Source organism: Streptomyces sp. NPDC058773 (assembly GCF_042746015.1).
GTDB lineage: Bacteria > Actinomycetota > Actinomycetes > Streptomycetales > Streptomycetaceae > Streptomyces.
Genome location: NZ_JBHYPE010000001.1, coordinates 229,056 through 286,590, shown reverse-complemented (window position 1 = coordinate 286,590; position 57,535 = coordinate 229,056). Strand labels below are relative to the sequence as shown.

The window sequence follows — 57,535 nt, the reverse complement described above, 5'->3', positions numbered from 1 at the left end:
GGTGAGACCGGTGAGCCGGAGAAGGTCGTGCCGAAGGCCGTCAACTCCATCATGTGGCGGGTCGGCGTCTTCTACGTCGGCTCGGTGGTCCTGCTGGCGATGCTGCTGCCGTGGAACAAGTACGTCGGCGGCGAGAGCCCCTTCGTCACGGTGCTGTCCAATGTCGGTGTGCCGGCAGCGGGCGACGTGATGAACCTCGTCGTGCTGACCGCGGCGATGTCCAGCCTGAACTCCGGCCTCTACTCGACCGGCCGCATCCTGCGCTCCATGTCGATGGCGGGCTCCGCGCCCAAGTTCGCCGGCCTGATGAACCGCAACCAGGTGCCGTACGGCGGCATCATGCTCACCTCCGCGGTGTGTGTGCTGGGCGTCGCGCTCAACTACGTCGTGCCGGGCGAGGCGTTCGAGATCGTGCTGAACATCGCGGCGCTGGGCATCATCAGCACCTGGTGCACGATCATGGTCTGCCACATGGTGTTCGTGCGCCGGTCGAAGGAGGGCGTGGTCGAGCGCCCGCGCTTCCGGCTCCCCGGTACGCCGGTCACCGACATCGCGACCATCGTCTTCCTGCTCGGTGTCATCGTCCTGATGTGGTTCGACGACGGCGTCGGCCGGCAGACCGTGATGCTGATCCCGGTCATCGCCGTGGCGCTGGTCGGCGGCTGGTTCGCGGTACGCGGCCGGGTGCGCCGGATCGCCGAGGAGCGCGAGCTGTCGAAGTAGTCACGCACTGATCGCCTGCGTCATCGAGGGCGGTCGCGGAGGCCGGAAGGCATCCGCGACCGCCCTTTCGCATGGGCGCGCTTCCGGCGTCCGCGGCGGCGTCCTGGGTCCGGCCCGACGGCCGCGGACGATTGTCAGTGGGTGCCTCTACCGTGGATGCATGACTGAGAAGACGGGGATCTCATACGTCAAGGGGGACGCCACCGCGCCGCAGGGCACGGGCGTCAAGGTGATCACGCATATCTGTAACGACCTGGGCGGCTGGGGCAAGGGCTTCGTGCTCGCGCTCTCCCGGCGCTGGCCGGAGCCGGAGGCCGCCTACCGACGGTGGCACCGCGAGCGTGCGCGGAACGACTTCGGGCTGGCAGCCGCGCAGTTCGTCCGGGTCGGCGACCGCCTGTGGGTGGCCAATGTCGTCGGACAGCGGGGCATGCGTACGGGCAGCAAGGGCGCCCCGGTGCGGTACGAGGCGATCGACGCCGGGCTCGGCCGGGTCGCGGCCATGGCCCAGACGCTGGGGGCATCCGTCCATATGCCGCGCATCGGCTGCGGGCTGGCGGGCGGGAAGTGGTCCCGGGTGGAGCCGCTGATAGCCGAGCGGCTCACCCGGCGCGGCATACCGGTGACGGTCTACGACCGCTGATCTTGCCCCCACCCGCCCGCTGTTCAGCCGCCGAGCAGTGGAGAGTGCGCGGATGACCACCGCCACAAGGGCCAGGGGTGTATCTGGGTACACCCCTGCCAGGTATCCAGGGGCAATGGCGGCGGACCCGCCGGGCGGCATCGTCGATGCCATGCAAAGCAAATCTGTCGACATCAGGGCGATGGTCCTGTTCCTCGCCGCTGCCTTTCCGGCGGCCGGAGCGCTGGGCGCGCTCCAGCCCGCGACCCGGATACCCGGTGAAGTCATCCAGCTGACGCAGTTCGGGCCCGCACTCGGGGTGGGGCTCGCCGCGCTCCTGTGGCCGGGGCGGGTACGGGAACTGCTCGCCGGCCCCGTGCCGGGCCGCAGCGGCAAGGTGCTGCTGCTCGTCACGGCGCCGCTGATCATCGCAGTGAGCGTTGGTGCGTACGCGGCGCTCACCGGGGACGCGCGCTTCACGTGGCCGGGTGCCCCGTTCCTGTTGATCGCCGTGGCGCAGCTGATCGGCGCGTGCGGTGAGGAGATCGGATGGCGCTGCTTTCTCCAGCCGCTGCTGCGCACGCGCTTCGGCCCGCTTGCGGCATCGGCCGCAGTGGGTGTGGTGTGGGGCGTCTGGCACGTCCAGGTTTTTGCCCAACACCCCGTGTACGCAGGGGCGTTCATGGTGGCGGCGGTGTCCATGTCGGTCGTGATGGGGTGGGCCCTTGAAGGGGTGCGGGCGGCCGGACTGCCGCTCGCAGCGGGCTTTCATGCTCTGATCAACCTCGGCATGCTGCTGTTCATGGATGAGGAGTCCGGCGCGGTGCTCCCCATGGTGTTGTTCGGCGCCTCGTGCCTGGCAGCGGCGGGACTGTGGACGTGGACGAGCGTCGGCAGGCCGCGGACGGCGGGGGCGCCACCGGCTAGGATCCCTCCGGTCATGGACGATGTTCGATAAGCCACGGGCGATCGGCTGCCGCGCCGGTGTCGCCCTCGGGCGGTGCCAGCTGGTGAGCCTGCATGCCCTCGCGGCGTCGGCGGCGGGCTCGCTGGTGGTCCTCGCCCTGCTGCTGGTCCCCGTCGGCGTGGGCTTCCGGCTGCTGCCGCCCGCCGCGCGGGCCCTGCGCGCACTGTCCGATCGTTCCCGTTCACGAGCCGACCGGTGGACGGGCGTCCGTATCGGTCCACCGGGACCTCTCCCGGTGGACCGTGCCCGCAGCGCCCGCCAGAAGTCGGGCGCGATCATCGCCGACGAGGGGTTCTGGCGCGACCTGGGGTGGGCCTGGCTGGAGCCGGTGGCCGGCGGGCTCCTCGTCGCCGTTCCTCTCGCCCTGGTCGAGTACGGGGCGTTCGGCGCGCTGGTGCAGCCGTTCATCTGGCGGCTCATCGACGACGGCAACTGGTACGCGTTCATCCCGGTGCACAGCACCGCGACCATGTGTGCCGCGCTGTTGCTGGGCCTCGCATTCGTGGCCGCCGGACTGCTGGCCGCACCCGCCACGCTCCGGCTGCACACCCGGATGAGCCGGCCGCTGCTCTCCGCGCCGCGCCGCATCGAGCTCGCCCGGCGGGTCGAGCGGCTCACCGACACCCGTATCAGGGCCCTGGATGCTCAGGCTGCCGAACTGCGGCGCATAGAACGGAATCTCCACGACGGGGCGCAGGCCCGGCTGGTCGCCCTGGGCATGACGCTGGACCGTGCCACCCGCCTCCTGGAGACGGACCCGGCGGCGGCTCGCGAGCTCCTGCTGGACGTCCGTCGAACGTCCGAGGGGGCCTTGCAGGACCTGCGCGAACTGGTGCACGGCATCCACCCGCCGGTCCTCGCCGACCGGGGCCTGGGTGACGCCGTCCGGTCCCTGGCACTCGACAGCTTCCTCGATGTCCATGTCGAGACCCAGCTGCCGGACCGGCTCCCGGCGCCGGTCGAGTCCGCCACCTACTTCGCGGTGAGCGAGACGCTGGCGAACGCGGCGAAGCACTCCGGGGCCCGCCAGGTCGGCATCGCCTTGACCTACGCGAACGGCCTGCTGCGCGCAACCGTCACCGACGACGGTCACGGCGGCGCCGACCCCTCACGTGGTACCGGACTGGCCGGTGTGCGCCAGCGATTGGATACCTTTGACGGCACCCTTGAGCTGCACAGTCCGCAGGGCGGACCCACCACCGTGACGATGGAGATTCCGTGCGCGTTGTCCTCGCCGAAGACCTCTTCCTCCTGAGAGACGGGCTGACACGCACACTCCAGGAACACGGCTGCGAGGTTGTCGCGGTGGACAACGGCCCGTCCCTGCTCCGCGCGCTGCTCGACGACGGGGACCTGGCACCGGATGTCGCCGTGGTCGACGTGCGGCTGCCGCCGACCTTCACCGACGAGGGCCTTCAGGCCGCACTCGAAGCCCGTCGCCGGCGGCCCGCACTGCCCGTCCTCATACTCTCCCAGTACGTCGAGCAGTTGTACGCGCATGAGCTGCTGGCCGGTGGCGAGGGCGCCGTCGGATATCTGCTCAAGGACCGGGTGACCCACACCGAGCAGTTCATCGACGCGGTCCGCCGCGTGGCTGCCGGCGGCACAGTGATGGACCCTCAGGTCATCTCCAGACTGCTGTTGCGCAGTGATGCCCGAGGCACAACAGGCAGCCTGACACAGCGCGAGCGGGACGTCCTCGAGTTGATGGCCGAGGGCAGGTCCAACGCCGCTATCGCCGCCGGGCTGCACATCAGCGAGAGCGCTGTCGCCAAGCACACCGCGAGCATTTTCACCAAGCTCCGGATCAGTCCGTCGGCGGATGACAACCGCAGGGTGCTCGCCGTCCTGGCCTATCTCAAGCGCTGAGCCGCTCCGGCGCGGAGCTCGGCGGGCTCTGGTCGGCGGTCCCTGGCGGGCACATTCACCGGACCGCGGGCCGAGCCGCAGAAGGAACACGAGGCGTTGCCGCACCACGCGCGGCCGCTGCCGGCCCGTGCCGCCGCACGTCAACCAGGGACGGCGGCGTCGCGGGCCGTGTGGACGGCGGCCAGGGCGGTGACCGTGCTCTGGGTCCAGGACATCAGCGTCCGTTCGCGGTCCGACGGGTCGTCGCAGGCCGGGCGGCCGAACGCGCCGCACGCATCCTGCTGGGCGAGCAGGAAGGAGAGAGCGTCGCGGGTGATGCGGTGCTGCGCCGGCCCGGTGCGAGCCGAGTCCCGGACGAAGCCGGCGATATGCCCCAGGTGGTAGTTCTTCCAGGCACCGGGCAGGTCGGCGACGGCCGTCTCGGGCGTCAGGGACGGTGCGGCGACTCCGTCGGTCAGCGCGGCCGCACGCTGTGCGGGGAGCAGGCCCAGGCCGACGAGGCGTTGGACGTTGGCCACCGCCTGCGGCGGCACCCGGTCCAGGAGTTCCACGGCGGCGACGGTGGACTTGAGGAACAGGTCGAGGGAAGCGCAGGTGATCCCGTGAGCCCGCAGACCGGACGCGAACTCACCGACGACCTCCATCCCGTTCCGCTGCCAGATGTCCGCGTCGGCGTCCGCGAGACGTGCGGCGAAGTCGAGGAGCAGCGGGCGGGCCAGTTCGGGTTCGCCGAGGGCTTCGGCCGCGTGCGCGACGGCCGCCGCAGCGGGGAGGCAGGTCTCCGGGGTGTGGTGCAGGCTCGTGTCCGCCAGCCACTGCACCGCCCGCCGTAGCGGCTGCTCCACGGAGGGGCGGGGCTTCGGCGCGGGCGGACGGGGACGCCGCACCACCCGGGGGCTGCGGTCCAGGAGTGCTGCCAGGGCCGCGACGATGGTGGTGTGGTAGCCGGTGGCCCAGTGCCGGTAGGCGTCGTCGCCGTCGGCGAGGCCCGGGTGGACCACCCCCGGCGGCCCGTTGACCCGGCCGTCGGCCTCCTGCGTCGCGCTGAGGAACTCCCAGGCCCGGCGCGCCTCCCCGGAGTCCCGCACCCCGAGGCACAACAGACAGCAGAGGAGTTCCCCCACCAGGTCGGCGTTCTCCTGGCCGAGGGTGAGCACGAGGAGCGCTTCGAGCAGCTCCACCGCCGCGCCCGGATCGAATCCCTGCGGCCAACGGGGCTCGCGGAGACCGAAATCCGTGGCGTAGAAGAGCGTGTGGGTGAGGGCGTAGATATCGCGATCGGTGAGCTTGAGGACGTTCGGTCCGTTGCAGAGCAGGGTGAACGGCAGGACCTCGTCCACTGCGGGCAGCGCGTGCGGAACCCCGCACAGCTCCAGGGTGTGCAGCAGATCGAGCTGCCGGTAGGGAATCCGCTCGAAGACCGCCGCATAGCCGCCGGCCGCGGCCTGCGTGATCAGTTGCCGGAACTCCGGGTCCTCGCGTCCGCAGAGCCGGAGCGCCGCATAGGTGCCCGCGTACAGCAGGAGGGCGGCTTCGTCCCGGGCGACCAGTTCCCGGTAGGAGGGGCGGGCCGCGATCTGCTCGACCTGATCGAGGAGGGCGGCGTAGTCGCCGTCGAGTGGTTCCGGGTCGAGGCGTGCCCGCAGTCCCACGAGGAAGGCGGTTTCGATGAGGGCCTTACGGGCGAACAGCACCCGGCCCGTGGCCACTTCGGCCGGGTCGATCAGGTGGCGGCGCGCAGCGAGCCAGGCGACCGCCCGGGTCTCCACCGCGCGCCTTTGTGACGATCCGTCACCGGGCTGCGTCGTGTTCACGGAAATGCCTCCCGGCGATCGGCGTGGTCGATGGCTCAGTTGCCCGCGGTGGAGTCGTCGTCCGCGACCTGGTTGGCGACCACGAGTACGTACCGCTCCCAGGCGAGTACGTAGCCGGCCACATCGTCGAGTTGGCTGACCTGGTCGACGACTTGCTGGAGCGGAACGGACAGGTCGACGAGTCCGCTGGTCCTCAGGAAGTCGAGTGCCTTACGGGCATCAACCGGCGGGGGACAGGGCGGGGGACAGGTCATGAGTTGCTCCTTTCGGGTGGTTCGGATGAACATTGCGAGTGTCGCGTTCCGTATCCCCCATGTCACTAACTGTTTCTAGTGGGAAAAGTGGGGATTTGAGCGCCCCAGCTCAGCGGATTGCCCGACGGGGAAACCACTCGTGAAGGTGAAAATTGGCCATGGGATCAAGGTGATTTAGGTGGGGCGATGGCGCACGGCCGGGTGTCGAGTGACGGCGTACACTTCGCGGCTCGCCCGGCGGGCCAGGTCCGGGGCGCCGTCGCGAGGGGTGCGGCAGGGGCGCGTGGGGCGGCCGACGGGTCAGTCGGCCGGCCGAGCCAACTGGCCCGTTTTCGATGCCCGTTCGCGCGGTGACGGAACTCCGCCGGCTGGTGCGTCCCGCTGTGCCTGCCTGCGTCCAGCTGCACCCGTCCGCGTTCAACTCGCGGGTCAGGGTGGCCGTGTTCGATATTCTCCTGGCTGAGTAGGGCCAGGTCGCAGAGGTGTTGACGGGTGGCTCCGCCGCACTGTGGGGCACCGTGGGCTGCGTCCCGGCGTGCCGGGCGCGTACGGGGCGCGTCCCGGGCGCCTGCCGGGTGCGCGGTGGCGTCGCGTGGAGCGGGGCCCGCGTCCGCCGGTCGCGGAGCGTCACCGTATGATGATTAATACCATGAATGCGGTAAAAAATGACCCGAAGCCCCCACCGGTCGGAGGTGTGCTCTGGTCGCTGGCCGGGGACATCCGTATGCTGCTGACCCTGCCGCCCGCGCTGGCCATGCAGGTCGCGCACCCGGCGGTGGGTGCCGGCGTCGACGACCACTCCGTTTTCCGTACGGACCCCTGGGGGCGCGGCGAGCGGTCGCTGGCCTCACTACAGCTGTGGGTGTACGGCGGGGAGGCCGCGGCCGCGGAAGGGCGCCGGCTGCGCGCGCTGCACAAGACCATCCAGGGGACCGACGCACACGGCCGCGCCTACCACGCGCTGACCCCCGCCTACTACGCCTGGGTGCATGCCACGGGCTACCCCGTCTTCCGGCATGCGCAGCAGTATCTCGGCCGCCCCTTCACCGAGGCGCAGGAGCGGCAGCTGTACGCGGAGTGGCTCCAGGTCGGCCGGATTCTGGGCATCCATGACCGCGATATGCCGCAGACCATCGAGGAGTTCTGGCCTTACTACCGCAAGGTCCTCGAGAACGAGCTCGAAGAGACCGTCGTGGTCAAGGAGTTGCTGGAGACCGATCCGCCGTTGCCGGTTCCCGACCGCGGGCCGCGGTGGCTGCGGCTGCTGCTGCGACTGTCCTGGCCGTGGCTGCGCCCGCGGTTCGCCCGCGTCCGGCGCTTCGTCACGATCGGACTGATGCCGCCGGACGCCCGGCAGGCCATCGGGCTGGAGTGGACGGACGCCCAGGAGCGCAAGCTGCGCCGGCTCGGGCGGGTCGTGCGCGCCGTGGTGCCGGTGCTGCCCGAGCGGCTGCGGTTCATGCCGACCGCGCGGCGGGCCCGGCAGGCGGCCCGGTCGTCAGGAGCCGGCGGTACGCACATCGCCCCGCGCGCATAACGGCCCGGCGCGCGCAGGGCGATGCGGGGCACACGGGCAGACCCGGCGCGCGCACGGAGCCGGGCGATCCCCGCCCGGCTCCGTCTCGTCCAGCGCCCGTCCCCTGTCTCAGCGCCCGTGCGCCGGCTCAGCGTCCGTTTTGCCCGCTCAGTGCCCGTGTACCTCGCGTGTGGCCGCGATCTGCTTCCACGACTTGGGCTGGGCGACCGGGCCGTGCTGCGCGCCGAGGGCCCGCTTGGCGGTGCCCGCCGTCGGCTTGGACGGCTGGAAGAGCCAGGTGTCGAAGAAGCCGGCCAGCTTCTTGCCGGTCTTCTTCTCGGCGAACGCCACGAAGTCGGCGACCGAGGCGTTGCCGTACCTGTTCTCCGTCGGCCAGGTCTTGAGGAGGTCGAAGAACGCCTTGTCGCCGACCTTGTTGCGGAGCGCCTGGAGGGTCAGCGCACCGCGGTCGTAGACCGCGCCGTCGAACTGGTTCTCCGCGCCCGGGTTGCCCGGCTTGACCGTCCAGAACGGGTCATCGGCCGGGTGCTGGGCGTAGACGTAGTCCGCCAGCTCCTGAGCGGTGCCCTCGCCCTCCTTCTCCGACCACAGCCACTGGCTGTAGGCGGCGAAGCCCTCGTTGATCCAGATGTCCTTCCAGTCCTTCAGCGAGACGCTGTCGCCGTACCACTGGTGCGCCAGCTCGTGGACCACGACGGACACATTGGCGCCGCGGTCGAAGGCCTTCTTGCCGTAGAACGGGCGGGTCTGGGTCTCCAGCGCGTACCCGGCCGGGACGTTGGGGACGTAGCCGCCGACCGCGTTGAAGGGGTAGGGGCCGAAGACGGTCTCCAGCCATTCGACGGCCTCGCTGGTGCGCTCGATGCTCGCCTTCGCCGCGCCCTCGTTCGCGCCGAGATCCTTGCTGACGGCGTTCAGCACCGGCAGGCCGTTCGCCGTCTTGTCGGTGGTGATGTCGAACTTGCCGACGGCCAGCGTCGTCAGATACGTCGCCTGCGGCTTGTCCGAGCGCCAGTTGTAGCGCGTCCAGCCCAGCTTGGAGGACTGCGAGGCCAGTACGCCGTTGCTCAGCGCCTGGGTGCCGTCCGGGACCGCCACCGAGACGTCGTACGTCGCCTTGTCGGTGGGGTGGTCATTGCTCGGGAACCACCACACGGCGGCGTCCGGCTCCTGGGCGATCACACCGCCGTCGGGGGTGCGGGCCCAGGCGCTGTAGTTGTCTATCTTCAGCTCGGAGGGCTTGCCCGCGTAGCGCACCACGACGCTGATCTGCTTGCCCTTCTCCAGCGGTGCGGCCGGAGTGACCTCCAGCTCGTGCTTGCCGGAGGTGGCGAAGGAGGCCTTCTTGCCGTTGACCCGGATCTCACTGACCTTGAGGCCGAAGTCCAGGTTGAAGCGGGAGAGGTCCTGGGTGGTGGTGGCCAGCAGTGTGGCCGTGCCCTCCAGCAGGTCCGTCCTGGGCTGGTACCTGAGTCGCAGATCGTAGTGGGAAACGTCGTATCCGCCGTTTCCGCTCTCGGGGTAGTAGCTGTCGCCCACACCCGGAGCGCCCGGTGTGAAGTCGGCCGCGGAGGCCGGAATCGCCAGCAGCAGGCTGAGTGCGGCGGCGCCCGGGACGAGGAGTCTGTGACGCACGAGTCCTCCAACTCGTAGGGGGGATGGCTCTGTTCAGACCCTATGTACTGCGCCCGGTCGGCGTCATGTACATGGCTCGATCTGACACATGACCGACATGAACCACCATCCGTCACTCGGGTCCGAGCCGGACGTGGCGGCGCGCACACGCCAGGGGCATCCGGGCCACCCGCGCGGCGCAAAAGCGACTCATGGACCTGTTTTCGGACCGGCGCGGGCCCGACGTGCCCGGACACGCCCTTACGCAGGGGAGTTGGGCCGCGCTACCGTCCGCCCGTGACGAATCCTGCGCGGATCCCCCGCATCCCCTTCACAACGCTCGTGATGGCAGCCGTCGCCGCGCTGCTGTCCGGCCTGACCCTGCCGGTCACCGCGCAGGCGGCGCCCGGCGAGAGCAGACCCGTCTACTCCTACGACCGCGCGATACGCGAAACGGTCTGGGTGGACACCCGGCTGGACGGCGACGGCGACGGGCGGACCGACCGTGTCGCCGCCGACATCGTGCGGCCCGCCGAACCCGCCCGACAGGGCCGGCGCATCCCCGTGATCATGGACGCCAGTCCGTACTACTCGTGCTGCGGGCGCGGCAACGAGAGCCAGAAGAAGACCTACGACGACCGGGGCCGTCCGGTCGGCTTCCCGCTCTTCTACGACAACTACTTCGTGCCGCGCGGCTATGCGACGGTCCTGGTCGACCTCGCGGGCACCAACCGCTCGGACGGCTGCGTCGATGTCGGCGGCCGCTCCGACATCCGGTCGGCCAAGGCCGTCGTCGACTGGCTCGGCGGCAGAGGCCGCGCCTACACCGCGCGTACGGGAGGCGCACCCGTCACGGCCGGCTGGGCCAACGGCAGCACCGGCATGATCGGCAAGAGCTGGGACGCCACCATCGCCAACGGTGTCGCGGCCACCGGCGTCAAGGGGCTGAAGACCATCGTCCCGATCGCCGGCATCTCCTCCTGGTACGACTACTACTTCGCCAAGGGCGCCCCGCTCTACGACTCGGGCCCCGACTCCCTCGCCGATGCCGTCGACAGCCCCGAGGCGCGCAAGCGCTGCGCCGCCGTGCAGAAGAAACTCGCCGACGGCGCGCCCCGCAGCGGCGACTGGACCGGCCTGTGGACCGAACGCGACTACGTCCACGACGCGGGCAAGGTCCGGGCCAGCGTCCTCATGGTGCACGGCCTGCAGGACCTCAACGTCCGGACCCGGCATGCCGGACAGTGGTGGGACGCGCTCGCCCGGCACGGCGTCGAGCGCAAGATCTGGCTGTCGACGACCGGGCATGTGGACCCCTTCGACTACCGGCGGGGCGCCTGGGTCAAGACCCTGCACCACTGGTTCGACCACTATTTGCTGGGCTACGACAACGGCATCGAGCGCACGCCGATGGCCGATATCGAGCGGTCACCCGGCAAGTGGACCACCGACCCCAGGTGGCCGGCTCCCGGGACCGTGCCCACCACGCTGCGGCCGCGCGGCGGCACCGCGCCCGGCGTCGGCCTGCTGGGAACCCGTAAGGCACCGCACGGAGCGACCGAGACCTTCACCGACGACCCGAAGCTGAGCGAGGCCGACTGGGCGGCCGCTGTCGATTCCCCGACGGCAGCCAAGGCCGGGTTCCGCACCGGGCCGCTGCGCGCGCCGCTGCGGCTCTCCGGCTCCGGCACGGTGACCGTGACCGTCACCCCGAGCACCTCGACCGCCCATGTCTCCGCCGTCCTGGCCGACCTCGGACCCGCCACCATCCGCGACTACGCGGCCGAGGGCGAGGGCATCACCACCCTCGGCCGGCGCACCTGCTGGGGCGCCGGAACGACCGGTGACACCGGCTGCTTCAAGGAGACCGCCGCCGACAGCCGGAAGGTCGCGCACACCGTCTTCAGCCGCGGCTGGGCCGACCTCGGCAACTACGCCGACCCGCACAAGGGCCGCCCGCTCACCCCCGGCAAGCCCTACACGCTCACCCTGGACCTGGCCGCGAGCGATCACGTCGTGCCCGCCGGGCACCGGCTCGCGCTGATCGTGGCCGGCACCGACGCCGGTCTGATCGACCCGCCCGCGTCCACCCCGAAGCTCACCCTCGACCTGTCCCGCACCTCCGCCGCACTGCCGCTGACCGGCGGCGCACCGGCCTTCGCACGGGCCACCGCGGGCACACCGGGGCACCCGGACACCGCGGCACCACTGGACGGCATCGCCCCGCCGCGCTCGATCAGCCGGCTGCCGGCCACCGGATGACCACCGGGGCCGCCCCGCCGCGGGCGGCCCCACCGGCCCGGACCCGGTCCCCGTCCCACCCCCACCGCTCATCCAAGGGAGGCTCCCCCTCGTGCTACTCCGCTCCCGCCGCCTCGCCGCGGGGCCGCTGGCCATCGGGCTGACGGCCACCCTCGGCGCGACCCCGCCGGCCGCCGCGACCACAACCCCCACGCCCCGTACGGGATTCGAGATCAGCCATGGCGCCCGCTGGACCGGCCAGGACGAGGAACAGGCCTTCCTCGCGGCCGTCGACCGGGGCTCGGTGCGCGTACGGATCGACCGGATCGGCACCACCGCACAGGGCCGCCCGCTCCAGCTCGTCCGGATCGGCGCCCCCGCCCCCGCAGGCCCGGCACAGATCCGCCGCGGCAACTCCGTCCTGCTGATCTGCTCCCAGCACGGTGACGAGCCCTCCGGCCGCGAGGCCTGTCTGACCACCGTCCGCGACCTCGCCTACGCCGAGGACGCGGCCACCCGGCGCTTCCTGGCACACACCAGCGTGCTGGTCGTACCCACCGCCAACCCAGACGGCCGGGCCGCGGACACCCGTGGCAACGCCGACGGTACGGACATCAACCGCGACCACATCGCCCTGCACACCCCCGAAGGCCGCGCCATGGCCACGGTCCTTCGCGACTACCGCCCCGACACCGTCTACGACCTGCACGAGTACGGCCCCACGGTCCCGTACTACATGAAGGACGTGCTGTCGCTGTGGCCGCGCAACCTCAACACCGCGGACGGGGTGCACCGCGAAGCGGCCGCGCTCTCCCAGGACTTCGTGCGGCCCGCCGTCCAGCGGGCGGGCTACTCCACCGGCGTCTACGGCATCTGGACCGACCCGGAGACCGGCGATCCCGTCCAGCAGGTCGCGGGCGACGGCCAGGAGCGGATCCTGCGCAACACCGCGGGCATCAAGGGCTCGATCGGACTGCTCGTCGAGACCCGGGTCGATGCGCTCACCGAGGCCGAGAAGGCCGACCCCGCGCTCAACAACCGGCGCCGGGTGGACTCGCACCTGGCGGCTCTGCACGGCGCGTTCACCTTCATCGGCCGGCACCGGTCCCGGATCGAGGCGGCCACCACCGCCGCCCGGCTCGCGGGCTACGCCGATCGCGGCCCGGTCTTTCTCGGCGGCGCGGATAACGAACCGGCCACCGAGGAGCAGATCCTGTCCCGTCCACCTTGCGCCTACCACCTCGAAGAGGGACAGTTTGCGCAGGTCAGGGAAGAACTGGTGAGGCACGGAGTGGTGTGGCGCCGGGACCGTGACGGCGTTGTCGTGCCGCTGCGCCAACCGCTGCGGAAGCTCATTCCGCTGCTGTTGGACCGGAGGGCCGGTTATCACCTTACGGTCGCGACGCCCCTCAACGTCTGCCGTCGTGTGGTAGGGGGTAACGGGTAAGGAAAATATGGCCCATTGAAAGGTTGACACGTGTCGGACACAGTCAGAGAAGCCGGAGACGGGGGTGGCTCGCCGTCCGTGACGGACCTCCCGGAAGACCCGCAGCAGCACGGGCCCCCACAGACCGACCGAGTGGTCTTCGGGGTGACCTCCTTGCTCACCCTGGCCTTCATCGCCTGGGGCGCGTCCTCCACCGAATCCCTCAAGAACGCGTCGACCTCGATGCTGCACTGGGTGATCGACAACGGCGGCTGGGCATTCGTCCTCTCCGCCTCCGGATTTGTGATCTTTGCGATCTGGCTGGCCGTGAGCAAGTACGGCCGGATCACCCTGGGCAAGGAGGGCGAGGAGCCCGAATTCCGCACCGTGTCATGGATCGCGATGATGTTCAGCGCGGGCATGGGCATCGGTTTGATGTTCTACGGCGTCAGTGAGCCGCTGGGACACTTCAGCACACCACCGCCGGGCACCGATCCGAAGGACGCCGCCCAGGCGATGGACACGGCGATGGCCACCACGATGTTCCACTGGACGCTGCACCCCTGGGCGATCTACGCGGTCGTGGGTCTCGCCATTGCTTACAGCTGCTTCCGGCGGGGGAGGCGGCAGACGATAAGCGCGGTGTTCACGCCACTGATCGGTACCCGGCGGGCGAACGGCTGGGGCGGCCGGCTGATCGACATCCTGGCCATCTTCGCCACCCTCTTCGGCTCGGCGGCCTCGCTGGGACTCGGTGCGCTGCAGATCGGCAGCGGCATCAAGGTGCTCGGCTGGATGGACAGCGTCAGCACCACTCTGCTGGTCGGCGTGATCACCGTCCTGACCATCGCCTTCATCCTGTCCGCGGTCTCCGGGATCGCCAAGGGCGTCCAGATGCTGTCCAACATCAACATGGTGCTGGCGGTGATCCTGGCGGTCTTCGTGTTCGTGGTCGGACCGACCATCCTCATTCTCAACCTGGTGCCGACCTCTCTCGGTTCGTTCATCGGCGAACTGCCGCAGCTCGCGGGCCGTACGGAGGCCAGCAGCGGCGATGACGTGGGTGGCTGGCTGCGCAGCTGGACGGTCTTCTACTGGGCGTGGTGGATCTCCTGGACGCCCTTCGTGGGCATGTTCATCGCCCGGATCAGCCGGGGCCGGACGATCCGCCAGTTCATCGGCGGGGTCATCCTCGTCCCGAGCGTGGTCAGCCTGGCGTGGTTCGCGGTGTTCGGCGGCTCGGCGATGAAGCTCCAGGCGTCCAAGCAGCTCAGCGGGTCGAGCACTCCGGAGGGCCAGCTCTTCGACGTGCTGCACCAGTACCCGCTCGCCACGGTCATGAGCATTCTGGTCATGATCCTGGTCGGCATCTTCTTCGTGTCGGGTGCCGATGCGGCATCGATCGTCATGGGCACCCTGTCGCAGAAGGGGACCTTCGAGCCGACCCGGCTCGTGGTGATCTTCTGGGGTGTGGTGACCGGCGCGGTCGCCGCGATCATGCTGCTGATCGGCGGTGGTTCGGGCGATGCCCTGACCGGCCTGCAGAACCTGACGATTCTGGTCGCGGTGCCGTTCATGGTCGTGATGATCGCCATGTGCTGGGCGCTGATGCGCGATCTGCGGAGCGACCCGCTGATCGTGCGCGGCCAGAAGGCCGAGGAAGCCGTCGAGTTGGCCGTGATCGCGGGCCACGAGCAGTACGACGGGGACTTCGAGTTCCAGATCGCCCCGGGTGGCAACGGCAACGGCAATGGCAACGGGGACGATGACAGCCCCGCTGCCGACGAGGACAGCGCCGCCGGAGTCAAGAGCGGCGGTTAGCCGTCTCCGTGCGATGACGAAGGGGCCTGCCCGCGAACGTGAGTTGCGGGCAGGCCCCCTGTCGCTCCCGCGGTTACTTCTTGAAGCCGTAGTCCATCAGCTTCTTGGCGTCAGCGGTGCGGGCCTCCACCGAGGAAGAGGCGAGAACCGTGCCGATGACCGTCTTGCCGCCCCGGGTGGCGGCGAAGACCAGGCAGTACTTGGCCTCGGGGCCGGAGCCCGTCTTGACGCCGAGGGTGCCCGAGTAGCTGCCGAGCAGCGCATTGGTGTTGGTCCACGACATGTAGCGGTAGCCACCGCTCTTCGTCGTGACCTTCTGCTTGGTCGACTTCGTCTTCACGACCGAACGGAACGTGGAGTACTTCATCGCGTTCGACGCGAGCTTGGTCAGGTCGCGCGGAGTCGAGTAGTTCGCGCCCTTCCCGATGCCGTCGAACGAGTCGAAGTGCGTGTTCGTCATGCCGAGCGACTTGGCCGTGGAGTTCATCTTGCCGATGAACGACTTGACCCGGGCGTCCCGGGTGGAGCCGCTGCCGAACTTGTCGGCCAGCGCGTACGCCGCGTCGCAACCGGACGGGAGCATCAGCCCGTACAGCAGCTGGCGGACGGTGACCTTGTCGCCGACGATCAGCCTGGCCGAGGAGGCCCAGTCGTTGTCGACGATGTAGTCGCTGTACGCCTTCTGGACCGTCACCTTGGAATCAAGGTTGAGGTTCGGCTGCGCCAGCACCACCCGAGCGGTCATGATCTTGGTGGTGGAGCCGGTGGAACGACGGGTGTCCGCGGCCTTGGTGAAGAGAGTCTTCCCCGTGCTGTTGTTCATCACGAAGCCGCCCTTGGCGGCGATCGTGGGGGTCTTGAGCGTGGCGGCCTGCGCCGGAGCGGTGAACGCCCCGGCCGTCAGGACGGCTCCCGCGGTGACAGCGACCGCGGATACGCGACGAATGCCCTTGATGCCGTTTTTCAAAGTGGATACTCCAAATATCCCTGCAGTGCAGCCATATGGAAATGGCGCTTGCCCATAAGACGCATGGGACGGGCGAATGGATGCGCTCTCCCGGCGACTTTTCCGTCCGGCCGCACGCACACCGGACCGATAGGACGGAATTCCGGCCCGACACCGCTGTATTCCCCCGGTCGGCCGGTGGACACGAATGTGACGACCGGGAGAACGGCCATGACCGGACGGGGGAAACGGAGACGCAGTGCATCCGTATCCGGGAAGGCCCGCCGTCTCTACCCGCCGACCGGGCCGCGGCCCTCCTGGACCGTCCGCACCATCCGCAGCACCTCGTCCGCGCACCCCCATGACACGGTCACGCCCGCCCCGCCGTGCCCGTAGTTGTGGATCAACGGCACCCCGCCGGGCAACTGCTCCGCGGTCAGCCGCACTTCCGGGCGGGCCGGGCGCAGCCCCACCTTGTGCGCCAGCACCCGGGCGCGGGCCAGCTCCGGGAAGAGCCGGGCGACGCGCGCCACGATGGCCTCCGCGACCGCCGGATCGGGCTCCCGGGACCAGGCGTTCTCCCGCGCGGTGCCCCCGAGCACCAGGCCGTACGGCTGCGGCAGCAGATAGGTGGTGTCCGTCGCCCCCGTGTCGGCGGAGACGTACCACTCCTGGATACCGGGGTTCTCCACGATCACCAACTGCCCCTGGACCGGATGGACGTCAGGATCGGGCGCGAGCTCGCGCGCACCGAGTCCCGAGCAGTTCACGACCGCGTCCGCCGCCGCTCCGGCCTCGGCGAGCGAGCCGGCCTCGCACCGCTCCACGGTCCCGCCCGCCGCCGTCAACCGCTGCTCCAGATAGCGGAGGTGGGCGGGCATGTCCACCAGGGGAGTGCGGGCCCGCCACCCCGCCGCGGAGCCCTCGGGGAGTTCCGTCGCCCGCGCCGGACGCAGTCCGGGCACCGCGTCGTACCAGGCGGCCAGACCGTCGTCGCCGCCCTCGCCCGCGCCCTCCGACGCGTCCCGGCCGCCGCCCGTAGTGGCCGTCATCGTGCCCGTCACCATTCGGGCGCCGGTCTCCTCCGGCCGCCGGGCGAGCGCGGTGAGCACCTGGAAGGACCGGACGGACCAGGCCACCGCCCGCTCGTAGGGCTGGATGCGGTACGGCCAGCACAGGCCGCCGGCCACCGCCGAGGTCGTCCCGCCGGCCGCGTCCCGGCTCAGCACCCGTACCCGGTGCCCGTCCTCGGCCAGCGTGATCGCCGACGTCAGCCCGATCACCCCGCCGCCGACCACCCGTATGTCCAGGCCCTCCGTGTTGCGCGTCATGGCGGGACGCTAGCCGCCGGCGCGGGCGTGGGAAAGGGGAGGGTGCCGGTGGAGCCGTGGCCCGGTCCGCCTTCGCGGCACCGCCGGGCCGTGGGTGGCGCACCCGCGGTGCGCACCCCCGTGCGCCCGGCCGACAGTTGCCCGCCATACGTTCGTGATCTTGCGGTAACCCCGCAGCGGTCGAGTGGCCCATTGCGGACCGTAGGCTGGTAGCAGCACCGTCGGCCGATGTCGCCCCTCGGATTCCGCTTTTCGCCGTCCGTACGCGTCGTCTGAGGAGGCTCATGCTCCGCGCGCAGCGCGCCGTGCCCGCCTGGCTGGCCCACCCCTTCCGCTGGCAGCGGCTGCCCGTACCCTGGGCGGCCGTTGCCCGCGGAGCGTTGTGTGCGGGGCCGCTGCTGGGCGCGGGCGTCGCCACCGGCCACCCGGCACCCGGTGTGCTGGCCGGACTCGGCTCCATGCTGGCCGGGGTCAACGACCGCCCCGGCACCCGGCGCACCGGCATCGTCCACATCGGTCTGCCCGCCCTCGCGTCGGCGCTCGGCATGCTGATCGGCGCCTCGCTGCGGGCGGCCGACGCGGGCTGGTGGCTGGTTCCCGCGCTGTTCGCCGTCGGGTTCGTCTCCGGTGCGGGCAGCGTGGCCGGGCCGGTGCGCTCCAACGCCGGGATGCAGATGCTGGCCACCACCATCCTGGGCGCGGGGATGCCGCTGCCCGGCGCGCCCTGGGCGAAGGCGTTCTACGTCCTCGCCGGCTGTCTGTGGCTGCTTCTGCTGCGGCTGGTGCTGCGCCCGCCCCGTCCCGTGGGCGGTGCGCTCAGCGGCGAGCGGGCCGCGGTCGCCACCGTCTTCGACGCGCTCGCCGACGCCCTGGGCGCGGTCGGCGGGCCCGGTGCCGAGCCCGCGCGGCGCCGGCTCACCGCAGCCCTGGACCGGGCCGACGAGGCCCTGCGGCTGCGCCGCCTCACCAGCCGGCTGCTGCACCGGCCCGCCCGTACGGAAGAACGGCTGCTCGCCGAGCGGTTCGCCGCGGCCACCGCGCTGTGCGAGGCCAGTGTGGCGCTGTTGTGGGAGGCCCGCCCGCTGTCGTCGCGGGTGGCCGAGAGCCCGCGCAGGTTCGCCGACGCGCTGCGCACCGGGCGCGCGCCGGGCCGGCTGTCCGCCCCGGAGACCAGTACGGCCGCGCGCGGCGCCTTCGACCAGGCGCTGCTGGACGCCGCGGTCGCCTTCGCCCGGCAGGAGCCGGAGACGCCGGCGGGCGCGGAACCGGTACCGTCGCCGGTGGACCGCCCCGCCTGGACGGTCCGGCCGGTGGCCTTGGTCCGTGGGGTGCTCGGCGCCGTCGGCGGGCGGACCCGGCGCGGACGCGGGCTGTTCGGCCCGGCCGGGCGGGACTACGGGCTGCGGGTCGCCGTGTGTATTGCGGCGAGCGCCGCCGTGGCCCTGCTGCTCCACTCCGACCACTGGTACTGGCTCCCGGCCACCGTCACCTTCCTCGTCAAGCCGGACCTGGGCCCGCTCTTCTCCCGTACGGTCAACCGCTTCGCCGGGACCGTCGCCGGGGTGCTGGTCTTCGCCGGGGCGGGCCTGCTGCTGACCGGTTCGTGGTGGCCGGCCCTGATGGCGGGCGCGGGCGGGGCGCTGCTGCCGTTCGCCACCCGTCACTTCGCCCTCCAGACCGTCGCGATCACCCTCATGGTGCTGTCGTTCGTGCACGTCAGCGGCGATCCGCAGGCCGCCGCCGAGCGGATCGTGGACACCTCCATCGCCTGCGGCATCGTTCTCGTCGTCGGCCACTTGCCACGGCTCGCCGACCCGCGCCGCCGGGTCGGGCATCGCGTCACCGCGGCGCTGCGCAGCACCGAACACTTCCTGCGGTACGTCCTGGAGTCGGAACCGGGCGCGGACCCCACTCGGCGGCTGGTGCTGCGCCGTGCCGCCTACCGGGCGCTGGGGGAGGCCAGGGCGGCCGCGGAGACCGCCGCGGCCGAACTCCTCGCCGCCCGCGACCGCGGCCCCGACTGGCTGACCGTGGTCACCGCGGCCGAACGCATCGTGGACGCCGCGACCGCCTGCGCCGTCCGCCTCGACCACGGCGCGCACCGGCCGAGCACAGCCGAGGCCGAGGCGCTGTGCCAGGCGCTGTCGGCGATGGCGGACGCGCTGGAGGACCCGCGCCGGCTGCCCGAGCGCGGCCTCTCCGGCCCCGGCCTGCCGCCGGTCCCGGACTGCGCCACGCTCACGGATGTGGCCGTCGAGCTGGAGCGCATCCGCGGCTACGCGGGGACCGGCTGAGTGCGGCCGAGCCCGACTGAGCCGGGCTGAGTCCTTCTCGACGGTCCGGTTCCCGGCCGCCGAGCGCGCCGTGCCCCGCACGACCGCCGTCGACCGGGAGACTACGCAGCAGCAGATCCGCGGCGGAACGGGACCGCGCCCGCACCGGGCGGAGGACGGACGGCGAACTCCTCTCCGGTTCCCGTCCTCCGCGCTCCGACGAGAGGGAGGCAGCTGTGGCACCCATGCGATGGGAGGCGTTCCTGGCACGGGTCCAGGAACGCGGTGAGTACGGCTCACCAGAGGAAGCGGAACGAGCGGCCCGCGTCGTCCTGGCACTGCTGGGCGCGCATCTGGTCGGGGAGGAACGGGCGGAGCTGGCCGCCGATCTGCCGGAGACCTTCGCCCTGATCCTGCTCAACCCGCTCCAGGCCGCCGAGCCACTGGACCCCGAGCGCTTCGTCCGCGCCACGGCCGCCTGGATCGACGGCGCCACCGAGGAGACTGCCACCTGGGACGTCGGCGCCGTCCTCAGCGTCGTCGCGGACGCCGCCGACGAAGACCTCATGCAACGCGTCCTGCTCCAACTGCCGCCGGGGTACGACCTCCTGTTCGGCAGGCCCCGCTCGGTGTGATCACGGTGTGGGGACCGCGTCCCCGCCGGCCCCTCCGTCGGCGGGGAGGCGGGGCCCCTCCACTTCGCCCCGCCGGACCGTACGGTGGGCCAGGCCCGCGACGACCAGCGCGAGGACGAGGGCGAGCGCCGTCAGCAGGGCGCTCACCCACAGCGGCGCGCGGTAGCCGAGCCCCGCGGTGAGTGCGGTGCCGCCGCACCAGGGACCGAGCGCCGCACCCACGTTGAGCGCCGCCGTGGCGAACCCGCCGCCCAGGGTCGGTGCCCCGGTCGCCGTATAGAGGACCTGCGAGACGAGGGTGGAGCCGACGGCGAACGACAGCGCCCCCTGGACGAAGAGCAGCACCGGCACGGCCACCGGACTCCCGGCGGCGAGCGCACTCACGATCCAGCCGGCGAGCAGGGCCGGGCCGCCGGCCATCAGCAGACGGACGGGCCGGGCATCGGCCGACCGGCCGGCCGCGCCGACCCCCACGCACGCACCCAGGCCGAACAGCGCCAGCAGGACGGGCACCCAGCCGGCACCGAATCCGGTGACCTCGGTGGCCAGCGGCGCGAGATAGGTGAACGAGCAGAAGGTCGCGCCGTTCACCAGGGCGCCGAGGAGCAGGAGCAGCACCAGCCGGGGGCTGCGCAGGGCACGCACCTCCACGCGGGCGCGGGGACGATCCCCGGTGGACCGCGGGGCGGGGGTGGCCGGCACCGACCACAGGATCGCGACGAGGGCGGGCACGGAGAGCAGCGCCACCGCCCAGAACGCCGAGCGCCAGCCCCACAGCTCACCGAGCAGCGCACCGGCGGGCACGCCCGCGACACACGCCAGGGTGGTGCCGCCGAGCAGCACGGAGGTGGCGCGGCCCTTGGCGTCGGGAGCGACCATGGAGGCCGCGGTCGCCAGCGCCACCGCCAGGAACCCGGCGTTGGCCAGCGCCGCGACGATCCGGGTGGCCAGCAGGACCCCATAGCCGGTGGTGACCGCACCAAGGACATGGACGAGCAGGAACGTGACCAGGAAGGTCAGCAGCGCGCGACGCCGGGACCAGCGCAGGCTCAGCAGCGTCAGCAGTGGCGCGCCGACCACCATCCCCACGGCGAAGGCCGAGGTCAGCGCTCCGGCGGCGGAGACCGAGATCTCCAGATCACGGGCGATGTCCGGAACGAGGCCGGACAGCATGAACTCGGAGGTGCCTTGGGCGAAGACCGCAAGGCCGAGCAGATAGAGAACGAAGGGCACAGCAACACTCCACAACCACACGGTGGATCAACAGGGCGCGGCGAGTGGCGCAGCGGTACCCGTGAGGAGGTGCGGAGAGCGACCGTCCGGCCGGGCACGCGTGGCCATCGCGCGAAAGGCCTGCCGCGTCCTGGACATGACGCGGTGTCAGGCGAGAAACAACCCGTATGACGGTGATCCGGTGGCAGGGGAACGTGCCGGGTGGTGCGCGACGAGGAGACGGCACGACCGCGAGACAGCGCGAGGAGCCACCGGACGACCGGTGGCTAGCGTCTTGACGCCTCGGGGCTGGACATGCGGGCAGAGTAATCGAGCCCGCCCGGCCCGTCCACGCGATTTCGCCGCGGGGGCCGGCGGGTGGGCCGCCGGCGGGCGCCCGCCCCCCCCCCCCCGCAGGACGCCCCCACCCCCGCCTACGCCTACACCTACGCCAGCAGCGTCACATCCAGCGCGCCCTCCGCGTACTGCTTGCGCAGCACCTTCTTGTCGAACTTGCCCACGCTCGTCTTCGGTACCGCCGGGATCACCGCCCAGCGCTCGGGCAGTTGCCAGCGTGCGATGCGCTCGCCGAGGAACGCCTTGAGCTCCTCGTAGCCGATGGTCGCGCCCTCGTTGAGGACGACGGTGGCCAGCGGTCGTTCACCCCACTTGTCGTCGGGGACGGCGACCACCGCGGCCTCCAGGACGTGCGGGTGCGCCATCAGGTGGTTCTCCAGCTCGACCGAGGAGATCCATTCGCCGCCGGACTTGATGACGTCCTTGGCGCGGTCGGTCAGGGTGAGGTAGCCGTTCGGGGTGATGGTGCCGACGTCGCCGGTGCGCAGCCAGCCGTCGGGGCTGAACTTGTCGTCGGGGCACAGCGGTTCGCCCTGGGCGCCGCCGTAGTAGGCGCCGGCGATCCACGGGCCGCGGATCTCCAGCTCGCCGGCGGCCCGGCCGTCGCAGGGCAGCTGTTCGCCGTCGGGGCCGATCAGCCGGGCCTCGACGGAGGCGGGGAACCGGCCCTGGGTGGCGCGGTAGGCCCACTCCTCGTCGCCGCTGACGCCGGCCGGCGGGTGGGAGACGCTGCCGAGCGGGGAGGTCTCGGTCATGCCCCAGGCGTGGACGACGCGGATGCCGTGCCGCTCCTCGAAGCCGCGCATCAGGGCGGGCGGGCAGGCGGAGCCGCCGATGACGACCGTCCGCAGACTGGCCACATCCCGCTGCTTGGCGTCGAGTTCGGCGAGCAGGCCCTGCCAGATGGTGGGGACGGCGGCGCCGATGGTGGGCCGTACGGTCTCGATCATCTCGGCGAGCGGCGCGGGCTGGAGGAAGCGGTCCGGCATCAGCAGCGAGGCGCCGGCCATGAACGCGGCGTGCGGCAGGCCCCAGGCGTTGACGTGGAACATGGGCACCACCGGCAGGGTGATGTCGCGGGAGCTGAGCGCGAACGCCTCGGCGGTGTTGACCTGCATCGAGTGCAGGTAGAGCGAACGGTGGCTGTAGAGGACGCCCTTGGGGTCGCCGGTGGTCCCGGAGGTGTAGCAGAGCGCCGCGGCCTCCCGCTCGTCGATCTCGGGCCAGGCGTACGTCTCCGGGCGGCCGGCGAGCAGTTCCTCGTAGTCGTGCACCCGGGCCTGCGCGCCGTCGAGGACCGAGCGGTCGCCGGGGCCCACGACGACGATGTGGCGGAGTTCCGGCAGCTGCGGGAGGAGCGGGGCGAGCAGCGGCAGCAGGGTGCCGTTGACGAGCACGACGCGGTCCTCGGCGTGGTTGATGATCCACACCAGCTGTTCGGCGGGCAGCCGCAGATTGAGGGTGTGCAGCACCGCGCCCATGGAGGGGATCGCGAGATAGGCCTCCATGTGTTCCGCGTTGTTCCACATGAGGGTGCCGACCCGGTCGTCGCCGGCCACGGACAGCTCGTCGCGCAGCGCGTGGGCCAGTTGCGCGGCCCGGCTGCCGATCTCGGCGAAGGTGCGCCGGTGCGGGTCCCCCTCGGTCCAGGTGATGACCTGCGAACCACCGTGAACCGTGGACCCGTGGGTCAGGATTCGCGAGACGGTGAGCGGTACGTCCTGCATCGTGCTGAGCACCGGGTGCCTCCGCTTTGTACGGGCGGGTAATGGTGCTGCGATTCTCGACGCATACCGCGCGGTATGTCACGCCCCCGGGAGTGTGTTCTTGCCCGCTCGGGCGGGATATGGCCAGGGGCGGCGCGGCACGGCTCCGCGGCGGCGGGTCCCGCGCGGCGGCGCACCCGCCCGGTCACGGCCGCGCGCCCGCCCGGTCACGGCCGCGCGCCCGCCCGGTCACCGCCGGTCCGCCGCCGGCGTCACCGCCTGGAGGACCAGCACCGACAGGTCGTCCTCGACCGGGCCGGTGCCGAAGTCGTGCGCGGCGCGGCGTACGTGTTCGGCGAGGGCCTTGGCGCCCAGTCCCCTACCGTCCCGCACGACCTCGATCAGGCCGTCGTTGTCGTCCAGCTGCCAGTTGCCGCAACGGCGTTCGGTGACCCCGTCGGTCACGCACAGCAGCGTCTCGCCCGGGGCGAGGGCGAAGGAGCTGGCCTGGAATTCGGTGCCCTCGTCGATGCCGAGCAGCATCTGGGGTTCGGAGGCCGCCTCGACGGTGCCGTCCACGAACATGTGCAGCGGTGGCGGATGGCCTGCGGTGGCAACCGTGCAGCGGGCCCCCGGTGTGCCCGGGTCGACCTCCAGCTCGCCGTAGAGCAGGCTCAGGAAGCGGGAGGTGGCCTGTTCGCCGCCCAGCTCCACCGCCTCCGCGCTCTCCTCCGCCATGGCCAGATTCAGCCGCCCGAGCACCGACTCGACGCCGTGCCCCTCACGGGCCAGCAGCCGCACCAGGTGGCGGGCCAGGCCGGTGACGGACATCGCCTCCGGGTCCTTGCCCTGGACGTCCCCCAGGAGGAAACACCAGCGGCGGTCGCCCATGGGGAAGACGTCGTAGAAGTCCCCGCCGACGGTCTGGCCCTCGCCGTGCGGCTCGTAGACGATCGCGGTGTCGACGCCGGGGATGCTGGCGAGCGTCGCGGGCAGCTGGCGCCGCTGGAGCGCCATGCTGATGGTGGTCTGCCGGGTGTACTGCCGGGCGGTGTGCACCGCCTGGGCGACGCGGCGGGCCACGTCCTCGACCATCCGCACCACGGTGTCGGTCATCTGGAGGTGGCCGGCCCGGCCGAGCAGCAGCATGCCCTGGTCGGTGTCCCGGGCGACCAGGGGGAAGGCCAGCGCGGACCCGCCCGAGGAGCCCGCGCCCGCGCATTCCGGCCAGGGCCAGGGAGTGCCGGCGGTGCGGATGACGTCGGCCGGCGGGTCCAGTTCCAGGTCGGCGCGGAGCGGTGCGATCCGCCGCTCGTCGACGTGCCAGACCCGGGACAGCTCCATCCCGCCGCCCTCGCTGGTCAGCCAGATCGCGCACCAGTCGGCGAGCCGGGGCACCAGCAGCTGGGCGGCGAGCGCGGTGACCATGTCCTGGTCGAGCTGCCCGGCCAGCAGTTCGCTGGTCTCGGCCAGGAAGGACGGGCCGCCGCGGTCCGCCCACTCGGCGGCGTACCCGTGCCTGCGGGGGCGCCGGGTGACGGGCCGGTCCGCCGGCCGCGGCGCGGGCTCGGCGACCGGGGAAGCGGGGCGGGTCACGACGCCGACCGTCCCGGGCCGGCCCTCGGTGGACTCCAGCCGGAACCACACGGTCTTGACCGACTTGCGGTAGGTCACGCCCCACGACTCCGCCAGCGCGCTCACCAGCTGGAGCCCGTAGCCCGGCTCCCCGGAGCGGGCGTCCACCCCGCCGCGCACCCGCCGGGCGGGATGGCGGTCGGACACCTCCATCACCAGCCCCAGCTTGGCCGGGCGGCGCTCCCCGTCCCCGTCGGCGGCCGCCTGCTCGTGCTCCAGCCGGCAGGTCACATCGATCTCGGTCCCGGCGTACATCACGGCGTTGGTGACCAGCTCGCTGGTGAGCAGGACGGCGTCGTGGATGAGTTCCGCGCTGATCGCCGCCGCTCCGGGTCCTGCCGTGGCGGGTGGCGCGGCCGCCCGTTCGGTGAGCAGCGCGCGCACAAACTTCCGTGCACCCGCCGCCGCGAGCTGGTTCGCGGGCAGGCCTTTCCGGGACACGGTTTCCGTCGTGGGCGGGGAGGACAGCGGTACCACTGCGCCCCCTGGATATGCCGGGAAAAAGTAATTACGAGCGCTTTATACTATGTCATAACTGCCCAAATGGATCACTCTGCCCGACTGGATTTCCCCACATCGATCACTGGGGATGGTGTGCCATGGCGCTCGACCCGGCCCGGCCCGAGTCTGCTTCTTCACCCCCGGAGCCTCCCGAGCCCGCTCAGTCCTCGCGTTCCACCGAACCGACCGCCACGTCGTCCGAACCGACCGCCCCGCCGTCGGAACCGTCCGCGCCGCCCGACCGGCGGTCCGGGCCCACGGCGTACGTCCCCCCTGCCGCATCGCCGCACGACGGTCAGTGGGTACGCACCAGTGAGCTGCGGCCCCTGCTCGCGGCGATGAACGCGGTACGCGACGGGGACTTCACCACCCGCGTGGAGGGCGCGCCGGACAGCGGCGCCACGGACGGGGTGCTGGCCGACATGGCCGGTGTCTTCAACCAGATCATCGCCCGCAACGCCCATCTCGCCTCCGAGCTGCAACGCGTCCGCGGGGAGATCATCCGGCAGGGCCGGCTGGACGAGCGGATCTCCGCGAGCCCCGGGCAGGGGACCTGGACGACGAACATCGAGGCGGCCAACACCGTGCTGGAAGCGCTGGTGGTGCCGCTCGCCAAGGCGACGAGGGTGCTGGACGCGGTGGCCGACGGCGATCTGACCCAGCGGGTGGATCTGCACGACGGCAACCGCCAGCTCCGCGGCGACATGCGCCGCCTGGGCAACGGCGTGAACCGCATGGTCGACCAGCTGTCGCTGTTCACCGGCGAGGTCACCCGGGTCGCCCGCGAGGTCGGCACCGAGGGCCGGCTCGGCGGCCGGGCCAAGGTGCAGGGGCTCTCCGGCGACTGGCTGCATGTGACCGAGGCGGTCAACACCATGGCGTCCCGGCTGACGGCGCAGGTGCGGGACATCGCCGTGGTCACCACCGCGGTGGCCACCGGCGACCTGACCCAGCAGGTGACGGTCGAGGCGACCGGGGAGCTGCTGGAGCTGAAGCTCACCGTGAACAAGATGGTGGACCAACTGCGGGCGTTCGCCGACGAGGTCACCCGCGTCGCCCGCGAGGTCGGCACCGAAGGGCAGCTGGGCGGCCGGGCGCAGGTCAGGGGCGTCTCCGGGGTCTGGAAAGACCTCACCGACAACGTGAACTTCATGGCGTCCAACCTGACCTGGCAGGTCCGCAACATCGCCCAGGTCACCACGGCGGTGGCCAACGGCGACCTGAGCCAGAAGATCACCGTGGACGCCCGGGGCGAGATCCTGGAGCTGAAGTCGACGATCAACACCATGGTCGACCAGCTCTCCGCCTTCGCCGACGAGGTCACCCGCGTCGCCCGCGAGGTCGGCACCGAAGGCCGGCTCGGCGGCCGGGCGCAGGTCAGGGGCGTCTCCGGGGTCTGGAAAGACCTCACCGAGAGCGTCAACTTCATGGCGGACAACCTGACCTCCCAGGTCCGCAACATCGCCCTGGTCGCCACCGCCGTCGCGGAGGGCGACCTCGGCAAGACGATCACCGTCGAGGCCAAGGGCGAGATCCTGGAGCTGAAGTCGACGATCAACACCATGGTCGACCAGCTCTCCGCCTTCGCCGACGAAGTCACCCGCGTCGCCCGCGAGGTCGGCACCGAAGGCAACCTGGGCGGCCAGGCCCAGGTCAGGGGCGTCTCCGGGGTCTGGAAAGACCTCACCGAGAGCGTCAACTTCATGGCCCTCAACCTGACCTCCCAGGTCCGCAACATCGCCCAGGTCACCACGGCCGTGGCCATGGGCGACCTGTCCAAGAAGATCGACGTGGACGCCCGCGGCGAGGTCCTGGAGCTGAAGGACACCGTCAACACGATGGTCCAGCAGCTGAGGGCCTTCGCGGACGAGGTCACCCGCGTCGCCCGCGAGGTCGGCACCGAGGGCCGGCTCGGCGGCCGGGCGCAGGTCCACGGTGTCTCCGGCGTCTGGAAGAACCTCACCGACAACGTCAACTCCATGGCGGACAACCTGACCTCCCAGGTCCGCAACATCGCCCAGGTCGCCACCGCCGTCGCCAAGGGCGACCTGTCCAAGAAGATCGACGTGGACGCCCGCGGCGAGATCCTGGAGCTGAAGACCACGATCAACACCATGGTCGACACCCTGTCCTCGTTCTCGTCCGAGGTGACCCGCGTGGCCCGCGAGGTCGGCAGCGAGGGCCAGCTCGGCGGCCAGGCCCGGGTCGAGGGCGTCTACGGCACCTGGAAGCGGCTGACCACCAGCGTCAACGAGCTGGCGCTGAACCTGACCACCCAGGTCCGCGCGATCGCCGAGGTGGCCAGCGCGGTCACCCAGGGCGACATGTCCGGCTCGATCACCGTCGACGCCCAGGGCGAGGTCGCCGCCCTGAAGAACAACGTCAACCTGATGGTCGCCAACCTCCGTGAGACCACCCGCGCCAAGGACTGGCTGGAGTCCAACCTCGCCCGTATCGCCAGCCTGATGCAGGGCCACCGCGACCTGGTCGAGGTCGCCGACCTGATCCTGCGCGAGCTGACCCCGCTGGTGAACGCGCAGTTCGGCGCGTTCTTCCTGGCCGAGGCGGGCGCCGAGCCGGGCGAAGGCCTGGAGCTGATCGCCGGTTACGGCACCGGCCAGCCCGAGGGCCGCCGCTCGCTGCCGCGGCTGCGGCTGGGCACCCCCGGCTGGGGCCTGATCACCCAGGCCGCCATGGAGAAGAAGCGCATCGTGGTCGAAGCCGTCCCGCCGGACTACATCACCATCAGCTCCGGACTCGGCGCCGCGGCCCCGGCCAGCATCGTCATCCTGCCGGTCCTCTTCGAGGACCAGGTGCTCGGCGTCATCGAGCTGGCCAGCTTCAGCCGCTTCAGCGACGTCCACCTCGCGTTCATCGACCAGTTCGTGAACACCATCGGCGTCTCCATCAACACCATCATCGCCAACTCCCGCACGGAGTCCCTGCTTTCGGAGTCCCAGCGGCTGACCGCCGAGCTGCGCCAGCGCTCCGACGAACTGCAGCTGACGAACGCCGAGTTGGAGGAGAAGGCGGCGCTGCTCGCCACCTCCTCCCAGTACAAGTCGGAGTTCCTGGCGAACATGTCGCACGAGCTGCGCACCCCGCTCAACTCCCTGCTGGTGCTCTCCCGGCTGCTCGCCGACAACCCCGACGGCCGGCTCTCCACGCAGGAGGTGGAGTTCGCCGTCACCATCCACCGCGCGGGCTCCGACCTGCTCCAGCTCATCAACGACATCCTCGACCTGTCGAAGATCGAGGCCGGCCGGATGGACGTGCACCCCAAGAAGCTGCCGCTGATCAAGCTGCTCGACTACGTCCGCGCCACCTTCCGCCCCCTCACCGTCGACCGCGGACTCACCTTCGAGGTGAAGGTCGGCGAGAACGTCCCCCAGGAGCTCTTCTCCGACGAACAGCGCCTCCAGCAGATCCTGCGCAACCTGCTGTCCAACGCGGTGAAGTTCACCTCCAACGGGGGTGTGGAACTCATCGTGCAGCGGGTACCGGGCACGGACTTCGAGGAGGAGTCCCTCCGCACCGCCGACGACGTCATCGCCCTCTCCGTCAAGGACACCGGCATCGGCATCTCGCCGGAGAAACTCGACGGCATCTTCGAGGCGTTCCAGCAGTCCGACGGCACCACCAACCGCAAATACGGCGGCACCGGTCTCGGCCTGTCCATCAGCCGCGACATGGCCGCGCTGCTCGGCGGCCGGATCATCGCCGAGAGCGAGCCGGGCGTCGGCTCGACCTTCACGCTGTACGTGCCCGCGCGCTACACCGGCCCCTTCCCGGCGCCGAGCCCCACCGCCGCCACCCGCCCCGCGGACAGCACCGCGCAGTCCGGCCCCGTCCTGGCCGAACAGCTCACCGCCAAGCCCGAACCGCAGCCGAGCGCGCCGGCCGGTGACCTCTTCCCCGCCCCGCAGGAGCAGGAGCTGACGCCCGCCGCCCCGACGGACGGGCACTCCCCCGACGGCGGCGCCGTCACCTGGCCCGAGACCACCCGCCTCAAGGACTGGCTCAGCGGACGCGCCGGTGAGGTGCTCGCGCAGCGCCGCATCCTCATCGTCGACGACGACATCCGCAATGTCTTCGCCCTCACGCACGTCCTGGGCCGGGTCGGGATCAGCGTGAAGTACGCCGAGAACGGCCGCGAGGGCCTGGAGGTCCTCGACCGGACACCGGATGTCTCGCTGGTGCTGATGGACATCATGATGCCGGAAATGGATGGTTACGAGATGATCAAGGCGATCCGCCAGGCACCCCGGTTCGCGGACCTGCCGGTCATCGCGCTCACCGCGAAGGCCATGCCCGGCGACCGCGAGAAGGCGATCGAGAGCGGGGCCAACGACTACATCCCCAAGCCGGTGGACGTGGACCGGCTGCTGTCCGTGATCTGCCGCCTGCTCGACCCGGAGATCGGCGACCCGTCGCCGCACCCCGATCCGGGGACCCGCGACGCCACCACTGCCGCCGCCACCGACGACAGCGGCGGCCGGAACGACCAGGGAACGGCGGGGCAGGAAACATGACGACCACACCCGACACCTCGTCCAGCATCCTCATCGTCGACGACATGGAGGAGAACCTGGTCGCGCTGGAGGCCGTGCTGGGCTCCCTCACCCAGAAGGTGGTCCGGGCGCGATCCGGCGAAGAGGCCCTCAAGGCCATGCTCCGCGAGGAGTTCGCGGTGGTGCTCATCGATGTGCTGATGCCGGGCATGAACGGCTTCGAGACCGCCGCGAACATCAAGGGCCTCGACCAGACCAAGGACGTCCCGATCATCCTGCTCACCGGCGCCTCGGTCGACCCGAACTACGCCTACCGCGGCTACACGGTCGGCGCCGCCGACTTCCTCATCAAGCCCTTCGACCCCTGGCTGCTGCGCACCAAGGTGAACGTCTTCCTGGACCTGCACCGCAAGAACCGCCAACTTGCCGCCCAGGCCGAGCAGTTGAAGCGCCTGCTGACCTCGGAGGAGCAGCTCCGCGGAGAGGGCCCGCCGCACGCGCCGCCGGCCGCAGCGACCACGGCCGCGACCGGCACGGAACCGGGCGCGCCGTCCGCCCCACCCCCGCCCGCGGTGACGACCTCGGCCCCGGCCGCCCCGTCGATCACGCCCCAGGAGTGTCCGGAGCCGCAGCGCCGGGAATCCGGCCCGCAGGCCGCGCACCCGCCCCTCCCCACGGAAGGCCCCGGCGCCCCGGCCCCGCCCGAGCCGCCCCCGTCGCCCGCGGCCCCCGCCGCCGGCGACGCGTCCCGCCTCGCGGACATCGCCGGCCAGCTCGCCGAGGTGGAACTCCTCCTGCGCGACGCCCAGGGCTCCGACAAAGAGCGCCTCGCCGACCGCATCGCCGAATTGGAGGCGTCGGTGGGGCGGTTGCTGGTGAGCCGGGGGACCTGACGCCGACACCGACGCACCGTTTCGCACGGCAATGCCGGCGGCACCCGGTGAAAGGGCACCGCCGGCATTCGGAAACGCTGAAGCGTGACGCCGAGAGCGCTATGTCTCCGGCCTTTCACGGGCGCTCCTGTCCCGGCTTCCCGGAAGCTTGTCGACCGTGCAGGCGTAAACCCCCGCCAGGACGAACAACGTCAGGTATTGAGCCCAGGTGACGTCATCGAGCGCCCTGCTCGCCGCGATGAGCACGCCGGCCCAGAGAAGAGTGAATGCGATCTTGGCCATCAGGATTTCCTACCCATTAGGCGAGCGACGAGAGGCAGCCGGTGGCTCCGGCGACAACCGTCTTCTTCGCGATGTCCGAGGCCACGTCCTTGCTGACGTACCGGCCGACGACCAGTGCTCCGGCTCCGCCGATCGCCCCCTTGACGAGGCAGTTCTTCACCATCTTCCGCATCTTGGTGTGGTTCATGAGGTAGGCGCAGTCGTCCTTGCTCTTCGACATGATGCACATCGAACGGGCTTCTTCGATGGGGTTCACCATCTGCGATTGCACCGCGGGCCGCGGATTCGATTCGGCGTGGGCCACACCGGCGCCGGCGGCGAGGACGATACCGCCCAGCATGACGGCCGACATCGCACCCGAGACAAGGCTCTTCATTGAATTTCCCCGATTCAACTTCACTATTCGGCACGGGCATTGGTCAGATGCCGCGCGCGCTTTGCCACCCACGAACGTACTAGCCGGTATGCGCCCGGGGAAACCCCGTTGAGCCGATCTTGAGCTTGACGATTTTGTGAAACTCCCCCGCGGGAGCCATGTTCGCCTTTCGGCTGACTGATCCTCAATGTCCAAATATCTCGCGCCTTGGGAAAGCGGCTTCACCTTCGGCACCAGCGGCCCGGTACCCGCTATTGCGTCGAAGAGAGCCGTCTCGGAAAACCACGCAACAACGGGTGCGGGTGCCCCCGGCCATCCCCCTGCTTGACCTTGACACGGTGACAAGCTCTTCACTGCGTGCCCAGGAGGTGGTCTCGATGACGATCACAAGGCAGGGCCCGGAGGCGGTACGAGCGCTCCAGGAGCTGGAGGACGGCCGTTCGTCCGTGCGGCTGCGGTCCGCGCTGGCGGTCGGCACGACGCCTGACCCGCGCTTCGTCGACAAGCTCATCGAGCGATGCGCGACCGAGCCCGAGTTCTTCGTCCGCGACATGCTGACCTGGGCGCTCACCCGCCACCCGGTGTCCGTCACGCTCCCCGCGCTGCTCCGCGAAGTCCGCTCCGAGCGCGCGCAGGCACGGAGCCAGGCGCTGCACACGCTGTCCAAGATCGGGGACCCGCAGGCGTGGCCGGCGATCACCCGGGCACTCCTGTCCGACGCCGACGACGAGGTGGCCCGGAGCGCCTGGAGGGCCGCGGTCGTGCTGGTGCCGGAAGGCGAAGAGGCCGCGTTGGCCGCGGTGTTGGCGACGCAGCTCGGACGCGGTGAGCGGGACACGCAGCTGAGTCTGAGCCGGGCGCTGGTCGCGCTGGGTGAAGTGATCGTGCCGGCGCTGCGTTCCGCGACGACGGCCCCTGACCCGCGCAGGCGCACGCACGCGCTCGCCACACAACGGCTGCTGCGCGACCCGGACGCCCGATTCGAGTCCGCGATCGAGGAGGCGAAACGCACCGTGGCCCTCGGCGGGTCCGGCCGGGAGGGACAATAGGACGTGTTGATCGGTGAGGTGGCGCGACGCTCCGGGGTCAGTGCCCGCATGCTGCGGCATTACGAGTCGCTCGGTCTGGTGCGCCCTTCGGGCCGTACCGGCTCCGGATACCGGGAGTACTCCGGTGCGGACATCCAGCGGATCTTCCATATCGAGAGCCTGCGGTCGCTGGGGCTGTCGCTGCGCGAGACCGGACGCGCGCTCGACGAGCCCGGCTTCACACCTTCGGCACTCGTCGGCGACCTCATCCGTCAGACGCGCGACCGCATCGCGACCGAGACCGAGCTGCTCACGCGGCTGTGCCGCATCCATGCCGCGGACCCCGCCGGCTGGGAGGACGTCCTCCAGGTCGTCGCGCTCCTCCACGCGCTGGGGTCGAAGAGCGCCGGCACCCGCCAGCGCGCGGCGCTGTCCTCGGGCGACGAGGTTCCGGTGCCGGTGGAGGCCCTGGTCGAGGCGGCACTTCGCGAGACGGAGCCGAACGTCGCCGGGGCCCTGCGCTGGGCGCTGGCACGCTCGGGCGACGGCGGCGCGGCACTGCTGGCGGAGGCCCTCGGCTCACCGGCGGCCGCGGTGCGGGAACGCGCCGTTCAGTCCCTCGCCGAGCTGCCCGGTGACGAGGCCGCCGCGCGCCTGCGGGATGCCCTCGCGCACCCCGACGCCGTGGTCCGCGGGTATGCCGCCCTGGCGCTCGGCGCCTGTGGCGTGGCCGACGCGATCCCCACGCTCCTCGACATGATCGTGGGCGGACGGAACGACACCGATGCGGCCGACGCACTGAGCGTGCTGGCGAGCGACACCGCGACGGCGGATCAGATCGCGACCAGGCTCGCCGACCGCCTCGCCCACGACACCACCGAGGCACCGGCCCGCGGGCGGCTGACCCAGGCACTGGCGGGCATCCCCGGGACGAGGGCCTCACATGCCCTCATGGAGCTGTCGCAGGACGCGGACCGTGCCGTGGCGCTGACCGCGGCGTACCTTCTTCAGCTGCGCGGCGCGCGGGCCGACGCCCCGGCCCGCGGCGTACCGAAGTCCGGTACCCCGGACGCCGGTTGACCGCCGGGCGGTCGACCTGTCGGCCGGCACGGCCGGTCCCCTCATCGGCCCCACAACGGCAGGTCGAATTCCGCCCGGACCGTCTTGAGCGCGGTGCGCTCCTCACTCGGCGGCCACCGTCGCCTGCCACGCGCCCGGGCGTTTGCCCGTGGCCTTGTGGAAGAACACCGAGAAGTTGGATGCGTCGGAGAAGCCGAGTATGTCGGCACAGCGGGCGGCGGTGAGGCGGTCGTGTGCGAGGAGCCGTTTGGCTTCCAGGGTGATCCGTTCGACGAGGTACGCCTTCGCGGTGCGGCCGGTGGCCTGCTGCACCGCTCGTGAGAGGGTGCGGGGCGCGTATCCCAGCGCACGGGCGTAGTAGCCGGCGTCGTGGTGTTGCCGGAAGTGCGCTTCGACGCCGGCGCGGAACAACCGGAACACCGGATGTGTGAGCCGTGCTTCCGCGTGCGGTGGGTGCAGCCGGGTGAGGAGCGCGGAGAGCAGGATTTCGGGCAGCTCCGTCGAGGAGTCACCGGGTGGGGCGGATGCTTCGAGGAGGAGATGGCTGCGCGCCGCGTCGACGAAGGGCCAGTCGGCGTCGGGGATGCTCCAGTGCGCGGCCGGGTCCGGGGAGGCGACGCGTTCTCGGGTGGTGTGGGTGACCGGCGCGGTCGGCACGAACAGCACGAGGTGCCCTGCCACTTCGGCGATGTCGTCCCACCGGTGCACCGCGCCGGGGGGAATCCACACCGCGGACCGCTTTTGGAGCGGGTGGAGGTGGAAATCGACCGTGACGGAGCCGGGTCCGGCGTCGATGAGGGCAAGGACGTGGAAGTCGGCGCGCTGCGTGCCTCCGTCGTTCAGCTCGCGAAGGCGGCCGAACGTCATCGTCTCGACCGAGGCGGCGCGGCGTCCTGCGGGCTCGTAGACCATCTGCCGGATCATGCTCACGTGTCCAGTTTTCACCATCGAGCGACCAGTCACGCCGATGCCCCGTCCGGGTGCGGAAGTTTCCATGAATACACAGGGCAATCGCCTGGAGCATCGACCGGAAGAGCCATCATGAAGACGACGCAGCAGACGCTTCTGCCCGCTTACGACCATCGGCCGGGGACCGGGCCGACTCTGGTGTTCCTGCACTATTGGGGTGGTTCTGCCCGCACCTGGGACCTCGTCGTCGACCACCTGGCGGGCCGTGATGTGCTCACGGTCGACTTCCGCGGGTGGAGCCGGTCGAGCGCTCTGCCCGGTCCCTATACGCTCGGCCAGCTCGCCGACGACACACTCGCCGTGCTCGCGGATGCGGGGGTCACCGACTACGTCCTGGTGGGGCATTCGATGGGGGGCAAGGTCGCACAGCTGGTCGCGGCCACCCGGCCCGCCGGCTTGCGCGGCATCGTTCTCGTCGGCTCCGGCCCGGCGAAGCCCGCCGCACAGGTCACTCCCGAGTACCAGGAAGCCCTGTCGCACGCCTACGACTCCGCCGAGTCCGTGGCCGGGGCACGGGATCACGTCCTCACCGCGACCGAGCTGCCCGCTCCGGTCAGGGCGCAGATCGTGACCGATTCGCGGACCGTCACCGACGCCGCCCGCACCGAGTGGCCGCAGCGCGGCATCGCGCAGGACATCACCGAGCACACGCGCATGGTCAGCGTGCCCGCTCTCGTCGTCGCCGGAGAACACGACCAGGTGGAGCCCGTCGGCGTGCTCCGCGACAACCTGGTGCCCTACCTCTCCCAAGCCGACTTCGTGGTGGTCCCCCACACCGGTCATCTGATCCCGCTGGAAGCCCCGGCCGACCTCGCCGACGCCATCACCGCATTCGCGCCGGCAGCCTGACCTCCCCGCGGCCCGACGACGGGCTGTGCCCCTGATCACCCGCCCACGGGGCCGGGACAGGCCCTGCCGCGTTGCACCGCACCCGACAGATCTGCTGGTACGCCGGCCGCACAGCGGCCGGCACCGCATCGTGGACGACCTGTTCCCCGAGCCGGCCGCCCGGGGTCCGGGGCAACGCGGTGAGCGGCGCCCGTCACGCACCAGCCGCCTCCCCGTCTCACGCCCCCAACGGGCCCAGCGAGCGACCCCCTTCTTGTGACTTCTGGCGCACCCTCGCGGAGCGGACGAAGAGGCGTCCGAACAGCTGGAACCGGGCCGCGGGCTCGCTACTGGCCCACCCGTCCGTCGACGCACTCGCGCAGCAGGTCCGCGTGGCCGCAGTGGCGGGCGTACTCCTCGATCCGGTGCACCAACAGCTCCCGGATCGCGATGTCGTCCTTGCCCACGCGCTCGCCCAGGTCAGCGTGCTCGGCGAGCGCGGCGTCGGTCGCCGCCTGCTCGCGTTCCAGGTCGGCGTACGAGGCGTCGACCACGGCCCGCTCGGCGACGGCGCCGTTGAAGTCCGCGTCGCGCGCGCCGTACAGCTTGGGCAGCGGGTCGGCGTCGGTGAGCCAGTTGCGCCAGTCCCGCTCCACCTCGGCGAGGTGGCGAATCAGGCCGAGCAGCGACATCGTCGACGGCGGAACCGAGCGCCGGGCCAACTGCTCCGCGTCCAGGCCGTCGCACTTCATCCGCAGGGTCGTGCGGTAGTCCGCCAAGTAGTCCTGGAGCGTGGCGAGTTCGCCTTCGGGCCCGGGGCCCTCGTTGTCACGGGGATCGTCCTTGGGATCGACCCACATGTCGGGGTGGACGGTCGCCTCGGTCCATCGCGCGGGGTGGTCGTCAGTAGTCATGTGTCGCATGGTCGTGGGCGACGGCAGCGCCCGCCACCGAATTCGCGGGAAGGGGCCGTCAGGCAAGCGCTTCCGGGGCCTTGGTGCGCGGTCCGCCCGCATCGCCCGTGTTGGGCGTACCGGCCGGTTCGAGGAGCAGAATGGCGGTCTCCTCGTCGGCCAGCGGGCAGTGTTCGACGCCCCGGGGGACCACGTACAGCTCGCCGGGACCGACCACCACATCGCCGTCCCTGAGCTGGAGGGTGAGCCGGCCGCTGAGGACCAGGAACAGTTCGTCGGTGTCGTCGTGGCGGTGCCAGACGAACTCGCCCTTCAGCTTGGCGAGTTTGACCTCGTAGTCGTTGAGCTGGGCGATCTTCTTCTGCGACCACAGGTCGCTGAACTGCGCGAGCTTGTCGATCAGGTTCGCGGGAGCGGGCTGCTGGTTCATCCCTTGAGACTGCCGTGACCCGTATCCGGCCGTCTTGTACGTTCCTGGCATGACAGACGGCCCGCCCCGTACGACGATCAGCGCCTGGCGCCCGTCCGTGCCCGGCATCGCCGAGGTCTTCCACGCGCACTTCACCGAGCACGCGTATCCGGCCCACACCCATGACACCTGGGCCCTGATGATCCTCAACGACGGGGCGGTCGACTTCGCGTGCGACCGTCACCGTCATGGCGTGACCGGCGCCGGCACGGTCGTCCTGCTGCCGCCCGGCGTCTCCCACGACGGCCGGACGGTCACAGCGAGCGGCTTCCGCAAGCGGGTGCTCTACCTGGACGCGGTCGTACTCCCGGAGGAGCTGACCGGCCGGGCGGTGGACGGGCCGGTGTTCGGCGACGCGCTGCTGCGGCAGCGCATCCAGCAGCTGCACACCGCGCTCGGGGACGCGGGCGACGCGTTCGAGGCGGAATCCCGGCTGGCCTTCGTCCGGGAGCGGCTGCACGGGCACCTGGCCGCGCTGCGGCCGCCGCGTGCACCGGGCCCCGAGGCGAACCGGCTGGCCGCCGAGCTGCGCGACCTGCTGGATTCCCGGCTGACGGCCGGCCTGTCCCTCCAGGAGGCGGCCGGCGTCCTGCACGCCCACCCCACCCACCTGATCCGCTGCTTCAAGCAGACCTACGGCCTGCCGCCGCACGCCTACCTGACCGGCAAGCGCATCGAACGGGCCCGCGGCCTGCTCCTCGACGGCCGCCGCCCGGCAGAGGTCGCGGCCACCGTGGGCTTCCACGACCAGGCCCATCTGCACCGGCACTTCATCCGGCACGTGGGCACGACACCGGCGCGCTACGCGCTCACGCGACCGTCCCGCTGACGCTCACCTCATGGCGCGTGCACCGGCCGTCGGGGGTGATGCGCAGCCGCTGCCGCTCCACGCCGGGACGGCCGACGGCCACGTACTCCTCGTATGACCGGGCGACCTCGTCCCACAGCTTCCTGGCGCCGTACTGGGAGACCGTGAAGGCCGAGGTCTGCTGTCCGTCGTAGTCCACACAGGCCCAGCTGTCCGTCCGGCCGTCGGCCAGCCACAGCCGCGTATGGGCCTCGGCCACCTCGGTGTCCCACACGTGCCAGGCTCCCGGCACGCGGAGGCCGATGTACATCTGCGCATCGAGGTCGTTCCCGGCAACTGACCAGGGGGACAGCCCCGTTGTGGACCGCTCGGGCTCCTGACGCCCGGGCTCCTGGCCCTCGCGCTCGCGCGGAATGCCGGCGCGTAGCTCTGCGTCGACCTGTTGGGCGCGCAGGAGCATGAACGAGCCGTACGGGGCGAGCGAACCCTCGGCTGTTCCGTCTGCCTGCTTCGTGGCGATGAGCGTCCCGAAGTTGCACCAGGGGGTGTCCCACGGGATGACGAGGAGACCGCCGGTCACGGTCTGCTCCAGCCAGGGGAGCGGCACGGTCCGGACGGAGCAGGTGGCGATGAGCCGGTCGTAGGGCGCGTTCGGCCGCCAGCCGCCCGCGCCGTCCGCGCACACCACGTCCGGCTGCTGCCCACTGGCCTTCAGCGCCTGCTGTGCGCGGCGCGTCAGCTCGGGGTCGACGTCGAGCGAGGTCACGTTTTCCGCGCCGCAGAGGAAGGCGAGCAGAGCCGCGTTGAACCCGGTGCCGGTGCCGATCTCCAGCACCGAGTGCCCCGCCCGTACGTGGAGCGCCCGCAGCATCCGTACGACCACACTGGGCATCGACGCGGAGGAGGACGGGGCACGGTGGCCTTCGGGGCTCTCCGTGAACTGGGTGACGAGCGGGGCGTCGCGGTAAGCCGCGCGCCACCAGCGGCCGGGCTCGCCCTCCCGGTCGCACGGCTCGTGCCCGCCGTTCCCGTCCCGCAGCCACAGGGTGGGCGGCAGAAAGAGATGGCGGGGTACGGCGCGCAAGGCGGCTTGCAGGTCAGCGGGGACGGGGAAACCGAGCTGCTCGGCGATCTCGTCCAGCAGACCGCCGATGGCCTCGTCGGGGGCGGGATGCGAGGTCAACTGGCCTGCTCGGGCTTCGGCGGCGGAGTGGGCTCCGGAGCCGGTGGGACCGGTCGGCCCGGCTGCTGTCCGTCGTCTCCGATCGGACTGCGGTGCTTTCCCACTTCGCCCTCCTTCGTCTGCCACTCAGAGCCACGGCGAGCGTACGGCCGGCCGGAGAGGTGACGGAAGGGCTCAAAAGGTGCACGCGCCGGGCGCGCCGTGCGGAGCCCCGCGCATCCGGATCAGGCCGACAGCATCCCCAGTTCCGGGTCTTCCCGGAGTTTGGCCAGGGCACGGGAGACGGCGCTCTTGACCGTGCCGATGGAGACCTCCATGACCTCGGCGGTCTGGGCCTCGCTGAGGTCCTCGTAATACCTGAGGACGACCATGGCCCGCTGACGGGCGGGCAGTCGCATCACGGCGCGCCACATCGCGTCGCGCAGGCCCTGGAGTTCGGCCGGGTCCGGGGCCGCCAGCGGCTCCGGCTCCGGCAGCTCGTCGACGGCGAATTCCTCGACCTTGCGCTTGCGCCACTGGGAGGTGCGGGTGTTGATCAGCGCGCGGCGGACGTAGCCGTCCAGGGCGCGGTGGTCCTCGATCCGGTCCCAGGCCACATAGGTCTTGGTCAGCGCCGTCTGGAGGAGGTCTTCGGCATCGTTGGGATTGGGCGACATCGACCGCGCAGCGCGCAGCAGGACCGGCCCCCGGGCCCGTACATAGGACGAGAACGTCGGGAACACAGCGGCGGTCGAAGCGCTTGTGCACACTGGCGTGGTCATGGGCACCACGCTAGGAGCGCAGGTGGGGTCGGGGGATCGCCCCCAGGTGCCGAAGCCCTATCCGTCTCAAGTTGTACGGGTGGTGCCTGCCCCACCTCCTCAAGGCGGACGGGCGGCGACCCGCCCCTAGGGTCTCTCCCCGTGCCGACGCACCGTGGCCTCCCCGAGACCGGGAGCGGGCCGACGGGTGCCGGCTGGTCCCACACCACCGCGTGGGACCAGCCGGCAGTCGCAGAACTTCCTTCGGCTCTCTCCTGCCGGAGCAGTTGCAGGAAGGGCGTACGACCAGGTCAGCGAGGCTTTATCCCCAGGGCCCATCGGGGTTCGTGGTGACACAGCCGACGGGCACCCATCCCCTGGTCCCCTTGTAGTCGACCTCGATCCAGCCGTTGTCCCGGCTGCCGCACAGGTTGTACTTCTCGCCCGTCGTCCTGCCGACGCACGTAGTGCCCCTCTTGCCCTTGGGGAAGTTACCGCGAGCCGCGGCCTTCACCTTCCGCGACGTGCGGATGAGGACGGTTTCGTCCGCCCGGACCCGGCCGATCGTGCAGCCGCTCGCGGCCGAGACCGCCGCCGCGGCGTGGGTGGCCGAGGACGGTGCGGAACCAGGCGAAGCGGCCATCGCGGTGTTGCCGGCCATGGCGGCTCCCAGCGTGGCCGTTATCGCGACAGCAGACCTCAGCTTCGTGAACTTCACTTATGTCCTCCGTTTTGGGCATGACCAAGATGTGCGCACCGCGACCGAGCCCCGTGATGCAACGCGGTCCGCGCGGCCCGTTCGTACGGTCGGTCGCATGCCCCACCGAATGAGGCGCGGTCCGCGCGGCCAGGGCCCTGAACGGAACCGGACCGAATCCTTCAACCCCGTCGTTCCCCACGATCACGAACCACCGGAGCGGACCCTTCAACGCCAGGCCACGGGACTCCGTCTTCGTGAGCGCACGCGGTAAGGATGCCATGGAACGATCATTAACGCTGAGAGTTCAACTCCCCTTCCCCCGCTGGGTGGTGGAGCAGAACATCAGCGGCAACGGCCGCGGCGGATGGGACGTCGGACACGTACCTCAGTGATCCGCCGCGAGGATCAGACCCGAGGTCGGGACCCCGGTCCCGGCCGTGACCAGCACATGCGCGGGGGTGCCCGCCTGGTTGACGGAGGTGCCGCGGAGCTGGCGTACGGCCTCGGCGATGCCGTTCATGCCGTGGAGATAGGCCTCGCCGAGCTGGCCGCCGTGGGTGTTCAGGGGGAGGGCGTCGGCGGCGACGAAGTCCGAGGCCTCGCCGGGCCCGCAGAAGCCGAACTCCTCCAGCTGCATCAGCACGAACGGCGTGAAGTGGTCGTAGAGGATCGCGACGTCGATGTCGGCGGGGGTCAGGCCGGCGGTGCGCCAGAGCTGGCGGGCGACCACGGTCATCTCGGGGAGGCCGGTCAGATCGTCGCGGTAGAAGCTGGTCATCTGCTCCTGGGCCCGGCCCGCGCCTTGCGCCGCTGCCGTGATCAGCGCGGGCGGATGCGGCAGCGTACGGGCCCGCTCGGGCGAGGTCACCACGATCGCCTGGGCGCCGTCGGTCTCCTGGCAGCAGTCCAGCAGCCGTAGGGGTTCCACGATCCAGCGCGAGGCGGCGTGGTCGGCGAGGGTGATCGGCTTGTGGTGGAAGTACGCCGCCGGATTGCGGGCGGCGTGGCGGCGGTCGGTGACCGCGACCGGCCCGAAGGCGTCCGGGGTCAGCCCGTAGGTGTGGAGGTAGCGCTGAGCGGCCATGGCGACCCAGGAGGCGGGGGTGAGCAGGCCGAAGGGCAGGTTCCAGCCGAGCGCCGCGCCCTCGGCGGACGGCTCCCGCCGCTGTACACCCGAGCCGAAGCGGCGGCCGGAGCGCTCGTTGAAAGCCCGGTAGCAGACGACGACTTCGGCGATACCGGTGGCGACCGCCAGGGCCGCCTGCTGGACGGTGGCACAGGCCGCGCCGCCCCCGTAGTGGACCCGCGAGAAGAACGAGAGCTCACCGATCCCGGCCGCCTGGGCGACGGTGATCTCGGGGTTGGTGTCCATGGTGAAGGTGACCAGCCCGTCGACGTCCGCGGGGGTCAGCCCGGCGTCGTCGAGGGCGGCCCGGACGGCCTCGACGGCCAGCTGCAGTTCGCTGCGCCCGGAGTCCTTGGAGAACTCGGTCGCACCGATGCCGGCAATGGCGGCCCGGCCGCCCAGGGAGTCGGGGCGGTGGAGGGTCACGGGGTGGCCTCCGGGGTGGCCTCCGGGCCGGCTGTGGGGCGCGTGCCCTCCGGGGGGTCTGCGGTGGCCGTGGGTTCCGGGAGGCCCACGGTGACCGTGCCGGTGACGTGGTGGCCGATGCCGTTCGCGCCGACGACACGCACCACGGCCGCGTCGTCCGTCACCTCGGTGATCGTGCCGCGCAACACCATGGTGTCTCCGGGGTAGTTGGGGGCACCCAGGCGAATGGCCACCTTGCGCAGGGTGCAGCGCGGGCCGAAGTGGTCGGTGATGTAGCGGCCGACCAGCCCGTTGGTGGTGAGGATGTTCATGAAGATCTCCGGGGAGCCCTTCGCACGGGCCGCCTCGGGGTCGTGGTGCACGTCCTGGTAGTCACGGGAGGCGAGCGCGCCCGCGACGATCAGGGTGCGGGTGAGGGGGACGGTGAGGGCGGGGAGCTCGTCGCCGGGGTTCAGGTCTCCGGGGTTCAGGTCTCCGGGGTTCATGGGGCCTCCGTCGTCCGGAGCGAGGGGGTCGGGCGGGCGGACGGCCTGGGGCGGGCGGCCGGCTCCGGTTCCGGGATGGCGGCTGCCTCCGGATGCCCCTCGGTGAGCAACTCGCCCAGTTGCTCCAGCACTTCGGCGCCCGAGCCGAGATATCCGGCGAGCTGCCTGCCCCAGAGGAAGTGCCGGTGGACGGGGTGGTCGACATCGGCGCCGATACCGCCGTGCAGATGCTGGCCGGTATGCACCACACGGGTACCCGCCTCGGACGCCCACCAGGAGGCGGTCAGCGCATGCGCCGCGGCGTCCAGGCCCGCGTCCCGGCGCCAGGCCGCCTCGTAGGCGGTCAGCCGGATGGCCTCGATGTCCATATGGGCGTCGGCGGCGCGCAGCAACACGCCCTGATTCGTGGAGAGCGGGCGGCCGAACTGTTCGCGGGTGGTGGTGTGCACCACCGCACGGGCCAGGGAACCGGCACAGACCCCGGCCTGAAGCCCGGCGAAGGCGATCCGGGCCAGGGCCAGGATGTCGGCGTGGGGGTTGCGGCCCAGGGGGCCTGTGAGGGCGGCTTTGCCCGGCCGCTCGGCGGCTCCGCCCGGGAGTTCGTCGAGGGCGTTGGCCTGGGCCGGGCGGGCCGGTGGGTCGCCGCCCAGGCGTTCAGCAGGGGCCTTGTCGAGGGCGAGGCGGCCCGCCGACCATGGTGCGGTGGTCTCGACCGGCTCCCGCCGCACCCCGGGGGCATCGGTGCGTACGATCCACACGGCCCGCGTGGCCTCGTCCGGCACCAGCACATGGGTGGCCGCACACAGCCACGGCACCACGGGAACGAGGCCGGTCAGGCGGCCTGTGCTGACGCCCGCCGGCGCCTCGGCCCGTACGCCACCCCGCCGCGCCGGGAAGGCCCCGGTGGCGACCGCCTCACCGGCCCGCAGCGCCGGCAGCAGCCGGGCCCGCTGCTCCGCGCTGCCGTGCGCGCCGATCGCCAGCAGGCCGTACCCGCAGGTCGCGGCGAACGGCACCTGCGCCGTCGTACGCCCCTGCTCCTCCAGCATCAGGACGACCCCCAGCAAGCCGGTCTCCTCCGCGGCGCCCGGCAGACCGGCCGCGCACAGCGCCTTCCACAGGCCGGTGTCGATACCGCTACCGGCCGCGGCGAGGCGCTCCGGCGTGGACAGATCGCCGAAGATCTCCGCCGCCAGGTCGCGGGCCGCCACCTGCTCCGGTGTGGGCGTGAAGTCCATCTCACCCCTCACCCCCCTCGGCCACCCGGAAGACCGGCAGCTCCAACTCCTCGTCCACACGCAGGAATTCAAGCCGCACAGGCATCCCGATCCGCACCTTGTCACAGGGCACGCCGACGATGTTGCTGACCATCCGCACCCCCTCCACCAGCTCGACCAAACCGACGGCGTAGGGGCTCGCCGCGCCGGGGCCCAGGGTGCCGGGGTCTTTCGCGTCGGGGCTCGCCGCGCCGGGAGCCGTCCCGTCCGGGGCCACCCCGCCCGGGGCCGCCGCCTCCGGGGCCGTCCCTTCCGGGGCTCTCCCATCGCCTGGTTGGGCGGGCATCGTGAAGGCGGGGAAGGGCGGATGGTGCATGACGACGTACGAGAAGACCGCCCCCGCGCCGCTCGCCTCAACGGTGTCCCACTCCAGCGACCCGCAACCGTTGCACCCCGGCAACCAGGGAAAACGCAGCGTCCGGCAGCCCGTACACCGCTGGATCAGCAGCCGATGCCCGCGGACGCCCTCCCAGAAGCCGGCGTTGTCACGATTGATCACGGGCCGCGGGCGCCGGGTCCCGGGCTCCTGGGCCCGGGTCGGCCGGCTACCGGGCTGCTGGGCTGGGGGCTCGCCCGTACGGGGCTGCTGGGCTGGGGGCTCGCCCGTACGGGGCTGCTGGGCTGGGGGCTCGCCCGTACGGGGCTGCTGGGCTGGGGGCTCGCCCGTACGTGACTGCCGCGCCCGCGGCCCCTCCGTACGGGCCCGCTCGGCCGTCTTGGGGCGCCGTACCGCCGGCGCGTACTTGAGGACCCGGAAGCGATGCGTGCCTGCCGGTTCGCCGTCCGCGCGGATATCCATCCGCGTCGTGATGAAGTGCCCGGTGCCCAGCTTCGTGGTCTTGCGCTCCGACACGGACTCGATCACGGAGTCGAAGGTGATCCGGTCCCCGGGCCGCAGCGGCCGCAGATACTCCTGCTCACAGTCGGTGGCCACGATGGAGGTGTATCCGGCGCTGTCGAGCAGCCCGGAGAGTTCGTCGTACGCGCCCGAGCGGTCCGCGTGTCCCGAGAGGCCGCCCATTGTCCAGGCCTGCAGCATGGTCGGCGGGGCGATCGCGTCCGGCCCCCGGTAGGCGGGGTTGGCATCGCCCACGGCCTCACACCAGTGCCGGATCATCGGCTCGTTGACCAGGTCCTTGCCCACCCCGGGGGCCGAGGTCGGCCGGCCCTCATAGGCCTTGAGCTGCTCGTGGGAGAGGTCGGGGGCACGCCCGTGACCGGGCCCGTCCCCGCCCCCGCACCCGTCCGCCGCCGGCTCCCCGCCACCCGACGTCCCGCTCATCGCCGCCCCCTCCGCATCCCCAGCCGCATCGTCGCGACGATCTCCCGCTGGACCTCGCTCACTCCGCCCCCGAACGTGTTGATCTGCGCCGCACGGTTCATCCGTTCCAGCTCTCCGTCCCCGAAGACGCCCGGCGAACCGGCCCGTACCAGGGCGGCGTCCCCGGCCACCTCCTGGCACATCCGGTAGACCTCGACGGTGCTCTCCGTCCCCGCGAACTTGACGCCGCTGGCGTCGCCGGGGCTGAGCGTCCCGGCGCCCACATCGCCGACCAGCCGCCAGTTCAGCAGCCGGGTGGCGGCCAGCCGGGCGTGCGCCTCGGCGAGCCGGGACCGCACCCAGGGGCGGTCGGCGGGCCGCTCGCCGGTCTCCCGGTCCGGCGTACGGGCGTACGCCAGCGCCGCGTCGACGGCGTCCTCGGCCTGCATGCCGAGCGCGGCCAACGCGACCCGTTCATGGTTGAGCTGATTGGTGATCAGCTGCCAGCCGGCGTTCTCCGCGCCGACCAGGTTTCCGGCCGGGACGCGGACGCCGTCGTAATAGGTGGCGGTGGTCGTGAGCCCACCGACGGTCTCGATCGGCGTCCACGAGAAGCCCCGTGCGTCGGTGGGCACCAGGATGATCGAAATGCCCCGGTGCTTGGGCGCATCCGGGTCGGTGCGACAGGCCAGCCAGATCCAGTCGGCCCGGTGGGCGTTACTGGTGAAGGACTTGGAGCCGTTGATCAGCCAGTGGGCGCCCTCGGGGGCGGTGGACGCATCCGGGGCGCCCTTAGGGAAAGCGGCCGCCCCCGAGGCTCCCTCAGGGCCGGTGGCCCTCCCCGCCTGTCTCACCGCGCGGGTGCGGAGCGCAGCGAGGTCGGTGCCGGCCTCGGGCTCCGTATAGCCGATCGCGAAGACGAGCTCGCCACTGAGGATGCGCGGCAGGAAGTAGTCCTTCTGCTGCTGCGTGCCGTACTTCATCAGCGTCGGCCCGACGGTGTTGAGGGTGACCATCGAGACCGGCGCCCCCGCACGGTACGCCTCGTCGAAGAAGACGAACTGCTCGTCGGGACCACGGCCCTGCCCTCCGTACTCCGTGGGCCAGCCCAGTCCCAGCATGCCGTCGGCACCGATCCGGCGCAGTACCGCACGCTGCGCCGCGGAGTCCTCGACCGGCCCGTCCGGCAGCACCTCCCGGAAGTACGAACGGAGTTCGGTGCGCAGTCGCTCCTGGCGCGCGGTGGGGGCGAGGTGCACGTCGGCGGCCTCCCCTTCTGGTGGCCGTACGCCCGGTGCGCTGGGTCCGGGCATACGAACGAGCGAGCGGGTTTCTGACTGTCCGTCAGAAACCCGCTCGCTGTCAAGGTCGGCGCAGTGAACCCCGGAGAAGCCCCATTCCCTCCGTGCCGGCCCTGACGCATCACCTGCCGGTCAGCGCCGCGCCCCCTGCGCGACGGGCCGGATCGCCCGGAGAACGGGCCGGATCACTCGAAGTTGGTGAAGTTCACGGTGGCGTTGGTCTGGTCGATGTCCGTCGGGCCGGAGCCGCTCACGCTCGCGGTGTTGTTCTGGTTGGAGGCGCCGGCACCGTTGGCGACTTGCTGGCCGGTGGTCGAGTTGCCGAGGTTGTCCCCGCCGACGCCGGTCCCCGTCTGGCTCGTCGCCGCCGCACTCGACCCACCGGTCGCAAAGCCACCGTTATCGGCCTGCGCCACACCGCTGAAGAGCGCGGCCGCAAACGGCAGCGCGGCGGCAACGGCGACAACGCGGGCGGTACGGATGCTTGCCATGTGTCTTCCTCCTACGGAACACGACTTCTGGACCATCTGAACTGCGGGGTTGCGGGGTTGCGGGGTGGGGGACGGGCGAGTGGGCAGGTGGCCGGCCTGGCTGGTGGACCGGACGGGTGGCCCGGGTTCACCGGCCGATGCACCAACCGGCCGGATGGATCGGAGTGCCGAGCGGCGCCCGCCCGCGGCCGGAGCCCGGGTCACGGTCGCCCGCCGACCCTCCTGACCAGCCGGCCGGGAGAGGCTCCCCCTGCCTCACCGACCACCCGACGCTCTCCCACCTCTCCCTCCCCTCCCCCTCACCCCCATAGCTCCGGATAACCGGACAACAACTCCGCTTGTTCATCGGGCAGTTGGCCGACACCCCGATACTTGCCTCGACGTCGCGAACTCAGCTTTGCCCACGAAGCCCCGGCGAATCCGTCGCGAGGAGACGATTCCCCCGCAAGCATGATCAGCCCCGATTCAAACCCCTGCCCCCACACGTCACCCCCGCCCACGCCCCCCCGCACCGACACCAGCCCCGCCACGGGCCCACCGACAACGGGACCGACACCCCACCCGGCGCACCGCCGCACCCGGCGCGCGGGTCACTGCAACCCACGCCCCCTTCCCTTCATCGAACGTTCGTACGAAAATAGAGCCATGGCCATGCACCGCCGCCATGCCGGAACACCGACCGACCCTCCACCCGATCCGCCGACCGGCCAACCGCCCGGCCCGCGGCCCAACCAGCCGCACGCACCGCGGGCCGGCCTGCGCGCCGCCAAGCCCACAAACGCCCCCAGCGCCGGCGCCCCCGCCGCTGAAACCACCCCGCCCGACACCGGCAGCACCACTGCCGCCATCCCCGGCACGGCCACCACCGCCGGCACCACCACAGCCACCCCCGACAGCACCGCACTCACCCGGGCGCTGCCGGCCGCCGAGGCCGGCTACCCCGTCATCCCGCTGACCCGCAGCAAGCTCCCCGCCATCCGCTCCCCGCACCGCGGGCACCCGGAGGTCCCGCCCTGCCGCGGCGCATGCGGACGGCTCGGGCACGGCGTGCACGATGCGAGCACCGACCCGCTCACCGTCCGCCGGATGTTCGCGGCCGCCCCCTGGGCCACCGGCTACGGCATCGCCTGCGGACGGCCCCCGCACCACCTCATCGGCATCGATCTCGACACCAAGAACGGCGCCGACGGCCTGACCGCGCTCCGCTTCCTCGCCGAACAGCACGGCTTCCCGATCCCGCCGACGGTCACGGTCCTGACCCCGAGCGGCGGCCGCCACCTCTGGTTCACGGGCCCGCCGTCCCCACCCGTACCGAATTCGGTCGGCAAGCTCGCCCCCGGCATCGACGTCCGCGGCGCAGCCGGCTATCTCGTCGGCCCCGGCTCACTCACCACCCACGGCCGGTACGCCCTGGCACCGGACGCACCAGACCACCCCGCCCCCATACCGAGCCGCCTGCTCACCCTCCTCACGGCCCCGCCCCCGCCCGCTCACCGCGAGTCGCCGTACGGCGTCCCGCCCCAGCCCGCCGCGGCGCTCATACGCTTCGTCCGGGCATCCCCACGTGGCCAGCGCAACGCCCGCCTCTTCTGGGCCGCCTGCCGCGCCCAGGAGGCCGGCCTGGGCCAGGAACTCTCCGCCCGCCTGGCAGAAGCCGCCCGTCACACCGGCCTGTCCGCAGCCGAGGCCCGCGCAACGATCGCTTCCGCAGCGCGCCGTGCGTAAGCGCGCGAGTGAGGTACGTGCGAGAGAGACGTAGACCAGGCGGGTGGGAGCCGCTCACCCCTTGCGCGCCTCGATCAGGAACCGGGTCGTCCGGGCCACGAACGCCCCCTCCTCCCGTATCAGCGCATCCAACTCCCGCAGCCGCTCCCGGTATTCCGCGACCGTGAAGCCGGGCACCATCCACACCACCTTCCGCAGGAAGTAGATGACCGCCCCGATGTCAAAGAACTCGGTCCGCAACGACTCCGCACGCAGATCGACCACCTCAAGCCCCGCCGCCTCCGCCGCCCGGCGCGCATCCTCGGGATGACGGGCCCGCCGTATGTGCTCCGGCTGCGGCCCCAGGAAGTACTCCACCAGCTCGAACACACTGGCCGGACCGACCTGTTGGGAGAAATACCGGCCGCCGGGCCGCAACACCCGGGCGATCTCTTCCCACCACACGGTCACCGGATGGCGGCTCGTCACCAGATCGAACGCCGCGTCGGCGAACGGCAGCGGCGGCTCATCCTCATCGGCCACCACCACCGCGCCGAGCGGATGCAACAGCCCGGTGGCCTTGGCGACATTGGGCGGCCAGGACTCCGTGGCCACCATCACCGGCGGCAGCTTCGCCGCCCCGGCGAGCACCTCACCGCCACCCGTCTGAATGTCCAACGCCGCCGGCACACCCGCCAGCCGCTCACTCATCGCCCGCTGATAGCCCCACGAAGGCCGCTCCTCCGTGGCCCGCCCCGCCAGCCACGAAAAGTCCCACCCCTCGACCGAAGCCACCTCCGCCTCGGCCACCAGCTCCTCAAATGATCGCGCCATACCTACACAATCACCGCAAGGCACCTACCCCGCCAGCGATTTTCCCCGCCCAACCTGCCGCCCCCGCCCGCAACACAGGACGCCCCCTTCACCCCGCCCCGCCGGGCCCCTCACCAGTCCCCACCAAGAAGGCGAGCTCCGGCCGGTCCCACATCACCGCAGGCGGATACGCCGGCACCGTTCCGACCGACCGCGCACCCACGCTGCGGTAGAACCCTTCGGCAGGCGGATGCGACACCACCCGCACACTGTCGAGTCCGGCCCGCCGCGCCTCGTCCCGCATGTGCTCGACCAACCGGCGCCCGATGCCGTACCCCTGCGCCTGATCCGCCACAAACATCAGATCCAGCTCGGCCGCCTCCACCATGAGCGCATAAAACCCCAGAACCCGCCCGGCCTCCCCCTCACCCGGGCCGGCGCTGCCACCCCCGTCCTCCACGGCGACGAAAACCCGATGCGCTTCGATGTAGTCGGGCCCCACCCGATATCCCTCGACCATCGGGGAATACCGCCCCTCATAGGCACGAGAACGCCGCACCAGCCGAGTCAGCCGCGAGGCATCCCGCGCCTCGGCCCGCCGTATCACCACAGCACCTGGCCGAGCCCCGCCCTTTTCCCCGCCGCGCCGCACACCCACCGTGACCTCTGCCCACTTTCCGCATCACACCTGAATCGCAATTCCCGTGACCACCACAACGCTACAGCGCCGCTCACACCAATCCCGCAATCCCGAGATCCCCGCCCCACCACACCCCTCACCCCACACCTCACAGCAATCCCCGCCCCGCAGCCGCCATATTGCCCAGCAGCCACACGGCAGGGATGCACGCTGTTCAATAGTTCTTCGCGAGCGCGCCGGCCTCCCGACGCCCCTCACTCCGCGGCAGCGGCGCCATAGTCCTCCTCCGGGAACGGAACCCGCAGCTGGTCCCAGGACCGCCGCCCCGGCCACCCGTCCGCATCCGCGCCCGAATACCCCAGGGCACTCTGGAAGGACGAATAGGCCTGACGGTGCTTGTCATTCCACTTCGGCCCGGGACCGCTGAACCCGTAAGGAGCGCCGCATCCTTCCTCCACGAGGCGCAGCCCCATCATCTGGATGATCGGGCTGTTCGGCAGGGTCTTGAACCATTCGCCACCCGGGAAAGGAACGAAACTGGGATCGCCGGGCTGCGGCTCTCCAGTGGAAGCCTTGGCGACGATCAGCCGCTGCCCCACCTTGATGATATTCGGATCCGCAATGTTGTTCCAGATCTGAAGCTGCTTCACAGTGGTATGGAAACGAGTGGCAATACCGGAGAGGGTGTCACCCGCAACCACCGTGTAGTACCTGTTCTGTGTTGTCTGTTGAGTGCCCATGACACTCACGCTAGAAGCGTTCCCAGACCCCCGCATGTTTTGCAACAGCAGCCTGGCACCACACAACTTACCGCTTCACCGAGGTCATTTTACCGCCGAATCCCTTCACTTGCATGCCGAATTTCCCAATAGACAGTGGCGCCATCATAAATAGCGGCGCCGCAAACTACTGAAGACGCATGCTCAAAAGATCCGCGACATCAATCCCACCGGGGCGAATCCAGTGGTTGACCTGCGCACCCAGCCGCTCAACCTCGGCCGAATCGCCCGGAGATCCGCTCAGCGGTCTCACCGTCACCCCGACGACCTTGATACCCCGACGACACGGGACCCGGCCCAACACCCTCTACCCAGCGGCGATCTGACGCGTCAACACCTGCCGGCACGACGACGGGAGGCAGGGCTTGCCCTCGGACCAATTGGCCCCGACGCCCTTGCCTCCCGGCTCGACTATCACCGTACGCACCCTCACCGGTCCAGAACGTCCCGCCGGAACCGCGCGACGCCCTTCTCCCCCAAACACGAGCTGCTGGTCAGCAAGGCGTTCCCGGCAATAGCGGCATTGACCACGCCGAGTTCCGGCCCCCGGCGACCAGCCGCTCCGCAAGGCCGCCCGCATACCGGCGGTTGCCCTCAGGCGCGACCCGCCACTGCGACCCGCCACCCGCCGGCAATTGACCGTGAACAGCAGCAGACCCCGAGCCGACAGCAGGCCCCCGGCTTCGACACCCCATCCGACGCCACCTGACGCCAGCCGACACCAAATGGCGCCACTTGGCGTCACCCGACACCATGCCAGCCCCCACCGAGGCGCCACCCCAACCCCCGAAGCCCCCCACACTCCACATGGCGCCACCCCGAACCACCCCACCATCACCCCATTCCCCCAGCTCAGAGCGGCCTTCACCACCACCACCGCACCCCCACTCCCACCAAGCGACGCCACCCACCTTGCATATGGCATCAAAGTAGTGCCATCATGACGTCATGGACCTCACTCCGTATGTCGACACCCTGCGGCGCGAACTCGCGGTGGCCGCCGAAGCCGGCGGGAAAGAAGCCCGCGAGCTGGCCGAGCGGCTCACCGCCCCCCTGGAGTCGGCGACCCGTCTGACCATGCTCAATGTGCTCTCCGCCGCGATGGACGAGATCACCCGCGACCTCGCCCCGGGCTCGGTCGACGTACGGCTGCGCGGGCTGGACCCCGACTTCGTGGTGACGCCACCGACCGCCGGCGGCACCGCGGAAGCGGCGGCCCCGCCCGTCGAACCGCTCAAGGCGCACGCGCCCGCCGACGGCGACGAGGGCGGCACCGCCCGCGTCAATCTGCGCCTGCCGGCCCATCTCAAGGCGCGCGCCGAGGAGGCCGCGAGCCGCGCGGGCCTGTCGGTCAACGCGTGGCTGGTACGCGCCGTTTCTGCCGCGGTCGACGGCGGCACCCAGACGCGTACAACGGAGACGGCCCACACCATCGGACAGAGCTTCACGGGCTGGGTGCGCTAGCCGCGCCCGCCGCCCCGCACCACCTCACCCACACCACGTCCCACCAGCAGGGACGCCCCAAGGACCCATGAGGACGGTACAGCCATGCCTTCTTACGACACTCCCGAACCGATTTCGGCCACCGCCTACGTGGCAGCCGGCTCGATCCGGTTCACCGCGGGCGACCGCCTCGACACGGTCGTCGAGGTGCGGCCCCGCGACCCGAAGCAGGACCGAGACGTACGCTCGGCCGACCAGACCGAAGTCACCTACGCGAGCGGCGTCCTGACCGTCCGGACGCCCAAGCAGCGCAATCTCATCGGGCGCACCGGCACCGTCGACGTGACGGTCGAACTGCCCGCGGGCTCGGGTATCGACATGACCGGCGCCTGGGCCCAGGTGTTCGGCGAGGGCCGGCTCGGCGAGGTCCGGGTGAAGACCGCGGCCGGTGACGTCCGCCTCGACACCACCGGGCCGCTCCATCTGACCGCCTCCCACGGCTCGGTCACCGTCGACCGGGTCGAGGGCGCGGCCGAGATCACCACCAGCTCCGGCAGCCTGCGCGTCGGCACCGTCGACGGTCCCGCCATCCTGAAGAACTCGCACGGCACCACGACCCTCGGCACCGCCACCGGCGAGCTGCGGGTGAGCGGCGCCAACGGCGACATCGACATCACGCGCGCCGAGAGCTCGGTCGTCGTCGCCACCGCCCACGGCACCCTGCGGGTCGCCGAAGTCGCCTGCGGCACCGTCCAGTTGGTGACCGCCTACGGTGCCATCGAGGTAGGCATCCGCGAGGGCACCGCCGCCTGGCTCGACGTCAGCTCCGGCAACGGGCAGGTACGCAACACCCTCGCCGCCTCCGAGACCCCGGAGAAGACCGAGGACACCGTCGAGGTCCGCGCCCGGACCCGTTACGGCAACATCGACGTCCGCCGAGCCCGGCCCTGACCACCGGCCGGCCGCCAACTCGCCCCACACCCACCCCGCCACTTCAGCCCTCGAACGGGAGGGCGCCGGGCGCCTCCTGTCATGCTCGCGCCAAAACCGCCGCGGGCCCCGGGCCTGCAGTCCACCCACCGCCCCACCGCCTCCCCGCCCCAACCACCAGGACCACAGCAACGAGCACGCCCACCACGAAAGGAACCCCCATGAGCCCGACGGGTCCGAAGCGTCAGACGAGCCAGACGGGTCAACCCGGCCGGCCCGGTCAACCCGGCCAAGCAATTCCCGTCCCCCACGGCCTCCCCCTGGAACGCGACGCGGGCCCCTTCGACCCGCCCCGTGCCATCACCCGGCTGCGCGAGGCCCGCCCGGTCAGCCCCCTGCTCTTCCCCGACGGCCACGAAGGCTGGCTCGTCACCGGCTACGACGCGGTCCGCCGGCTCATGGCCGACACCCGGTTCAGCTCCCGCCAGGACCTCGGCGTTCTGCACATGCCGTACGACGCCACCGACATGCCCGTCATGACCGAACCGTCCCCGCAGGTCCCGGGCCTGTTCGTCGCCATGGACCCGCCGGACCACACCCGGCTGCGGCGCAAGCTCACCGGCGCCTTCACGGTCCGGCGCATGAAGATGCTCGAAGAGCACCTCGCCGAGATCGTCGAGCGGCAACTGGACGAGATGGCGCGCCTCGCCCCGCCGGTCGACCTGGTCAAGGAGTTCGCGCTGCCGGTGCCCTCACTGGTGATCTGCGAACTGCTCGGCGTCCCCTACGAGGACCGGGACACCTTCCAGGTCAACTCCGCCACGTTCATGGTCAAGGACCTGCCGCTCGAAGAGAAGATGGCCGCCTACGGCGCGATGACCGCCTACCTCGCCGAACTGGTCACCCGCAAACGCGCCGAGCCCGGCGAGGACATCCTGTCCGACCTGGCCCGCCAGGACGACCTCACCATCGAGGAACTGACCGGCATCGCCTTCCTGCTGCTGCTCGCCGGCCACGAGACCACCGCCAACATGCTGGCACTGGGCACCTTCGCACTCCTGGAACACCCCGAACAGCTGGCCGCGCTGCGGGCCACCCCGGACCTGCTCCCCGACGCCGTCGAGGAACTCCTGCGCTACCTGTCCGTGGCCGACATCTTCTACCGCTACGCCACGGAGGACATCGAACTCGGCGGCGAAACCATCAACAAGGGGTCAACCGTCGTCATCTCGCTCCTGGCCGCCAACCGCGATCCCCGACGCTTCGACCACCCCGACACCCTGGACGTCCACCGCAAGGCCCGCGGCCACCTGTCCTTCGGCCACGGCATCCACCAGTGCCTCGGCCAGCAACTGGCCCGCATCGAGATGCGCGCCGGCTTCGACGCCCTCCTGCGCCGCTTCCCCACCCTCCGGCTCGCCATCCCCGCCAACGAAGTGAAACTCCGGACCGACATGAACATCTACGGCGTCCACGAACTCCCGGTCACCTGGACAGAATCCACCCGGTAAACCCCTCGGCAGGCCGCACCATCACCCCCACCCACACCACCGGAGCGGGCCCGGACAACTCCCGGACCCGCTCCGACCTGCAGTTTCCCTACCCCTGCTGAGGCTGTGGGATTTGAACCCACGGCGACGTTGCCGCCACGACAGTTTTCACGACGAGGCCGCCCGTGCGGGACAAGATCTGAGCCATTGTTATGCCGACCCTGTGGTGGGCCGGCGGCGTTCATGGCTTACGTGAACTGGCCCGGCGTCGCCGGCTGACCGGGACCTGCATACCTGTCGCCCCCCGTCTCAGGGGTGTTGCTGACCTGAAGGGTGGGGCTGACCTGCGAGATGGAAAGTCCGCCATGATCGAAAAGGAGAGGCCCGCCCAGGGCTATGGACCCGGGCGCCTCGAAGAGGCTCTTCTTCGAGGCGGCTTGAGCCTGGCTGATAGCGGTGGTTACTCCACGGGAAACCGTCGCCCCGTGTTAATGCGCCGGGATATCGTCACGAACGGGCCGGCACTTCAGCTTCGGGGGTACGCATGACAGCTGTAAAGACGTTCGTGTGCTTAGCGAACTCGCGCAAGAATGCGGGTCGATGCGTGGCGGGCATGGTTGGCAAGGGTCCGGGACAATGGATACGCCCGGTCAGCGCCCGCCCGAACGGCGAAGTATCCGCTCATGAGCGGCAATATGCCGACAGATCAGACCCGAGAGTCCTCGATATTATCGCCGTGCCGCTCCTGCGCCCTCAGGCGCACAGCTACCAGAGCGAAAACTGGCTCCTTGACCCCAAGCGCTACTGGGAGAAGACCGGCAGGGCCGAGTGGGACACGCTGCTCACACTGGAGCAGCGCCCAAAAACCTTATGGATCAACGGACACAGCACATATCACGGCAGCAACAACCGCGTCTTGACTGATCAAGCGCACACTTTGCCGGACTCACTCAAGCTCATCCGGGTTGACTGCGTAACGTTACAGGTGCACACCCCTGGCTCAGCGTTCGGCGACAGGAAGAAGGTCGTGGACGCACATTTTCGCCATGCCGGATGCACCTACATACTGCGACTCACCGATCCCGAGTACGAACAGACATACTTGGCCAAGCAGGAGGGGACATACAACCTGAGCGAATCTTTCCTTACGGTGAGTCTCGGCGAACCGTTCGAAGATTACGCTTACAAATTAGTGGCAGCCATCATCGAGCGAGCAAAGATTTAAGCAGGCAGCAAGCAATGACACTGAATACCGTGTTTACCGTCGGGCACTCCACGCATAGCGTTTCACATTTCCTGGGCCTACTTCACAAGCATGAAATCACGGCGGTCGCCGATGCGCGGTCGACACCCGCCAGTCGGTTCACCCCTCAGTTCAACCGAGATGCAGTGAAGCGCAGTCTGCGCGAGGTTGGCATCAAGTACGCCTTCCTGGGCAACGAACTCGGAGCGCGTACGAAAGACGCCACATGCTATGTCGACGGACAGGTACAGTACAGCCGCCTCGCCCAGACCCCGGATTTCGCCAGCGGCATCAACCGCGTACTGAAGGGTGCACAGAACGAGCGAATCGCCATCATGTGCACCGAACAAGAACCACTCGAATGCCATCGCTGCATCCTCGTCGCGCGAACGCTCGAAGAACACGGGACCACTGTCGACCACATTCACGGCGACGGACATATCGAGAGCCATAGCACGGCAATGCAACGCCTGATGGCCAGCTTCAGACTGGACCAGGAAGAACTATTCCGCACGCCGGCTGAGCGCCTCCAAGAGGCGCTCAGCCGCCAGGAACACCGCATCGCGTACGTCAATGAGGAGCTTCGCATCAACGGGACGCCGGAAAAATGAAACTCTACACAATCGGCTTCACAAAGAAGTCCGCAGAAAAGTTTTTCGGGCTACTGCGCAAAGCCGAGGTGGCAACGCTGATCGATGTCCGGCTGAACAACGTCTCACAATTGTCTGGCTTCGCCAAGCGCGATGACCTGAAGTACTTCCTGAGTGAGATTTGCGACGTGCAATACGCCCATCGCATCGATCTGGCACCAACCCAGTCCATGCTCGACGACTACAAGAAGCGAGGTGCCAGCTGGGCATCCTACGAAGAACGCTTCCTGGAGTTAATGAAGGATCGCCACATTGAGAACACCGTCCCACAGGAACTACTCAACAACGCCGTCCTGCTTTGCAGTGAAGATAATGCGGAGCATTGTCATCGCCGACTAGTTGCCGAATACCTGGCGCAGCAGTGGGGCAACGTCTCGATCGAGCACCTGACATAAGGCTCATACCCCGTAAACGGTGCGTGCGTACTCGGGCCGCTCCACACGACGAAATGCCCCTACGAGACACGTGGGTCGAAACGGCGAGCCCCCAACACCACTCCCAGACAAACTCCGGGGTGAGACAGGACGAACGCAGAAGGGGTGCCCCGCCGAAGCAGGACACCCCTTCTGACCAGCTAACTCGCTGACCTCAGCGGAGGCTGTGGGATTTGAACCCACGGTGACGTTGCCGCCACGACAGTTTTCAAGACTGTTCCCTTAGGCCGCTCGGGCAAGCCTCCCCGCGGCACCGGTGCGCGGGGCGCGAAGGTGTCGCGGGATCAGACTAGCGCGTCACTTGTCGCCTGTGCGCTGGCCCAGGGTCACATGGGCGGTGTGCTCCTTGCCGCCGCGCTTGTAGGTGAGGGTGACCTCGTCGCCGGGCTTGTGCTGCCAGATCTCGCTGATGAGGGTGGGGCCGCTGTCGATGACGGTGTTGTCGAGCTTGGTGATGGTGTCGCCGGGGCGGAGGCCCGCCTTGTCGGCGGGGCCGTTCGGGGTGACGGCCTTGGAGCCGTTGTTGCCGGTCTGGGCGATGGTCGCGCCGTCGCCGGTGTCCCGCATACCGACCTGGACGCCGATCTGGGGGTAGACCGGCTTGCCGGTCCTGATCAGGTCCTGGGCGACCCGCTTGGCCTGGTCGATGGGGATCGCGAAGCCCAGGCCGATGCTGCCGGACTGCTGGGACTCGCCGCCCAGGCCGCCGCCGTTGCCCGCCGACTGGATCGCGGAGTTGATGCCGATGACATTGCCGGCGGCGTCCATCAGGGGGCC

50 protein-coding genes and 1 tRNA gene (2 of these 51 only partly in view) are annotated in these 57,535 nt (G+C 70.7%); 24 read left to right on the top strand and 27 right to left on the bottom strand.

What is annotated here, in order from left to right; genetic code table 11:
- The 5 genes from ACFW5B_RS01265 to ACFW5B_RS01245 all read left to right on the top strand — a co-directional run.
- Window positions 1–723: the 3' end of an amino acid permease gene (locus ACFW5B_RS01265; RefSeq protein ID WP_386431298.1), read on the top strand. It extends 738 nt beyond the left edge of the window; 723 of the gene's 1,461 nt are visible here — the last part of the coding sequence; its start codon lies off the left edge, out of view; its stop codon occupies window positions 721–723.
- Window positions 724–883: 160 nt separating this feature from the next.
- Entirely contained in the window at window positions 884–1,366 is a 483-nt protein-coding gene (locus ACFW5B_RS01260; RefSeq protein WP_386431295.1) for a macro domain-containing protein, read from the top strand.
- Between the two features lie 115 nt (window positions 1,367–1,481).
- Entirely contained in the window at window positions 1,482–2,303 is an 822-nt protein-coding gene (locus tag ACFW5B_RS01255) for a CPBP family intramembrane glutamic endopeptidase (RefSeq protein WP_386431292.1), read from the top strand.
- Window positions 2,293–3,567, top strand: a complete 1,275-nt coding sequence (locus ACFW5B_RS01250; RefSeq protein WP_386431289.1) for a sensor histidine kinase — start codon at window positions 2,293–2,295, stop codon at window positions 3,565–3,567. Before ACFW5B_RS01255 ends, ACFW5B_RS01250 begins: the two co-directional genes overlap by 11 nt.
- A complete protein-coding gene (locus ACFW5B_RS01245) occupies window positions 3,531–4,181 on the top strand; it encodes a LuxR C-terminal-related transcriptional regulator (RefSeq protein WP_386431286.1) in 651 nt (216 codons plus the stop codon). Before ACFW5B_RS01250 ends, ACFW5B_RS01245 begins: the two co-directional genes overlap by 37 nt.
- Before the next feature lie 140 nt (window positions 4,182–4,321).
- Here the strand turns inward: ACFW5B_RS01245 and ACFW5B_RS01240 are convergent, their stop codons facing one another.
- The gene (locus ACFW5B_RS01240; protein ID WP_386431283.1) at window positions 4,322–5,995 is read right to left on the bottom strand and encodes a DUF6895 family protein; all 1,674 of its coding nucleotides are present in this window, start codon (window positions 5,993–5,995) and stop codon (window positions 4,322–4,324) included.
- A 35-nt stretch (window positions 5,996–6,030) separates the two neighbouring features.
- Window positions 6,031–6,249: a hypothetical protein gene (locus tag ACFW5B_RS01235; RefSeq protein ID WP_386431280.1), complete on the bottom strand. Its 219-nt coding sequence runs from the start codon at window positions 6,247–6,249 to the stop codon at window positions 6,031–6,033.
- A gap of 649 nt (window positions 6,250–6,898) precedes the next feature.
- On the opposite strand from ACFW5B_RS01235, the gene ACFW5B_RS01230 reads away from it, so the two are divergent.
- On the top strand, window positions 6,899–7,786 hold the full coding sequence (locus ACFW5B_RS01230; RefSeq protein ID WP_386431277.1) for an oxygenase MpaB family protein: 888 nt from the start codon (window positions 6,899–6,901) through the stop codon (window positions 7,784–7,786).
- Between the two features lie 147 nt (window positions 7,787–7,933).
- Here the strand turns inward: ACFW5B_RS01230 and ACFW5B_RS01225 are convergent, their stop codons facing one another.
- Entirely contained in the window at window positions 7,934–9,421 is a 1,488-nt protein-coding gene (locus ACFW5B_RS01225; RefSeq protein ID WP_386431274.1) for a M1 family metallopeptidase, read from the bottom strand.
- A 324-nt stretch (window positions 9,422–9,745) separates the two neighbouring features.
- Between ACFW5B_RS01225 and ACFW5B_RS01220 the strand changes: the two genes are divergently transcribed.
- The 3 genes from ACFW5B_RS01220 (at window position 9,746) to ACFW5B_RS01210 (ending at window position 14,888) form a co-directional block, all read left to right on the top strand.
- Entirely contained in the window at window positions 9,746–11,662 is a 1,917-nt protein-coding gene (locus ACFW5B_RS01220; protein WP_386431694.1) for a Xaa-Pro dipeptidyl-peptidase, read from the top strand.
- Between the two features lie 91 nt (window positions 11,663–11,753).
- Complete coding sequence (locus ACFW5B_RS01215; protein ID WP_386431271.1) at window positions 11,754–13,088, top strand: M14 family metallocarboxypeptidase; 1,335 nt, start codon at window positions 11,754–11,756, stop codon at window positions 13,086–13,088.
- 78 nt (window positions 13,089–13,166) lie between these two features.
- Complete coding sequence (locus tag ACFW5B_RS01210) at window positions 13,167–14,888, top strand: BCCT family transporter (RefSeq protein ID WP_386431268.1); 1,722 nt, start codon at window positions 13,167–13,169, stop codon at window positions 14,886–14,888.
- Window positions 14,889–14,961: 73 nt separating this feature from the next.
- Here ACFW5B_RS01210 and ACFW5B_RS01205 read toward each other — a convergent pair whose 3' ends face one another.
- Together ACFW5B_RS01205 and ACFW5B_RS01200 are read right to left on the bottom strand one after the other, a co-directional pair.
- A complete protein-coding gene (locus tag ACFW5B_RS01205; RefSeq protein ID WP_386431265.1) occupies window positions 14,962–15,855 on the bottom strand; it encodes a D-alanyl-D-alanine carboxypeptidase family protein in 894 nt (297 codons plus the stop codon).
- 269 nt (window positions 15,856–16,124) lie between these two features.
- Complete coding sequence (locus ACFW5B_RS01200) at window positions 16,125–17,165, bottom strand: FAD-dependent oxidoreductase (protein ID WP_386431263.1); 1,041 nt, start codon at window positions 17,163–17,165, stop codon at window positions 16,125–16,127.
- 284 nt (window positions 17,166–17,449) lie between these two features.
- Between ACFW5B_RS01200 and ACFW5B_RS01195 the strand changes: the two genes are divergently transcribed.
- Window positions 17,450–19,459, top strand: coding sequence for an FUSC family protein (locus ACFW5B_RS01195; protein ID WP_386431260.1), 2,010 nt, complete (start codon window positions 17,450–17,452; stop codon window positions 19,457–19,459).
- Window positions 19,460–19,683: 224 nt separating this feature from the next.
- Window positions 19,684–20,073, top strand: a complete 390-nt coding sequence (locus tag ACFW5B_RS01190) for a DUF2267 domain-containing protein (protein WP_386431691.1) — start codon at window positions 19,684–19,686, stop codon at window positions 20,071–20,073.
- On the opposite strand, the gene ACFW5B_RS01185 is transcribed toward ACFW5B_RS01190, so the two are convergent.
- The 3 genes from ACFW5B_RS01185 to ACFW5B_RS01175 form a co-directional block, all read right to left on the bottom strand.
- Window positions 20,074–21,306: a Cmx/CmrA family chloramphenicol efflux MFS transporter gene (locus ACFW5B_RS01185; protein ID WP_386431257.1), complete on the bottom strand. Its 1,233-nt coding sequence runs from the start codon at window positions 21,304–21,306 to the stop codon at window positions 20,074–20,076.
- Between the two features lie 425 nt (window positions 21,307–21,731).
- Complete coding sequence (locus tag ACFW5B_RS01180) at window positions 21,732–23,381, bottom strand: long-chain fatty acid--CoA ligase (protein ID WP_386431255.1); 1,650 nt, start codon at window positions 23,379–23,381, stop codon at window positions 21,732–21,734.
- A gap of 216 nt (window positions 23,382–23,597) precedes the next feature.
- Window positions 23,598–25,424 carry a SpoIIE family protein phosphatase gene (locus ACFW5B_RS01175; RefSeq protein ID WP_386431252.1) on the bottom strand — a complete coding sequence of 609 codons (1,827 nt, stop codon included), beginning with the start codon at window positions 25,422–25,424 and terminating at the stop codon, window positions 23,598–23,600.
- A gap of 398 nt (window positions 25,425–25,822) precedes the next feature.
- Between ACFW5B_RS01175 and ACFW5B_RS01170 the strand changes: the two genes are divergently transcribed.
- The gene (locus ACFW5B_RS01170; protein WP_386431249.1) at window positions 25,823–30,016 is read left to right on the top strand and encodes a HAMP domain-containing protein; all 4,194 of its coding nucleotides are present in this window, start codon (window positions 25,823–25,825) and stop codon (window positions 30,014–30,016) included.
- Window positions 30,013–30,888, top strand: coding sequence for a two-component system response regulator (locus ACFW5B_RS01165; RefSeq protein ID WP_386431246.1), 876 nt, complete (start codon window positions 30,013–30,015; stop codon window positions 30,886–30,888). The genes ACFW5B_RS01170 and ACFW5B_RS01165 overlap by 4 nt, the downstream gene beginning before the upstream one ends.
- 99 nt (window positions 30,889–30,987) lie before the next feature.
- On the opposite strand, the gene ACFW5B_RS01160 is transcribed toward ACFW5B_RS01165, so the two are convergent.
- Both ACFW5B_RS01160 and ACFW5B_RS01155 read right to left on the bottom strand, forming a co-directional pair.
- Window positions 30,988–31,170, bottom strand: a complete 183-nt coding sequence (locus ACFW5B_RS01160) for a hypothetical protein (RefSeq protein ID WP_386431243.1) — start codon at window positions 31,168–31,170, stop codon at window positions 30,988–30,990.
- A 16-nt stretch (window positions 31,171–31,186) separates the two neighbouring features.
- A complete protein-coding gene (locus ACFW5B_RS01155; RefSeq protein WP_386431240.1) occupies window positions 31,187–31,546 on the bottom strand; it encodes a hypothetical protein in 360 nt (119 codons plus the stop codon).
- A 377-nt stretch (window positions 31,547–31,923) separates the two neighbouring features.
- Between ACFW5B_RS01155 and ACFW5B_RS01150 the strand changes: the two genes are divergently transcribed.
- The gene (locus ACFW5B_RS01150) at window positions 31,924–32,595 is read left to right on the top strand and encodes a HEAT repeat domain-containing protein (RefSeq protein ID WP_386431238.1); all 672 of its coding nucleotides are present in this window, start codon (window positions 31,924–31,926) and stop codon (window positions 32,593–32,595) included.
- Window positions 32,596–32,598: 3 nt separating this feature from the next.
- Window positions 32,599–33,654, top strand: a complete 1,056-nt coding sequence (locus ACFW5B_RS01145; RefSeq protein ID WP_386431235.1) for a MerR family transcriptional regulator — start codon at window positions 32,599–32,601, stop codon at window positions 33,652–33,654.
- A 102-nt stretch (window positions 33,655–33,756) separates the two neighbouring features.
- On the opposite strand, the gene ACFW5B_RS01140 is transcribed toward ACFW5B_RS01145, so the two are convergent.
- Window positions 33,757–34,584 (bottom strand): helix-turn-helix domain-containing protein, encoded by an 828-nt coding sequence (locus ACFW5B_RS01140; RefSeq protein WP_386431232.1) that lies wholly within the window; start codon window positions 34,582–34,584, stop codon window positions 33,757–33,759.
- Window positions 34,585–34,695: 111 nt separating this feature from the next.
- Between ACFW5B_RS01140 and ACFW5B_RS01135 the strand changes: the two genes are divergently transcribed.
- A complete protein-coding gene (locus ACFW5B_RS01135) occupies window positions 34,696–35,472 on the top strand; it encodes an alpha/beta fold hydrolase (RefSeq protein WP_386431229.1) in 777 nt (258 codons plus the stop codon).
- A 326-nt stretch (window positions 35,473–35,798) separates the two neighbouring features.
- On the opposite strand, the gene ACFW5B_RS01130 is transcribed toward ACFW5B_RS01135, so the two are convergent.
- Both ACFW5B_RS01130 and ACFW5B_RS01125 read right to left on the bottom strand, forming a co-directional pair.
- Window positions 35,799–36,374 carry a DinB family protein gene (locus ACFW5B_RS01130; RefSeq protein WP_386431226.1) on the bottom strand — a complete coding sequence of 192 codons (576 nt, stop codon included), beginning with the start codon at window positions 36,372–36,374 and terminating at the stop codon, window positions 35,799–35,801.
- Window positions 36,375–36,423: 49 nt separating this feature from the next.
- On the bottom strand, window positions 36,424–36,795 hold the full coding sequence (locus ACFW5B_RS01125) for a cupin domain-containing protein (RefSeq protein ID WP_386431223.1): 372 nt from the start codon (window positions 36,793–36,795) through the stop codon (window positions 36,424–36,426).
- A 49-nt stretch (window positions 36,796–36,844) separates the two neighbouring features.
- On the opposite strand from ACFW5B_RS01125, the gene ACFW5B_RS01120 reads away from it, so the two are divergent.
- Window positions 36,845–37,663: a helix-turn-helix domain-containing protein gene (locus ACFW5B_RS01120; protein ID WP_386431221.1), complete on the top strand. Its 819-nt coding sequence runs from the start codon at window positions 36,845–36,847 to the stop codon at window positions 37,661–37,663.
- Here ACFW5B_RS01120 and ACFW5B_RS01115 read toward each other — a convergent pair.
- The 9 genes from ACFW5B_RS01115 to ACFW5B_RS01075 form a co-directional block, all read right to left on the bottom strand.
- Window positions 37,644–38,825 (bottom strand): methyltransferase domain-containing protein, encoded by a 1,182-nt coding sequence (locus ACFW5B_RS01115; protein WP_386431218.1) that lies wholly within the window; start codon window positions 38,823–38,825, stop codon window positions 37,644–37,646. The genes ACFW5B_RS01120 and ACFW5B_RS01115 overlap by 20 nt on opposite strands.
- Window positions 38,826–39,049: 224 nt before the next feature.
- Complete coding sequence (locus tag ACFW5B_RS01110) at window positions 39,050–39,586, bottom strand: SigE family RNA polymerase sigma factor (protein ID WP_386431215.1); 537 nt, start codon at window positions 39,584–39,586, stop codon at window positions 39,050–39,052.
- Window positions 39,587–39,887: 301 nt separating this feature from the next.
- Window positions 39,888–40,283 carry a hypothetical protein gene (locus tag ACFW5B_RS01105; protein ID WP_386431212.1) on the bottom strand — a complete coding sequence of 132 codons (396 nt, stop codon included), beginning with the start codon at window positions 40,281–40,283 and terminating at the stop codon, window positions 39,888–39,890.
- Window positions 40,284–40,650: 367 nt separating this feature from the next.
- Window positions 40,651–41,817, bottom strand: a complete 1,167-nt coding sequence (locus ACFW5B_RS01100; protein WP_386431210.1) for a lipid-transfer protein — start codon at window positions 41,815–41,817, stop codon at window positions 40,651–40,653.
- Window positions 41,814–42,272 (bottom strand): MaoC family dehydratase, encoded by a 459-nt coding sequence (locus ACFW5B_RS01095; protein WP_386431688.1) that lies wholly within the window; start codon window positions 42,270–42,272, stop codon window positions 41,814–41,816. Before ACFW5B_RS01095 ends, ACFW5B_RS01100 begins: the two co-directional genes overlap by 4 nt.
- Before the next feature lie 26 nt (window positions 42,273–42,298).
- Window positions 42,299–43,540, bottom strand: coding sequence for an acyl-CoA dehydrogenase family protein (locus tag ACFW5B_RS01090; RefSeq protein WP_386431207.1), 1,242 nt, complete (start codon window positions 43,538–43,540; stop codon window positions 42,299–42,301).
- 1 nt (window position 43,541) lies between these two features.
- Window positions 43,542–44,723 (bottom strand): OB-fold domain-containing protein, encoded by a 1,182-nt coding sequence (locus ACFW5B_RS01085; RefSeq protein ID WP_386431685.1) that lies wholly within the window; start codon window positions 44,721–44,723, stop codon window positions 43,542–43,544.
- Window positions 44,724–44,857: 134 nt separating this feature from the next.
- The gene (locus tag ACFW5B_RS01080) at window positions 44,858–46,099 is read right to left on the bottom strand and encodes an acyl-CoA dehydrogenase family protein (protein WP_386431682.1); all 1,242 of its coding nucleotides are present in this window, start codon (window positions 46,097–46,099) and stop codon (window positions 44,858–44,860) included.
- Between the two features lie 227 nt (window positions 46,100–46,326).
- Window positions 46,327–46,632 carry a hypothetical protein gene (locus ACFW5B_RS01075; protein WP_386431204.1) on the bottom strand — a complete coding sequence of 102 codons (306 nt, stop codon included), beginning with the start codon at window positions 46,630–46,632 and terminating at the stop codon, window positions 46,327–46,329.
- Window positions 46,633–47,478: 846 nt separating this feature from the next.
- On the opposite strand from ACFW5B_RS01075, the gene ACFW5B_RS01070 reads away from it, so the two are divergent.
- On the top strand, window positions 47,479–48,357 hold the full coding sequence (locus ACFW5B_RS01070; RefSeq protein WP_386431679.1) for a bifunctional DNA primase/polymerase: 879 nt from the start codon (window positions 47,479–47,481) through the stop codon (window positions 48,355–48,357).
- 54 nt (window positions 48,358–48,411) lie between these two features.
- On the opposite strand, the gene ACFW5B_RS01065 is transcribed toward ACFW5B_RS01070, so the two are convergent.
- The 3 genes from ACFW5B_RS01065 to ACFW5B_RS01055 all read right to left on the bottom strand — a co-directional run bounded on the left by ACFW5B_RS01065 (window position 48,412) and on the right by ACFW5B_RS01055 (window position 50,529).
- Window positions 48,412–49,170: a class I SAM-dependent methyltransferase gene (locus tag ACFW5B_RS01065; RefSeq protein ID WP_386431202.1), complete on the bottom strand. Its 759-nt coding sequence runs from the start codon at window positions 49,168–49,170 to the stop codon at window positions 48,412–48,414.
- Between the two features lie 88 nt (window positions 49,171–49,258).
- A complete protein-coding gene (locus ACFW5B_RS01060; protein ID WP_386431199.1) occupies window positions 49,259–49,759 on the bottom strand; it encodes a GNAT family N-acetyltransferase in 501 nt (166 codons plus the stop codon).
- A 284-nt stretch (window positions 49,760–50,043) separates the two neighbouring features.
- Window positions 50,044–50,529, bottom strand: a complete 486-nt coding sequence (locus ACFW5B_RS01055; RefSeq protein ID WP_386431196.1) for a peptidoglycan-binding protein — start codon at window positions 50,527–50,529, stop codon at window positions 50,044–50,046.
- Between the two features lie 987 nt (window positions 50,530–51,516).
- Between ACFW5B_RS01055 and ACFW5B_RS01050 the strand changes: the two genes are divergently transcribed.
- From ACFW5B_RS01050 to ACFW5B_RS01025, 6 genes are all read left to right on the top strand, one after another.
- Entirely contained in the window at window positions 51,517–52,032 is a 516-nt protein-coding gene (locus ACFW5B_RS01050; protein WP_386431193.1) for a hypothetical protein, read from the top strand.
- Between the two features lie 84 nt (window positions 52,033–52,116).
- A complete protein-coding gene (locus ACFW5B_RS01045; RefSeq protein ID WP_386431191.1) occupies window positions 52,117–52,962 on the top strand; it encodes a DUF4097 domain-containing protein in 846 nt (281 codons plus the stop codon).
- Window positions 52,963–53,261: 299 nt separating this feature from the next.
- Window positions 53,262–54,452 (top strand): cytochrome P450, encoded by a 1,191-nt coding sequence (locus ACFW5B_RS01040; RefSeq protein ID WP_386431676.1) that lies wholly within the window; start codon window positions 53,262–53,264, stop codon window positions 54,450–54,452.
- Window positions 54,453–54,975: 523 nt separating this feature from the next.
- Entirely contained in the window at window positions 54,976–55,656 is a 681-nt protein-coding gene (locus tag ACFW5B_RS01035) for a hypothetical protein (RefSeq protein WP_386431188.1), read from the top strand.
- 14 nt (window positions 55,657–55,670) lie between these two features.
- A complete protein-coding gene (locus tag ACFW5B_RS01030; RefSeq protein WP_386431185.1) occupies window positions 55,671–56,285 on the top strand; it encodes a DUF488 family protein in 615 nt (204 codons plus the stop codon).
- Window positions 56,282–56,719 (top strand): DUF488 family protein, encoded by a 438-nt coding sequence (locus ACFW5B_RS01025; RefSeq protein ID WP_386431183.1) that lies wholly within the window; start codon window positions 56,282–56,284, stop codon window positions 56,717–56,719. Before ACFW5B_RS01030 ends, ACFW5B_RS01025 begins: the two co-directional genes overlap by 4 nt.
- Before the next feature lie 197 nt (window positions 56,720–56,916).
- Here the strand turns inward: ACFW5B_RS01025 and ACFW5B_RS01020 are convergent.
- Together ACFW5B_RS01020 and ACFW5B_RS01015 are read right to left on the bottom strand one after the other, a co-directional pair.
- Window positions 56,917–57,003, bottom strand: a tRNA-Ser gene (locus tag ACFW5B_RS01020).
- A 52-nt stretch (window positions 57,004–57,055) separates the two neighbouring features.
- Window positions 57,056–57,535, bottom strand: partial view of a S1C family serine protease gene (locus tag ACFW5B_RS01015; protein ID WP_386431181.1) — the final stretch only. It continues 975 nt past the right edge of the window; 480 of the gene's 1,455 nt are visible here — the last part of the coding sequence; its start codon lies beyond the right edge, outside the window; it ends in the stop codon at window positions 57,056–57,058.

What these genes read in the sequence shown, in the direction of transcription:
- ACFW5B_RS01260 (WP_386431295.1), top strand. Translation starts at nt 884, where the DNA reads ATGACTGAGAAGACGGGGATCTCATACGTCAAGGGGGACGCCACCGCG.
- ACFW5B_RS01255 (WP_386431292.1), top strand. Translation starts at nt 1,482, where the DNA reads ATGGCGGCGGACCCGCCGGGCGGCATCGTCGATGCCATGCAAAGCAAA.
- ACFW5B_RS01250 (WP_386431289.1), top strand. Translation starts at nt 2,293, where the DNA reads ATGTTCGATAAGCCACGGGCGATCGGCTGCCGCGCCGGTGTCGCCCTC.
- ACFW5B_RS01235 (WP_386431280.1), bottom strand. Translation starts at nt 6,249, where the DNA reads ATGACCTGTCCCCCGCCCTGTCCCCCGCCGGTTGATGCCCGTAAGGCA.
- ACFW5B_RS01230 (WP_386431277.1), top strand. Translation starts at nt 6,899, where the DNA reads ATGAATGCGGTAAAAAATGACCCGAAGCCCCCACCGGTCGGAGGTGTG.
- ACFW5B_RS01220 (WP_386431694.1), top strand. Translation starts at nt 9,746, where the DNA reads ATGGCAGCCGTCGCCGCGCTGCTGTCCGGCCTGACCCTGCCGGTCACC.
- ACFW5B_RS01200 (WP_386431263.1), bottom strand. Translation starts at nt 17,165, where the DNA reads ATGACGCGCAACACGGAGGGCCTGGACATACGGGTGGTCGGCGGCGGG.
- ACFW5B_RS01195 (WP_386431260.1), top strand. Translation starts at nt 17,450, where the DNA reads ATGCTCCGCGCGCAGCGCGCCGTGCCCGCCTGGCTGGCCCACCCCTTC.
- ACFW5B_RS01190 (WP_386431691.1), top strand. Translation starts at nt 19,684, where the DNA reads ATGCGATGGGAGGCGTTCCTGGCACGGGTCCAGGAACGCGGTGAGTAC.
- ACFW5B_RS01170 (WP_386431249.1), top strand. Translation starts at nt 25,823, where the DNA reads ATGAACGCGGTACGCGACGGGGACTTCACCACCCGCGTGGAGGGCGCG.
- ACFW5B_RS01165 (WP_386431246.1), top strand. Translation starts at nt 30,013, where the DNA reads ATGACGACCACACCCGACACCTCGTCCAGCATCCTCATCGTCGACGAC.
- ACFW5B_RS01160 (WP_386431243.1), bottom strand. Translation starts at nt 31,170, where the DNA reads ATGGCCAAGATCGCATTCACTCTTCTCTGGGCCGGCGTGCTCATCGCG.
- ACFW5B_RS01155 (WP_386431240.1), bottom strand. Translation starts at nt 31,546, where the DNA reads ATGAAGAGCCTTGTCTCGGGTGCGATGTCGGCCGTCATGCTGGGCGGT.
- ACFW5B_RS01150 (WP_386431238.1), top strand. Translation starts at nt 31,924, where the DNA reads ATGACGATCACAAGGCAGGGCCCGGAGGCGGTACGAGCGCTCCAGGAG.
- ACFW5B_RS01135 (WP_386431229.1), top strand. Translation starts at nt 34,696, where the DNA reads ATGAAGACGACGCAGCAGACGCTTCTGCCCGCTTACGACCATCGGCCG.
- ACFW5B_RS01130 (WP_386431226.1), bottom strand. Translation starts at nt 36,374, where the DNA reads ATGCGACACATGACTACTGACGACCACCCCGCGCGATGGACCGAGGCG.
- ACFW5B_RS01125 (WP_386431223.1), bottom strand. Translation starts at nt 36,795, where the DNA reads ATGAACCAGCAGCCCGCTCCCGCGAACCTGATCGACAAGCTCGCGCAG.
- ACFW5B_RS01120 (WP_386431221.1), top strand. Translation starts at nt 36,845, where the DNA reads ATGACAGACGGCCCGCCCCGTACGACGATCAGCGCCTGGCGCCCGTCC.
- ACFW5B_RS01110 (WP_386431215.1), bottom strand. Translation starts at nt 39,586, where the DNA reads ATGACCACGCCAGTGTGCACAAGCGCTTCGACCGCCGCTGTGTTCCCG.
- ACFW5B_RS01090 (WP_386431207.1), bottom strand. Translation starts at nt 43,540, where the DNA reads ATGGACTTCACGCCCACACCGGAGCAGGTGGCGGCCCGCGACCTGGCG.
- ACFW5B_RS01075 (WP_386431204.1), bottom strand. Translation starts at nt 46,632, where the DNA reads ATGGCAAGCATCCGTACCGCCCGCGTTGTCGCCGTTGCCGCCGCGCTG.
- ACFW5B_RS01065 (WP_386431202.1), bottom strand. Translation starts at nt 49,170, where the DNA reads ATGGCGCGATCATTTGAGGAGCTGGTGGCCGAGGCGGAGGTGGCTTCG.
- ACFW5B_RS01055 (WP_386431196.1), bottom strand. Translation starts at nt 50,529, where the DNA reads ATGGGCACTCAACAGACAACACAGAACAGGTACTACACGGTGGTTGCG.
- ACFW5B_RS01050 (WP_386431193.1), top strand. Translation starts at nt 51,517, where the DNA reads ATGGACCTCACTCCGTATGTCGACACCCTGCGGCGCGAACTCGCGGTG.
- ACFW5B_RS01045 (WP_386431191.1), top strand. Translation starts at nt 52,117, where the DNA reads ATGCCTTCTTACGACACTCCCGAACCGATTTCGGCCACCGCCTACGTG.
- ACFW5B_RS01035 (WP_386431188.1), top strand. Translation starts at nt 54,976, where the DNA reads ATGACAGCTGTAAAGACGTTCGTGTGCTTAGCGAACTCGCGCAAGAAT.
- ACFW5B_RS01030 (WP_386431185.1), top strand. Translation starts at nt 55,671, where the DNA reads ATGACACTGAATACCGTGTTTACCGTCGGGCACTCCACGCATAGCGTT.
- ACFW5B_RS01025 (WP_386431183.1), top strand. Translation starts at nt 56,282, where the DNA reads ATGAAACTCTACACAATCGGCTTCACAAAGAAGTCCGCAGAAAAGTTT.